General features: G+C 67.4%; 45 protein-coding genes and 1 pseudogene (1 of these 46 running past the window's edge). 25 read left to right on the forward strand and 21 right to left on the reverse strand.

Features of this window, described 5'->3' with window-relative positions:
- Positions 1 to 1,503, forward strand: the 3' portion of a protein-coding gene (locus tag ACODR1_RS03680; protein WP_488879243.1) for a catalase. It extends 591 nt beyond the left edge of the window; 1,503 of the gene's 2,094 nt are visible here — the last part of the coding sequence; its start codon lies beyond the left edge, outside the window; it ends in the stop codon at positions 1,501 to 1,503.
- Between the two features lie 73 nt (positions 1,504 to 1,576).
- Positions 1,577 to 2,476, forward strand: coding sequence for an SDR family oxidoreductase (locus tag ACODR1_RS03685; RefSeq protein ID WP_488879244.1), 900 nt, complete (start codon positions 1,577 to 1,579; stop codon positions 2,474 to 2,476).
- Between the two features lie 34 nt (positions 2,477 to 2,510).
- On the opposite strand, the gene ACODR1_RS03690 is transcribed toward ACODR1_RS03685, so the two are convergent.
- The gene (locus ACODR1_RS03690) at positions 2,511 to 2,993 is read right to left on the reverse strand and encodes a hypothetical protein (protein ID WP_334350785.1); all 483 of its coding nucleotides are present in this window, start codon (positions 2,991 to 2,993) and stop codon (positions 2,511 to 2,513) included.
- Positions 2,994 to 3,092: 99 nt separating this feature from the next.
- On the opposite strand from ACODR1_RS03690, the gene ACODR1_RS03695 reads away from it, so the two are divergent.
- The 3 genes from ACODR1_RS03695 to ACODR1_RS03705 are packed head-to-tail and all read left to right on the forward strand — an operon-like array spanning position 3,093 to position 6,871.
- Positions 3,093 to 5,441 carry a membrane-bound PQQ-dependent dehydrogenase, glucose/quinate/shikimate family gene (locus ACODR1_RS03695; protein ID WP_488879245.1) on the forward strand — a complete coding sequence of 783 codons (2,349 nt, stop codon included), beginning with the start codon at positions 3,093 to 3,095 and terminating at the stop codon, positions 5,439 to 5,441.
- A gap of 3 nt (positions 5,442 to 5,444) precedes the next feature.
- Positions 5,445 to 6,164, forward strand: a complete 720-nt coding sequence (locus ACODR1_RS03700) for a cytochrome c oxidase assembly protein (RefSeq protein WP_488879246.1) — start codon at positions 5,445 to 5,447, stop codon at positions 6,162 to 6,164.
- Entirely contained in the window at positions 6,161 to 6,871 is a 711-nt protein-coding gene (locus tag ACODR1_RS03705) for a cytochrome b (RefSeq protein ID WP_488879247.1), read from the forward strand. The genes ACODR1_RS03700 and ACODR1_RS03705 overlap by 4 nt, the downstream gene beginning before the upstream one ends.
- A 16-nt stretch (positions 6,872 to 6,887) precedes the next feature.
- Here ACODR1_RS03705 and ACODR1_RS03710 read toward each other — a convergent pair.
- Positions 6,888 to 7,343: pseudogene (locus ACODR1_RS03710) on the reverse strand (c-type cytochrome); the annotation flags it as partial.
- Positions 7,344 to 7,553: 210 nt separating this feature from the next.
- On the opposite strand from ACODR1_RS03710, the gene ACODR1_RS03715 reads away from it, so the two are divergent.
- Genes ACODR1_RS03715 through ACODR1_RS03725 form a run of 3 tightly spaced genes read left to right on the forward strand, consistent with a single transcriptional unit; the run spans position 7,554 to position 11,405 of the window.
- Positions 7,554 to 7,910 (forward strand): c-type cytochrome, encoded by a 357-nt coding sequence (locus tag ACODR1_RS03715; protein ID WP_488879248.1) that lies wholly within the window; start codon positions 7,554 to 7,556, stop codon positions 7,908 to 7,910.
- On the forward strand, positions 7,900 to 8,865 hold the full coding sequence (coxB, locus tag ACODR1_RS03720; RefSeq protein WP_488879249.1) for a cytochrome c oxidase subunit II: 966 nt from the start codon (positions 7,900 to 7,902) through the stop codon (positions 8,863 to 8,865). Before ACODR1_RS03715 ends, coxB begins: the two co-directional genes overlap by 11 nt.
- Positions 8,862 to 11,405, forward strand: coding sequence for a cbb3-type cytochrome c oxidase subunit I (locus ACODR1_RS03725; RefSeq protein WP_488879250.1), 2,544 nt, complete (start codon positions 8,862 to 8,864; stop codon positions 11,403 to 11,405). The genes coxB and ACODR1_RS03725 overlap by 4 nt, the downstream gene beginning before the upstream one ends.
- 313 nt (positions 11,406 to 11,718) lie before the next feature.
- Here ACODR1_RS03725 and ACODR1_RS03730 read toward each other — a convergent pair whose 3' ends face one another.
- The 5 genes from ACODR1_RS03730 to ACODR1_RS03750 all read right to left on the reverse strand — a co-directional run bounded on the left by ACODR1_RS03730 (position 11,719) and on the right by ACODR1_RS03750 (position 14,180).
- On the reverse strand, positions 11,719 to 12,168 hold the full coding sequence (locus ACODR1_RS03730; protein WP_334348967.1) for a hypothetical protein: 450 nt from the start codon (positions 12,166 to 12,168) through the stop codon (positions 11,719 to 11,721).
- The gene (locus ACODR1_RS03735) at positions 12,168 to 12,983 is read right to left on the reverse strand and encodes a TIGR02587 family membrane protein (protein WP_334348968.1); all 816 of its coding nucleotides are present in this window, start codon (positions 12,981 to 12,983) and stop codon (positions 12,168 to 12,170) included. The genes ACODR1_RS03730 and ACODR1_RS03735 overlap by 1 nt, the downstream gene beginning before the upstream one ends.
- Positions 12,984 to 13,111: 128 nt before the next feature.
- On the reverse strand, positions 13,112 to 13,285 hold the full coding sequence (locus ACODR1_RS03740) for a hypothetical protein (protein ID WP_334348969.1): 174 nt from the start codon (positions 13,283 to 13,285) through the stop codon (positions 13,112 to 13,114).
- 118 nt (positions 13,286 to 13,403) lie between these two features.
- Positions 13,404 to 13,595 (reverse strand): hypothetical protein, encoded by a 192-nt coding sequence (locus ACODR1_RS03745; protein WP_488879251.1) that lies wholly within the window; start codon positions 13,593 to 13,595, stop codon positions 13,404 to 13,406.
- A gap of 93 nt (positions 13,596 to 13,688) precedes the next feature.
- The gene (locus ACODR1_RS03750) at positions 13,689 to 14,180 is read right to left on the reverse strand and encodes a MarR family winged helix-turn-helix transcriptional regulator (protein WP_488879252.1); all 492 of its coding nucleotides are present in this window, start codon (positions 14,178 to 14,180) and stop codon (positions 13,689 to 13,691) included.
- A gap of 205 nt (positions 14,181 to 14,385) precedes the next feature.
- On the opposite strand from ACODR1_RS03750, the gene ACODR1_RS03755 reads away from it, so the two are divergent.
- A complete protein-coding gene (locus tag ACODR1_RS03755; protein WP_488879253.1) occupies positions 14,386 to 16,089 on the forward strand; it encodes a response regulator in 1,704 nt (567 codons plus the stop codon).
- A 154-nt stretch (positions 16,090 to 16,243) separates the two neighbouring features.
- On the opposite strand, the gene ACODR1_RS03760 is transcribed toward ACODR1_RS03755, so the two are convergent.
- Together ACODR1_RS03760 and ACODR1_RS03765 are read right to left on the reverse strand one after the other, a co-directional pair.
- Positions 16,244 to 16,384 carry a PQ-loop domain-containing transporter gene (locus tag ACODR1_RS03760; protein ID WP_334348973.1) on the reverse strand — a complete coding sequence of 47 codons (141 nt, stop codon included), beginning with the start codon at positions 16,382 to 16,384 and terminating at the stop codon, positions 16,244 to 16,246.
- Positions 16,385 to 16,528: 144 nt separating this feature from the next.
- Positions 16,529 to 17,395, reverse strand: a complete 867-nt coding sequence (locus ACODR1_RS03765; RefSeq protein ID WP_488879254.1) for a DUF1206 domain-containing protein — start codon at positions 17,393 to 17,395, stop codon at positions 16,529 to 16,531.
- A gap of 223 nt (positions 17,396 to 17,618) precedes the next feature.
- On the opposite strand from ACODR1_RS03765, the gene ACODR1_RS03770 reads away from it, so the two are divergent.
- The 3 genes from ACODR1_RS03770 (at position 17,619) to ACODR1_RS03780 (ending at position 23,313) form a co-directional block, all read left to right on the forward strand.
- Positions 17,619 to 20,942: a TRCF domain-containing protein gene (locus tag ACODR1_RS03770; protein ID WP_488879255.1), complete on the forward strand. Its 3,324-nt coding sequence runs from the start codon at positions 17,619 to 17,621 to the stop codon at positions 20,940 to 20,942.
- A 135-nt stretch (positions 20,943 to 21,077) separates the two neighbouring features.
- Positions 21,078 to 21,587 carry a pyridoxamine 5'-phosphate oxidase family protein gene (locus tag ACODR1_RS03775; protein ID WP_488879256.1) on the forward strand — a complete coding sequence of 170 codons (510 nt, stop codon included), beginning with the start codon at positions 21,078 to 21,080 and terminating at the stop codon, positions 21,585 to 21,587.
- A gap of 1,030 nt (positions 21,588 to 22,617) precedes the next feature.
- On the forward strand, positions 22,618 to 23,313 hold the full coding sequence (locus tag ACODR1_RS03780) for a Crp/Fnr family transcriptional regulator (RefSeq protein WP_488879257.1): 696 nt from the start codon (positions 22,618 to 22,620) through the stop codon (positions 23,311 to 23,313).
- A 46-nt stretch (positions 23,314 to 23,359) separates the two neighbouring features.
- Here the strand turns inward: ACODR1_RS03780 and ACODR1_RS03785 are convergent, their stop codons facing one another.
- Together ACODR1_RS03785 and glgA are read right to left on the reverse strand one after the other, a co-directional pair.
- Positions 23,360 to 23,596 carry a hypothetical protein gene (locus tag ACODR1_RS03785; protein WP_116570197.1) on the reverse strand — a complete coding sequence of 79 codons (237 nt, stop codon included), beginning with the start codon at positions 23,594 to 23,596 and terminating at the stop codon, positions 23,360 to 23,362.
- Positions 23,593 to 25,257 (reverse strand): glycogen synthase GlgA, encoded by a 1,665-nt coding sequence (gene glgA, locus ACODR1_RS03790; protein ID WP_488879258.1) that lies wholly within the window; start codon positions 25,255 to 25,257, stop codon positions 23,593 to 23,595. The genes ACODR1_RS03785 and glgA overlap by 4 nt, the downstream gene beginning before the upstream one ends.
- A gap of 224 nt (positions 25,258 to 25,481) precedes the next feature.
- Here glgA and glgB point away from each other — a divergent pair, with 224 nt between their 5' ends.
- From glgB to ACODR1_RS03820, 6 genes are all read left to right on the forward strand, one after another.
- Positions 25,482 to 27,605, forward strand: coding sequence for a 1,4-alpha-glucan branching protein GlgB (glgB, locus tag ACODR1_RS03795; RefSeq protein ID WP_425267059.1), 2,124 nt, complete (start codon positions 25,482 to 25,484; stop codon positions 27,603 to 27,605).
- The gene (gene glgX / locus ACODR1_RS03800) at positions 27,602 to 29,704 is read left to right on the forward strand and encodes a glycogen debranching protein GlgX (RefSeq protein ID WP_488879259.1); all 2,103 of its coding nucleotides are present in this window, start codon (positions 27,602 to 27,604) and stop codon (positions 29,702 to 29,704) included. The genes glgB and glgX overlap by 4 nt, the downstream gene beginning before the upstream one ends.
- Entirely contained in the window at positions 29,701 to 31,428 is a 1,728-nt protein-coding gene (gene treZ / locus ACODR1_RS03805; protein WP_488879260.1) for a malto-oligosyltrehalose trehalohydrolase, read from the forward strand. Before glgX ends, treZ begins: the two co-directional genes overlap by 4 nt.
- The gene (gene malQ / locus ACODR1_RS03810; RefSeq protein WP_488879261.1) at positions 31,425 to 33,380 is read left to right on the forward strand and encodes a 4-alpha-glucanotransferase; all 1,956 of its coding nucleotides are present in this window, start codon (positions 31,425 to 31,427) and stop codon (positions 33,378 to 33,380) included. Before treZ ends, malQ begins: the two co-directional genes overlap by 4 nt.
- Positions 33,377 to 35,875: a malto-oligosyltrehalose synthase gene (treY, locus tag ACODR1_RS03815; RefSeq protein ID WP_488879262.1), complete on the forward strand. Its 2,499-nt coding sequence runs from the start codon at positions 33,377 to 33,379 to the stop codon at positions 35,873 to 35,875. The genes malQ and treY overlap by 4 nt, the downstream gene beginning before the upstream one ends.
- Positions 35,876 to 35,954: 79 nt before the next feature.
- The gene (locus tag ACODR1_RS03820; protein ID WP_133244857.1) at positions 35,955 to 36,299 is read left to right on the forward strand and encodes a hypothetical protein; all 345 of its coding nucleotides are present in this window, start codon (positions 35,955 to 35,957) and stop codon (positions 36,297 to 36,299) included.
- Positions 36,300 to 36,608: 309 nt separating this feature from the next.
- On the opposite strand, the gene ACODR1_RS03825 is transcribed toward ACODR1_RS03820, so the two are convergent.
- Positions 36,609 to 37,709 carry a sensor histidine kinase gene (locus ACODR1_RS03825; protein ID WP_488879263.1) on the reverse strand — a complete coding sequence of 367 codons (1,101 nt, stop codon included), beginning with the start codon at positions 37,707 to 37,709 and terminating at the stop codon, positions 36,609 to 36,611.
- Between the two features lie 849 nt (positions 37,710 to 38,558).
- Between ACODR1_RS03825 and pgm the strand changes: the two genes are divergently transcribed.
- Positions 38,559 to 40,199 carry a phosphoglucomutase (alpha-D-glucose-1,6-bisphosphate-dependent) gene (gene pgm / locus ACODR1_RS03830; protein WP_488879264.1) on the forward strand — a complete coding sequence of 547 codons (1,641 nt, stop codon included), beginning with the start codon at positions 38,559 to 38,561 and terminating at the stop codon, positions 40,197 to 40,199.
- Between the two features lie 62 nt (positions 40,200 to 40,261).
- Here the strand turns inward: pgm and ACODR1_RS03835 are convergent, their stop codons facing one another.
- Positions 40,262 to 40,615, reverse strand: coding sequence for a GFA family protein (locus tag ACODR1_RS03835; protein ID WP_116490127.1), 354 nt, complete (start codon positions 40,613 to 40,615; stop codon positions 40,262 to 40,264).
- 909 nt (positions 40,616 to 41,524) lie between these two features.
- Positions 41,525 to 41,794 (reverse strand): hypothetical protein, encoded by a 270-nt coding sequence (locus tag ACODR1_RS03840; protein WP_133149158.1) that lies wholly within the window; start codon positions 41,792 to 41,794, stop codon positions 41,525 to 41,527.
- 480 nt (positions 41,795 to 42,274) lie between these two features.
- On the opposite strand from ACODR1_RS03840, the gene ACODR1_RS03845 reads away from it, so the two are divergent.
- Genes ACODR1_RS03845 through ACODR1_RS03860 form a run of 4 tightly spaced genes read left to right on the forward strand, consistent with a single transcriptional unit; the run spans position 42,275 to position 48,261 of the window.
- Positions 42,275 to 45,646 carry a response regulator gene (locus ACODR1_RS03845; RefSeq protein WP_488879337.1) on the forward strand — a complete coding sequence of 1,124 codons (3,372 nt, stop codon included), beginning with the start codon at positions 42,275 to 42,277 and terminating at the stop codon, positions 45,644 to 45,646.
- Positions 45,647 to 45,653: 7 nt separating this feature from the next.
- Positions 45,654 to 46,478: a CheR family methyltransferase gene (locus ACODR1_RS03850; protein WP_101716252.1), complete on the forward strand. Its 825-nt coding sequence runs from the start codon at positions 45,654 to 45,656 to the stop codon at positions 46,476 to 46,478.
- A complete protein-coding gene (locus ACODR1_RS03855; protein ID WP_116490130.1) occupies positions 46,475 to 47,053 on the forward strand; it encodes a chemotaxis protein CheB in 579 nt (192 codons plus the stop codon). The genes ACODR1_RS03850 and ACODR1_RS03855 overlap by 4 nt, the downstream gene beginning before the upstream one ends.
- Complete coding sequence (locus tag ACODR1_RS03860; RefSeq protein ID WP_116570185.1) at positions 47,050 to 48,261, forward strand: hybrid sensor histidine kinase/response regulator; 1,212 nt, start codon at positions 47,050 to 47,052, stop codon at positions 48,259 to 48,261. The genes ACODR1_RS03855 and ACODR1_RS03860 overlap by 4 nt, the downstream gene beginning before the upstream one ends.
- Here ACODR1_RS03860 and ACODR1_RS03865 read toward each other — a convergent pair.
- From ACODR1_RS03865 to ACODR1_RS03880, 4 genes are all read right to left on the reverse strand, one after another.
- Positions 48,258 to 48,557, reverse strand: coding sequence for a hypothetical protein (locus tag ACODR1_RS03865; protein ID WP_488879265.1), 300 nt, complete (start codon positions 48,555 to 48,557; stop codon positions 48,258 to 48,260). The genes ACODR1_RS03860 and ACODR1_RS03865 overlap by 4 nt on opposite strands.
- Before the next feature lie 557 nt (positions 48,558 to 49,114).
- Entirely contained in the window at positions 49,115 to 49,657 is a 543-nt protein-coding gene (locus ACODR1_RS03870; protein ID WP_116490133.1) for a hypothetical protein, read from the reverse strand.
- Positions 49,658 to 49,712: 55 nt separating this feature from the next.
- Entirely contained in the window at positions 49,713 to 50,543 is an 831-nt protein-coding gene (locus tag ACODR1_RS03875) for an NAD(P)H-hydrate dehydratase (protein WP_116490134.1), read from the reverse strand.
- The gene (locus ACODR1_RS03880) at positions 50,540 to 51,301 is read right to left on the reverse strand and encodes a histidine phosphatase family protein (RefSeq protein ID WP_116490135.1); all 762 of its coding nucleotides are present in this window, start codon (positions 51,299 to 51,301) and stop codon (positions 50,540 to 50,542) included. The genes ACODR1_RS03875 and ACODR1_RS03880 overlap by 4 nt, the downstream gene beginning before the upstream one ends.
- 544 nt (positions 51,302 to 51,845) lie before the next feature.
- Here ACODR1_RS03880 and ACODR1_RS03885 point away from each other — a divergent pair.
- On the forward strand, positions 51,846 to 52,217 hold the full coding sequence (locus ACODR1_RS03885; protein WP_116490136.1) for a helix-turn-helix domain-containing protein: 372 nt from the start codon (positions 51,846 to 51,848) through the stop codon (positions 52,215 to 52,217).
- 236 nt (positions 52,218 to 52,453) lie between these two features.
- Here the strand turns inward: ACODR1_RS03885 and ACODR1_RS03890 are convergent, their stop codons facing one another.
- Positions 52,454 to 52,762, reverse strand: coding sequence for a response regulator (locus ACODR1_RS03890; RefSeq protein WP_488879266.1), 309 nt, complete (start codon positions 52,760 to 52,762; stop codon positions 52,454 to 52,456).
- 657 nt (positions 52,763 to 53,419) lie between these two features.
- Between ACODR1_RS03890 and ACODR1_RS03895 the strand changes: the two genes are divergently transcribed.
- A complete protein-coding gene (locus tag ACODR1_RS03895; RefSeq protein ID WP_488879267.1) occupies positions 53,420 to 56,086 on the forward strand; it encodes a TonB-dependent receptor plug domain-containing protein in 2,667 nt (888 codons plus the stop codon).
- Between the two features lie 277 nt (positions 56,087 to 56,363).
- Here ACODR1_RS03895 and ACODR1_RS03900 read toward each other — a convergent pair whose 3' ends face one another.
- Complete coding sequence (locus ACODR1_RS03900; RefSeq protein ID WP_488879268.1) at positions 56,364 to 56,672, reverse strand: hypothetical protein; 309 nt, start codon at positions 56,670 to 56,672, stop codon at positions 56,364 to 56,366.
- 139 nt (positions 56,673 to 56,811) lie between these two features.
- The gene (locus tag ACODR1_RS03905; RefSeq protein WP_116490138.1) at positions 56,812 to 57,663 is read right to left on the reverse strand and encodes a hypothetical protein; all 852 of its coding nucleotides are present in this window, start codon (positions 57,661 to 57,663) and stop codon (positions 56,812 to 56,814) included.
- Between the last annotated feature and the right edge of the window lie 8 nt (positions 57,664 to 57,671).

Below are 57,671 nucleotides of genomic sequence, written 5' to 3' on the forward strand. Positions count from 1 at the left end.
CCCGAGGCCACCCACATGATCATGTGGGCGATGAGCGACCGGACGATCCCGCGGAGCCTGCGCACCATGGAAGGGTTCGGCATCCACACCTTCCGGCTGGTCGACGCCAAGGGCAAGGCGACCTTCGTGAAGTTCCACTGGAAGCCCAAGCAGGGCGTGGCCTCGACCCTGTGGGACGAGGCGGTGAAGCTGGCGGGCGCTGATCCCGACTTTCAGCGTCGCGACCTCTTCGAAGCCATCGATCGCGGCGACTTCCCCGAGTGGGAGCTGGGCGTGCAGGCCTTCGATCAGGCCTTCGCCGACGCCCTGCCCTACGACGTGCTCGACCCCACCAAGATCATTCCCGAGGAAGTGCTGCCGGTCACGCCGATCGGCCGCATGGTGCTGGACCGCAACCCCGACAACTTCTTCGCCGAGACTGAGCAGGTCGCCTACTGCCCGGCCAACATCGTGCCGGGGATCGACTTCACCGACGATCCACTGCTCCAGGGGCGCCTGTTCTCCTATCTCGACACCCAGAAGAGCCGGCTGGGCGCCGCCAACTTCAACCAGTTGCCGATCAACGCGCCCAAGTGCCCGGTGATGAACTTCCAGCGCGACGGCATGATGCAGATGCAGGTCCACAAGGGCCGCGCCAACTACGAGCCCAACAGCCTGGCCGAGACCGCAGGCGAGGACGGTGGGCCGCGCGAGTGCCCGGTGACGGGTTTCCGCACGACCCAGGACGGCGCCGACATCGTCGTGGAGAAGCTGCGCGTGCGGCCCGAAAGCTTCGCCGACCACTACAGCCAGGCGCGAATGTTCTTCCGCTCGCTGTACCCGGCCGAGCAGGCGCACCTGGCCTCGGCCCTGGTGTTCGAGCTTTCCAAGGTCGCCATCGAGGCGATCCGCACGCGGATGCTGTCGAACCTGGTCAATGTCGATCCGGACCTGGCCAAACGGGTAGCCGCGGGCCTTGCCATGGACCTACCCAAGGCCTCCAAGATCGCCGCGCCGGTCCAGGACCTGGAGCTGTCGCCGGCCCTGCGGATCGTGGAAGGTCCGCGCGCACCCAAGGACATTAAGGGCCATGCGATTGGCATCCTGGTCGCTGACGGCTCGGACGCCAAGGCGGTCGAGAAGCTTAAAGCCGCGATCGAGGAGGCCGGCGCCGTCGCCAAGGTCATCGCCCCCAAGATCGGCGGGGCCAAGGGCGCCGACGGAGCCTTGATCCCCGCCGACGGCCAGCTGGCCGGTACGCCCTCGGTGACGGTCGACGCCATCGCGCTCGTGCTTTCCGACGAGGGCTGCGCGGCCCTCCTCAAGGAGGCGGCGGCCATCCAGTTCGTGATGGACGCCTTCGGGCATTTGAAGGCAATCGGCACGACCGAGGCGGCAAAGCCCCTGCTCGACAAGGCCGGCGTCGAGCCGGACGAGGGCGTCACCGATCTCGGCGCGGAATTCTTCGCCGCGGCGGCCAGGCGCTTCTGGGACCGCGAACCAAAGGTGCGGATGCTGGCCTGACGGTCGGCTCGCTTCCTCCCCCTCCCGGCGACGCGTCCCTTCGGCGCGCCGCCTTCCCACATTGGAGACGACGATGAGCCAGGACGACCGCCTGCGCATGCAGGACCCGCGCGAGCAGTATCCCAAGCCGCCCTTCCCGGCCCAGCCTCAGCCGGCCCCGGGCCTCGCCGCCAAGATGCATCCCAAGCCCGACCACGGCGAGGAAAGCTATCGCGGCTCAGGCAAGCTCGTCGGCCGCAAGGCGCTGATCACCGGCGCCGACTCCGGCCTCGGCCGCGCCGCCGCCATCGCCTATGCCCGAGAGGGCGCCGACGTGGCGATCGGCTATCTGCCGAGCGAGGAGAGCGACGCCCGTGAGGTCATCGCCCTGATCGAGGCCGAGGGCCGCAAGGCCATCGCCCTGCCCGGCGACATAAAGGACGAGGCCTTCTGCCGCGAGCTCGTGGCCAAGGCGGTCAAGGGCCTGGGCGGGCTCGACATCCTGGTCAACAACGCCGGCAAACAGGTCAGCCGCCCCGATATAGCCGCCATCGACAGCGAGCAGTTCGACCACACGCTGAAGACCAATCTCTACGCCATGTTCTGGATCACCCAGGCGGCGCGCCCTCACCTGCGGCCCGGTGCGGCGGTGATCAACACCGCTTCGGTTCAGGCCTATGAGCCGTCCGAGAACCTGCTCGACTACGCCACAACCAAGGCCGGCATCGTCGCCTTCACCAAGGCCCTGGCCAAGCAGCTGATCAAGGATGGCGTGCGGGCCAATGCGGTCGCGCCCGGCCCGTTCTGGACGGTGCTCCAGCCCAGCGGCGGCCAGACCCAGGAGAAGGTCCAGCACTTCGGCGAACACAGCCAGTTCGGCCGTCCCGGCCAGCCGGTCGAGATCGCGCCGGTCTATGTGCTGCTAGCCTCGCAGGAGGCCAGCTTCACGACCGGCGAGGTCTATGGCGTGACCGGCGGCGCAGGCATCGCCTGACGCCGCCCGACGTCGACGGCGGAGGGGCGCCGCGTCAGCCGCGGGCGCCCCACTGCTGGTGCGTGAAGAAGGCGATGGTCGCCACGCCGGCGGCGACGACCAGGGCGTCCTCGACGAGACCGCTGGGCGTCTGGCCGAACTTGGCCATCGCCCGTTTGCGTCCCGCCAGCGTCAGGTAGGCCAGCGGCACGGCTGTGGCGATCGCCACGCCCGCCCCGGCCTTCTCGCGGCCGCGCGGGGCCAGGGCCGCGCCGGCGATGCCGGCGCTGGCGACGCGGGCCAGAAGACCCAGGAAGACCGTGCGGTCGGGCGCGGTCTTCATCTTGTCGCCCAGCAGTTCGCCGATCCCCATGAGCAGGGCGCCGAACTTGAACAGCGGATGGTCGAGCAGGACGAGCTTGCCGGGCGTCGAGCGCCCCGCCAGGCGGGCCGAGGCGATGGTGGCCATCGGGGTCATCGATCGGGCGCTGGCGACGGCGCCGATGAGGGCGGAGGGGATCAGGGCGGTGTTGGTCATGTCGGCTGAACACGCCATGCGCCCCGAGGTTCAGAGCCTGGCCACGGAACATCCCCTTCCCCGCCGGTGTTGTCGCACCGAGCTTCGGTGGAGAGATGCATGTCGGTCTTGGTTCGCCTGCTGGGCGCTCTCCTGGTTCTGATCGGTCTGGTGCTGGGCGTCGGCGGCGCCTGGCTCGCCGTCCTGGGCGGGTCGCCCTATTACGTCCTGGCCGGGATCGGCCTGCTGATCGCGGGCGTGCTGGTCGCTCGACTGAAGCCGGCCGGCGCGATCGTCTACTTCGTCATCTTTGCGCTGACCGTTGTCTGGGCGCTCTGGGAGACGGGGCTGGACGGCTGGGCGCTCGTGCCGCGTCTGGTCGCGCCGCTGGTGATCCTGCTGCTGGTCGTGCTGTCGCTGCCGGTGCTGACGCGGAGGGGAAGCAAGCCGATGCTGGCTGGCCTCACCGCGTTTGTCGTACTGGTCAGCGCAGGCGGCGCGATCGTCGCGGCGGCCAATCGCCCGACGCCGGCCAAGCCGCTGCCTGCGGCGCTCGCCGGACCCGGCGCTGCGACGGGCGCCGACTGGATCGCCTATGGCGGCTCGCAAGACGCCCAGCGCTTCTCGGCCGCCGCCCAGATCACCAAGGCCAATGTCGGCAAGCTCGAGCGCGTCTGGACCTTCCGCACCGGCGACATGCCCGAGAAGTTCGGCGCCGAGACCACCCCGCTGAAGATCGGCGACAGCGTCTATCTGTGCTCGGCGATGAACAAGCTGTTCGCGCTGGACGCTCGCGACGGCAAGCAGCGCTGGGCCTATGATCCCAAGGTCTCCAAGGACGCTATCCCCTATACGGCCGCGTGCCGGGGCGTGACCTACTTCGTCCAGCCTGGCGCTGCGCCGGACGCCGCCTGCGCCGCACGGATCATCGAGGGCACGCTGGACGGCCGGCTGATCGCCGTCGACGCCCGCAACGGAAAGCCTTGTGCGGGCTTTGGCCAAGGCGGCCAGGTCGACATCAAGATCGGCATGGGCCAGGTCGTGCCCGGCATGGTGTCGATCACCTCTGCGCCGACCATCGTGCGCGGGATCATCGTCACAGGCCACCAGGTGCTGGACGGCCAGAAGCGCTGGGCGCCGTCGGGCGTCATCCAGGGCTACGACGCCGTCACCGGCCAGATGCGCTTTGCCTGGGACATGATGGCCCCCGACATCACCGGCCTGCCGCCGCAGGGACGCACCTACACGCCCGGCACGCCGAACATGTGGACCACGGCCACCGGCGACGACGCCCTGGGCCTGGTCTACCTGCCCATGGGCAATTCGGCCGCCGACTACTACAGCTCGCTGCGCCGCCCGGCGGAGAAGGAATGGTCCTCGGCCCTGGTGGCGCTGGACGTGGCCACCGGCAAGCCGCGCTGGAAGTTCCAGACCGCCCATAACGACGTCTGGGACTATGACCTGGGCTCGCAGGGCACGCTGGTCGACTTCCCCACGGCGGGCGGCCCCGTGCCGGCGATCATCCTGCCCAGCAAGCAGGGCGAGATCTACATCCTCGACCGGCGCACCGGCCGCCCGCTGACGGGTGTCGAGGAGCGCGCGGTTCCCGGCGGCGGCGTCGAGCCGGCCGAGCGGGCCAAGACCCAGCCGTTCTCGCTCTATCACAGCCTGGCCAAGCCCCGGCTGACCGAGAAGGACATGTGGGGCATGTCGCCGATCGACCAGATGATCTGCCGCATCCAGTTCAAGCGCGCCGTCTACAACGGCCCCTACACCCCGCCGCAGGCCAAGGCCCGCTGGATCCAGTATCCCGGCTATAACGGCGGCTCGGACTGGGGCGGGATCGCGCTGGACCCGCGCCGCGGCGTGATCGTCGCCAACTACAACGACATGCCCAACTACAACCAGCTGGTGCCGCGCGCCGTGGCCGACGCCAAGGGCTGGTTCCCGCGCGGCGATCCGCGCGAGAAGACCAAGGCAGGTGGAGCCGAAGGCGCTGGCGATCCGCAGACGGGCGTTCCCTACGCCATCGACGTCAACGCCGGCTGGCGGATGCCCGGTACGGGAATGCTGTGCAAGCGCCCGCCCTATGGCGGCATCCGCGCCATCGACCTGAAGAGCGGCGCCACGCTATGGGACCGTCCGTTCGGCACGGCGCGGCGCAACGGCCCCTTCGGCATTCCGTCGATGCTGCCGATCGACATCGGCACGCCCAACAACGGCGGCTCGGCGGTCACCGCCGGCGGCCTGATCTTCATCGCCGCGGCGACCGACAACCTGTTCCGTGCCGTAGACGTGGAAACCGGCAAGACGGTGTGGAGCGACGTGCTGCCGGCCGGCGGCCAGGCCAATCCGATGGTCTATGAGCAGGACGGCCGCCAGTACGTGGTGATCATGGCCGGCGGGCATCACTTCATGGAGACGCCCGAGGGCGACTACCTGATCGCCTACGCCCTGCCGAAGGGCTGAACCATGGAGACCTGGACGCCTTACTGCGGCGCCGGCCCCTCGCCCGCCGAGATCTGGGGCCGGTGGAACCTCGACCCGCTGCTGCTCGGCGCGCTGGCCTTGACGTCCGCATGGCTTTGGGTCGCCGCGCCGACCAGGCGCGGCTTGGCCTTCGCGGCCATGGCGATATTGCTGGTCAGCTTCGTATCGCCCCTCTGCGCGCTCAGTTCGGCGCTGTTCTCGGCCCGCACGGCGCACCACGTGCTGTTGACCAGCCTCGCCGCGCCATTGATGGTTTGGGCGCTGCCCCGCTCCCGCATCTCGCGGAGCCTTGCGGCCGCGACGCTCGTCTTCGCCGGGGCCTTCTGGCTGTGGCATGTCCCGGCGCTCTACGAGGCGGCGCTGTCGAACCATGGCGTCTACTGGCTGATGCAAGCCAGCATGCTGGCGTCGGCGATGATGTTCTGGCGTGCGGCCCGGGCCGCTCCGGCCCCGGCCGCCGTCGCCGCACTGCTGGCGACCACCGTGCAAATGGGCCTGCTGGGCGCCCTGCTGACCTTCATGCCGCGCGCGCTCTACACGCCGCACGCCCTGACAACTGCGTCCTGGGGCTTGTCGCCGCTCGACGACCAGCAGCTGGCGGGCCTCGTCATGTGGATCCCGGCGGCCGGCGTCTACCTTGCCGCGGCGCTCGCCCTGCTCGGCCGGCTGCTGCGTAGCGCCTCGGGCTTTGCAGCCCGATGATAGACCGCCTGATCGAGAACATCTTCGAATGGGCCGCCGGCCATGCCGATGAGGGACGCTATTCGCCGGTGGCCATCGTCTTTCACTGGACCATGGCCGGGCTCGTCGCCTTCCAGCTCGGCTGGGGCTGGTGGATGGGCCTCGCGGCGCCCGGCGCCCAGATGCAGGCGGCCTACGAACTGCACTACCTGATCGGCGTGCTGATGCTCGTTCTGGTGCTGGGTCGTGTCGGCTGGCGGCTGTTCGCCCCGGCCGTCATCAACGACGCCGACAAGCCTGGCTGGGAGAGCACGGCGGCCCATATCACCCACTACGTCTTCTACACCTGCCTGTTCGGCCTGCCGCTGACGGGCTGGGCCATGGTGTCCGCGACCAGCCGCGACACCGAGCTGACCCTACTGAACCTGACGCCCTGGCCTCTGCTGCCGCTGGGCGAGCTGTCGCATGCGACGCTCTGGACGATCGAGGCCGTCGCCGAGTGGCTGCATTGGGGCCTCGCGCTCAGCCTTGTCGCCATGATCCCTATCCATGTCGGCGCCGCATTGAAGCACCACCTCATCGATCGCGACGACGTCCTTCACGGGATGCTGCCGATCCTGCCGCAGCAGCCTCGACGGCGGACGCGCTGGCAGCGCCGCTGGCGGGCGCTGGAAAAGCGGGTCGCGTCTCTAGCCAAGCCGCTAAGGCGGCGACTTCGTCCTCGCTGAGCTTGCTCGCTATCGCGGCCATCACCCCGCGAGGATCATTGCGGCGTACCGCGCGCCTCCAGCGAGCGAATTGGTCGGCGGTATAGGCCGCGGGTTGTCCGGCCAAGGCCGGCTGGGCCGCGCCTACACCCTGCCCCTCGGCTCCATGGCAGGCGGCGCAGGGCGCGAGACCACGCACCGGATCGCCTCCCGCCCAGAGCGCTGGCGGCGACCTGTTGGGGGTGTCACCGCCCGCCGTCGGCAAGCTCGCATAGTAGGCCGCAACGGCGCGGCGAGCCCTGTCGTCGAGCGGCTTGGCGATCTGACCCATCACCTTGTCCGGGCGGATGCTCGAGGCGTAGTCCTCCATCTGCTTTTGCAGGTAGCCGGCCTCGAGGCCGGCCAGGCGGGGGACCGAGACGCCGTCGCCCATGCCGTCGAGGCCGTGGCAGGAGAAGCAGGCGTGTGCCGCTCCGCCGGCGCCGCCGCTCATCGCGATGGTCCGTCCATCGACGCTGAGCAGGGCGTCGGTCCGGGGTGGCGCTCGGTCGCAGGCGCTGAGCGCGGCGAGCGCGAGAAGGGAGAAAGCGAAACGGCCCACTCCGCCTAAACCCTGCGGAACCGCGACCGTTCCGACGGGTTGAGCCTTCGGGTTTTCGAAGGGGCCTTGGTGATCGGTGGAACCAGGACAGCGAGCGCGGCGATGATCGGCCTGGCCGGGGCGACGCTGGTCGCCTGCGCGGACAAGGCCGTTCCCTCGCTCCAACTGGCCGGCGCGGATCCCGCCCAGGGCCTGCGTCTGATCGAGGCCGAGGGCTGCGGCGCCTGTCATCGCATTCCCGGCGTGCAGTGGCCGCGCGGCGCCGTCGGCGGATCCCTGGACAGCCTGCAGGCCCGGGCGATGATCGCCGGCCGCTTTCCCAACCGCCCCGATGTGCTGGTCGCCTGGCTTCGTGACGCGCCGGCCATGGCCCCCGACACCGCCATGCCCGCCTCTGGACTAACCGAGGATCAAGCCCGCGACGTCGCGGCCTATCTCTACTCGCTCGATGCAGACTGACGCGCCGCCCGCACACGAGAGCCTGAAGGGTTGGCCCCCGCCGGCGCTGGATCCAGCCGGGCCGTTCGCCGCGCCGTTGAACAGCCTGACCTGGGGCCTCCTGGCCATGACCGCCGCCGTGCTGGCGATCGTGGTCGTCGCCCTGGCCGTCGCGCTCTTCGCACCACGGGCCTGGCGCAAGCGCCTGGGCGGCGAGCGTCTCGTCTGGATCGCCGGGATCGCCTTTCCCGTCGTGGTGTTGAGCGCACTGCTGATCTGGGGCCTTTCGCTGACCCATCGCCTCAGCGAGCCGCCCCACCCCGGAGAACTGCGCGTTCGCGTCACCGGCGAGATGTGGTGGTGGCGGGTCGGCTATCTCGACGCGGCCGGCCGCGAGGCCTTCCAGGACGCCAACGAGATCCATATCCCCGCCGGTCGGCCCGTGGCGCTGGAACTGGAGTCGACGGACGTCATCCATAGCCTCTGGATCCCGCGGCTGAACGGCAAGCTCGACATGATCCCTGGCCGCCGCAACATCCTGCGCATCCAGGCTGACCAGCCCGGCGAGTACGGCGCCCAGTGCGCTGAGTTCTGCGGCGGTCCGCACGCCCTGATGGCCCTGGTCGTCGTCGCCCACGCACCGGCCGACTACGAGACCTGGAAAGCTAGGCAAGCCACGCCTGCCGTCGCTTCGCCGGCCCATGTCGCCGGCAAGGCGGTGTTCGACCGCGCCGGCTGCGGCGCCTGCCACGCCATTCGGGGAACCGACGCCAACGGCCTGGCCGGCCCGGACCTGACCCATGTCGGCTCCCGCCGAACCCTCGGGGCCGGCGTGCTCCCCAACAACCAGGGAACCCTGGCCGGCTGGATCGGCGACAGCCAGGCGATCAAGCCCGGCAACCGCATGCCGGCCTATCCGGTATTGAGCGGCCAGGAACTGCGCGACGTTTCCGCCTATCTGGAAAGCCTGAAGTGAGCGGCCCTCCCGAGCCGTCGGAGACCGGCTTCGACACCGCCCTCTACGAGCGCTTCCCGACCAAGGGACGGCGACCGAAGGGCGAGCTTGAGCAGTTGGAGGCGATCTGGTGCGCGCCCCGGCGGTGGGAGTGGATCACCGTCATCAACAACAACTATGTCGGCGTCTATTATGTCGGCGCGGCCATGCTGTTCTTCGTGCTGGCCGGGGTGTTGGCGCTCCTGATGCGCACCCAGCTGGCCCTGCCGATGCAGGGCGTGCTGGCCCAGGAGACCTACAACCAGATCTTCACCATGCACGGCACGGTGATGATGTTCCTGTTCGCGGTGCCGGCGGTCGAAGCGCTGGGCGTGCTGCTGCTGCCGCAGATGCTGGGCGCGCGTGACCTGCCCTTTCCGCGCCTGTCGGCCTACGCCTTCTGGGCCTATCTGATCGGCGGTCTGGCGTTCTTCTGCTCGCTGTTCTTCGGCCTGGCGCCGAACGGCGGCTGGTTCATGTATCCGCCGCTGACCTCGACCACCTATTCGCCGGGGATCAACGCCGACTTCTGGCTGCTGGGCATCGGCTTCATCGAGATTTCGGCCATCGCCGGGGCGATCGAGATTATCGTCGGGGTCCTCAAGACCCGGGCGCCGGGCATGACGCTGGACAAGCTGCCGGTCTTCGCCTGGGCCATGCTGGTCTTCGCCGGCATGATCATCATCGCCTTCCCGTCAGTGATCCTGGCCACCACCCTGCTGGAGCTGGAGCGCGCTCTGGGCTGGCCGTTCTTCGACGCCGCGCGCGGCGGCGATCCGATGCTGTGGCAGCACCTCTTCTGGTTCTTCGGCCACCCCGAGGTCTACATCATCTTCCTGCCGGCGGCCGGGGCGATGTCGACCATCGTGCCCGCCGTGGCCCGCACGCCGCTGGTCGGGCACTGGCTGGTGGTGCTGGCCTTTCTGGCCACGGGCTTCATCAGCTTCGGGGTCTGGGCCCACCACATGTTCACTACCGGCCTGCCGGGCGTGTCGGTCGGAATGTTCTCGGCCGCCTCGATGGCCGTCAGCCTGCCGGCGGGCGTGCAGGTGTTTTCCTGGATCGCCACGGTCGCCTCCGGCCGGATGAAGTTCAATGCGCCGGGGCTCTTCGTGCTCGGCTCGCTGCTGATCTTCGTGATGGGCGGGCTGACGGGCGTGATGGCGGCCATGGTCCCCTTCGACTGGCAGGCCCACGACACCTACTTCATCGTCGCCCACCTGCATTACGTGCTGATCGGCGGCATGGTCTTTCCGCTGTTCGCGGCGATCTACTACTGGACGCCGATGGTCTCGGCCCGGCCCTTGAGCGAGCGCCTGGGCCGCTGGACCTTCGGGTTGATGTTCGCCGGCATGCACCTGGCCTTCCTGCCCATGCACCTGACCGGCCTCATGGGGATGCCCAGGCGCGTCTACACCTATGCCGCCGGCCGCGACTGGGAGTGGCCGAACCTCATCTCCAGCATCGGCGCCTTCGTCTTCGCCGCAGGCGTGTTGATCTGGCTGATCGACATGATCCGCAACTTCCGCCCCTTGGGCTCCAGCGAGGCCGGCAACGTCTACGACGGCGGCGGACTCGAATGGCTGCCGGCGGGCCTCTACTCGACGCGCAGCATCCCGGTGGTCAGATCGCTCTATCCGCTCTGGGACCAGAAGAACCTCGCCCGCGACGTCGCCGCCGGACGCTACTTCCTGCCCGGCGCGCCCACGGGCGGCCGCGAGACCCTGGTGACCAGCCCGGTCAACGCCGAGCCCCAGCATCTGCTGCGCATGCCTGTCCCCTCGGGCTGGCACGTCTGGGCTGCGGTGTTCACCGCCGGCTTCTTCCTGCTGCTGACCGTGCAGGCCTACGCCGCCTCTGTGCTCAGCGGCGTGCTGGCCATCGTCTGCGTGCTGCGATGGTGCTGGTTCCTCGACCATCCCCTGCCGCAGCGAGCGGTCGATGTGGGCGCTGGGATCGAGCTGCCGACCTACGCCAGCGGACCGTCGAGCACCGGCTGGTGGGCCATGGTCGTGACCCTGGTGGTCGGCGGCATGGTGCTGGCCATGTCGGTGTTCTCCTACGTCTTCCTCTGGAGCCGAAATCCCGACGCCTGGCGTCCACCGCCGGACGTCGCCTCGCTGGCCGTCGCGACGGCATCAGCCATCGGCGGCGGCGCCCTGGCCCTGCTGGCCAGACGCCAGCTCGCGCGCCCTTGGCTCGCCACCGCCATGGTCCTGGTCGGGGGCGCCCTGCTGATGCTGGCCTTCGGCGTCGACCTATCGTCCTGGCGCTCGACCGGGCTGTCGCCCCAGGCCAGCGCCCAGGGCGCGATCGTCCACGCCATTCTGGCCTGGCAGGGCTTTTTCGTCGCCGTCGCGGCGATCATGGCGCTCTATGTGCTGCTGCGACGCCTCTACGGCTATGTGGGCCCTGACCGGCCAGCGACCATCGAACTGGTCGGCCTGTTCCTGGCCTACACCGCCGGCCAGGGCCTCGTAGGGCTCGGCGTCACGCGCCTCTTTCCCGCAGGCCTCACGTGAACACCTGGCTTTCCCTGCTGGGCGGTCTGGTGCTCTGGGCGGCGCATTTCCTGGCCGCCTATGCGATCGCCAGTCTGGCCGACATATCCCCATACGAACACCAGGCGCCGCTGACCTGGCTTCTCGCGGGCCTGACGCTCGCCTGTGTCCTGGCGGCAGTCGCCTTGGCCGTTCGAGCCTGGCGGGCCTCCCGCCGCCCCGGTCTCGGCGGAGTGTTCGTACCGCGCCTGTCGGCCCTGGCGTCGACCCTCGCCGCCATCGCCATCGTTTGGCAATCAGCGCCATTCCTCTGCGTCACTAGCGTTCAACGCCGTCAGGACGCGTCGGCGAAACCCGTCGCGCGCAGCATCAGCTCGCCTGCCCTCGGATCCTTCTCGAAGACCAGACCGCCCGACGCCTTGGAGCCCTCGGCGACATAGTCGATCGTGAAGCCCGAGGTCTGCTGCGCGCCCTCGCTCGACAGCACGCCTTCGATCTGGACCTGGGCGGCCGGCTCTCCGCCGTGATTGAAAGCCTCCACCTGCGCGACATAGCCGTGAGCCGTGGGCGTGACCTCGACCAGATTCACCTCGATGGCCGGCGGCCCCTTGGCGCCGAACACGGCGTCCCAGGCCGTGAAGCCGATGGCCGTGGCGGCCAGCACCAGCCCCACGGCCGCCGAGGCCCATTCCAGGGCCGGCGTTTCCTTCGCCGGCGTCGGCTTGGGCGAGGCCTTCGCCCTGGAGGCTGGCGATCGACTTACGGTTTTGGGCTTCTGGGCCATCAGACCACCAGGCGCGCGGTGGCCGCGCCGATGGCGGCGGGAAAGCCAAGGACGACGGTCATGGTGGCGATTTCGTGGGCGGCGACCCCATCGGTGCGCCCGAAGGTCCAGAGCAGATAGAGGCTCATCAGCAGGGCGACCCCGTAGCCGGGGCAGGTGAAGGCCACGAAGGTGCGGCGAAAGTCGCCGGCCTGCCGACGGCGCGTCTCGCCAGGAAAGCCGAGCTGGTAGACGAAGACGTGCAGCAGCAGGATGGAGATCGCCACCAGGGCCAGGGTGGCCCACGGCCCCATCTGGTAGGCGATCAGCACCATCTCCTCGGTCGGAGCGACGTTGAAGGCCAGGAACGCCGCCCCCACCGCCATCAGGAAAAGCTCGCTGAGCGGGCCAGCGCGTTCCTTCTCCCGCGCGCCGGGTCCTCGCTCGCCCAACTGCTTGCCGGCCAGAAGCGCGCCTACGGCTGCGGGCGCGGCGCACAGCGCGATCTTGCCAAGGCCGGCCTGGGTGAGGATGTCGTCGCGCCGCAGCACGCCGAAGACGGTCAGCAAGACCGCTGCCAGCAGGAAGCCGACGCCGAAGGCGGCCAAGGCGTCCAGGACCTCGTCCTTCAGCCGAAAGGTCGGTTCGAAGCCGGCGTAGTAGGACAGACCGATCAGCATCGGCAGGGTCAGCAGCAGAAACACCAGCAGGCGCCAGCGCTCCACCGCCATGCCCAGCGACCACATCTCCATGGTCATCAGCAGCGGAAAAGAAAACAGCAGGGCCCCGCCGAAGGCACGGCTCAGGGCTCGGGCATAACCCGCGTTCGCATCCAAGGCGCTGTCCTCCAGCTCTCGCCGTGCCAACGGTCAGGCTTGCAGCCGGTTCCTCGAAGGCCGGTTCACCTGGTGCGCCTCCAGCGCTCCGACGGCCAGGCGACACCTGGTTGGCGTGGAGATTCCCTTCACCGCCGGTGGCCCCACTGCTGGTGCGTGAAGAAAGCGATGGTCGCCACGCCCGCGGCGACGACCAGGGCGTCCTCGACGAGACCGCTGGGCGTCTGGCCGAACTTCGCCATCGCCTGCTTGCGTCCCGCCAGCGTCAGATAGGCCAGCGGGGCGGCGGTGGCGATCGCCACGCCCGCTCCGGCCCTCTAGCGACCGCGCGGCGCCAGGGCAGCGCCGGCGATGCCGGCGTTGGCGATCCGGGCCAGCAGGACCAGGAACACCGTACGGTCGGGGGCGGTCTTCATCTTGTCACCCAGCAGCTCGCCGACCCCCCATGGCCAGGGCGCCGAACTTGAACAGCGGGTGATCGAGCAGGACGAGCTTGCCGGGCGTCGAGCGGCCGGCCAGGGGGGCCAAGGCGATGGTGGCCATCGGGGTCATCGACCGGGCGCTGGCGACGGCGCCAATGAGGGCGGAGGGGATCGGGGCGGTATTGGTCATGTCGGCTGAACACGTCAGACGCCGCCCGGTTCAGAGCCGTCGGCGGCTGCAACCGTTATACCCGCGCTACAAGGTCGTTGACCTGCCGGGCGCTTAGTCTCGAAGGGCTGTCAGCAGCGCCTCGTTCATGGCCTGCAGCTCGCTGCGCAAGGCGGCGATTTGAGGCTCTGTCAACGGCAACTGGCGCACGACGGAGCGCCGCGCCTCCAGAGCCTTCTCGCGCAGGGCCCAACCCTGCGGCGTCAGATCGACCCAAACCCTGCGTTCGTCCACATCATCACGCGAGCGGACGAGCAGGCCCTTGCTTTCCATACGCTTGACGAGCGGGGTGACGGCCCCGGTGTCCATGCACAGGATTCGCCGAAGGTCGCCCATCGCCGCCCGCCCGCTCTCCTGCCAGAGCGAGATCAGAACGAGGTACTGCGGGTGAGTGAGGCCGAGCGGCGCGAGCATCTGGCGATAGAGCCTCGTCACCAGGCTGTCTGATGTCTGCAGCGCCAGACAGAGCTGCTGATCGACGCGCAATTCGTCGAACGCGCCGTCGGAACCCATCGGGCCCCTGGTGACAGGATCTTTCTGCGCCATATGTCAGGTTCTAGACCAACTTCGCCTAGACATCAAAAAGGTCTGCCGGAGTAGAAAATATCGACATCGATATAATCGACTCTTAAGCACCTGCGTGTGAACTAGGACGATGAGCTCGCGCGCATCCTCGTCGTCCCTGCAGGCGCCACCCCCGCAAAACCATGTCCTCTTGGTCCGTCCATCCGAAGGCGGGGGCCGCGCAGGCGTGTCGACAATCGTCATTGCTCAGGGTCTTCGCTATTGGCTGTTAGCCGCGTGGGCCTTGTTGCTCGGCGTGTGCTGCGACGCTTACCTCGCCTTTGGCTGGTTCACCGCCTGCTGCGTCCTGGGGCTGGTGCGGGGGCGCATCGAGCGCGCTCTCACGCGAAGCGCCCGGGTCAGCGTCGGCGCCGAGCTCACCGTGATCGCCACCCTGACCTCGGCGGCCTGGGCTTTGGCCCCGCTGTTGGCGTGGCGAACCCATGGCCCCTGGTCATTGGTCGCGACCATCACGTTCCTGTTCGCCGGGGTCCTCCTGGTCGCGACCCAGTTTCGGCATCTCCCCAGGCGCGCCCTGATTGTCGCGACCCCTTATCTGGTGGTGCTGGCCTATGTGCTCGCAACCGCGCGCAGCGAGCCTGGGCGTTGGGCGCTACTGGCGGCCGCGGGCGTGGCGGGCTCGGCGATCCTCACCAAGGCGTTCTTCGGGCGCGTCCACAAGGCGCAGATCGACGCCTTCCAGGCCGAGCAGGCGCGCTTGATCGCCGCGCTTGAGATCGCTCGCGACGAGGCGACCGCCGCCAGCGACGCCAAGTCGGCGTTCATGGCCGTCATCAGCCACGAACTGCGCACGCCCATGAACGGGGTGCTGGGGGCGGCGCAACTCTTGCGCAACGGCGCCTTGGACGCGCCGGCGCAGGAACTGGTCGCGGTTATCGACGAGCAGGGCCGCACCCTGGCCCGCCTCCTGGACGACATACTGGATTTCGCGCGCATCGAGGCGGGCAAGCTGGAGGTCTCGCTCGTCGATGTCGAGCTTGCGCCGCTCGTTCGCCGCATCACGGCCCTTTGGAGGCCCCGGGCGCAGGAGAAAGGCCTTAGCCTCGAGGTGGCGTTCGCCCCGGATCTCCCTGACGCTTTGCTCTGCGACCCGATCCGCCTGGGCCAGATGCTTCATAATCTGCTCTCCAACGCGGTGAAGTTCACCCAAGCCGGCGGCGTCAGCGTCACTGTCGAGGCGGTCCCATCGCAAGGATCCGAGCGCCTTTGGATCACGGTCGCCGACACCGGTCCGGGTGTGACGGGCGCTGGCCAGGCCCGTCTTTTCCAGGCCTTCAGCCAGGTCGACAGCTCCAGCACGCGCCGCCACGGCGGCGCGGGCCTTGGCCTTGCGATCTCCCGCCGTGTGGCCGGCCTGCTTGGCGGCGATCTTCGTCTTGAGCCGAGCCAGGCGGGCTCACGGTTCGTCATCGATCTGCCGCTGGTGCGTCGCGCAGCGCCCGAGATCCTCGCCCAGGCCGAGGCGCCAGATCCAGCCTCCACCGCGCGCCGGGTCCTGGTCGTCGAGGATCACCCAGCCAATCAGCGCATCCTCGCCGCCTGGCTCGAGGGCCTTGGGCACCTGTGCGTCTTGGCCGAGAACGGCGCCGAAGGCCTGGCGGCTGTCCGTCAAGGCGGATTCGACCTGGTCCTCATGGACGTCAACATGCCGGTCATGGACGGCTTGGAGGCCGTCCGAGCCATACGCTGCGAGGGGTTCTGCGTGCCCATCGTGATGCTCAGCGCCAGCGCTGGGGAAGCCGACCGCGCGGCGGGCGTACAGGCGGGGGCGGACGGCTACATGGCCAAGCCAGTGCAGTTTGCCGCGCTCCACGCGGTGATGAGTCGCCTTGGCTCGAATGCTCAGGTTCCCGACGCCGGAGCGGCATGATGCGCCAGCGTTTTGCACGGCTGCGGCGATGACGGCCTCAGGCTGAGCGTCGCTCCAGGATCGTCTTGGAAATCAGAATCGCCGCCGACAGCCCTAGGCAGACGAGATTGCTGAGCACCAGCGGCCAGCCTCCACGCAAGACGCCATAGACCGTCTAAAGCGTGAAGCCGGCAACCGTCAGGGCGAACATTCGCAGCGAGACGGCTGAAGCATCGCCCTCACGCCAGATCTTGATCAACTGAGGCACGAAGCTCCCCATCGAGCAGAGTGCCGCGCCGAGCCCGATCAGCGCCACAAGGTCATTCCGCCCAGCCTACCTGCCATTATCCGCAATAAGCGATCGGGGCGCCGATGGTTTCACTCAGCCGCGACCAGGGGGTGGGCGCGCGGGCTTCTCGCGAAGCGGCCTTGGCGCGAGCGATGCGATCGTCCCCGCCCATCAGGCGAGCGCCCGGGCGGGACGGATGCGTCGGAAAACCGCCTCTACGAAACCAAAGAGACCAAAGGCCGCCAGCCCCAAGGCGATCAGACCCAGGACCCAGGATCCGAACGGCTGGCGTTCAAGCGCCTGCAGAGCGCCGCCCCAGCTGTGAACGTCAGCACTACGCGCCTCCAGCCCCGCCTTCAGGAGGAAGACGCCGGCCGGCAGGGTGGCCAAGCCCCGCGCCCCATAACCGATCCGGGCCAGCGGCGCGACGACGCGGCAGAGACGCGCATCGCACGCCAGGCGCTTGGAGAAATCCTGCATCAGGCCCTGGACGACGTTGCCTATCCCGACGCCGACGAGCGTCAGGCCCGCCGCCAGCAGCAGCGCCTCGCCGTGGGGCCAGTTCAGGACGGTGGCGGCCGCGCCGTGGGCGGCCTGTTCCTCATCGGCCTCTCCGACATCCTCGAAAGCGTCGAGCAGTTCCAGGCCCCAAAGCCCGAGCCCGCCGTATATCAGCCCGCTGGCGGCTTGACCGACGCGCACGGCGATCGCCTTGGGCGACACGCCATGGCGATCGGCGTCGAGGCCGGCCTGCAGGCCGCGCCATATCGCAAAGCCCATCAGGCCCAGCGAGACAAGAGTCACGATCACCAGACCAGGCGGCCAGGCGGCCCAGGCCGCCAGCATCGCCTTGGCGCCGCGCGCCCGCGGCGTCAGATCGACAGCGGCCATGAGCACGATTGCGCCCAGGCCCAGATAGACGACGCCGCGGGCGGCGTAACCGAGTCGGCCGGCCCATTCGAGCCCCTGAATGATCTCATCCCGCGCCGCAAGGCGCCTGAGACGCCGCGCCCACGGCTGTGCTTCTGCTCGCCACAATTTGCGATCCTCGCGCCTGCGCCAACGCCCAAGCGCTGCCGTCGGGCAGGCTGAACGGCGCCCTCCCCGCGAACGTTCCGTGATTGATGCTGCGCCCAGGTCAAAAGATCGCCGGGCGGCCTCGTGGGCTCCTCCCTGAGCAGCGCCTGCAACCTCCTCTGGCATGAAGTGTTTCGGCCCTGCACGCGGCGGCGCGGGCGCGTCTTCAAGAGTTTTTTTCCCCATGTCCCAGGCCGCGAGCCCCATCCCCACCGTCGGCGAAATCCTGGCGCCGGGCGCTCGCAACCACCGCGCGTCCAGCGCGCCAAGCATCCAGCCGCCCGCTTCGGCCGTGGCGCTAGCCCTCTCGCGTAAAGCCGCCAAGGGCCAAGCCACCCTCGTTCACCTGGCGTCCAGCGAACGCCGCGCCGAGGAAATCGGCCGGGCCCTGGCTGGCTTCGCCCCCGGCCTCGAAGTCCTGGTGCTGCCGCCGTGGGACTGCCTGCCCTATGATCGCGCCTCGCCGTCGCGGGATGTGATGGGGCGGCGCATGGCGATCCTCGGGCGACTTGCGCAGCCGGCGGGCCGGCGGGTTTTGGTCACCTCGCCCGAGGCTATCGTCCAGAAGCTGCCGCCGGCGGCGCTGGCGCGCGAGACGGCGCTAGAACTTCGGCGCGGCGACGTGCTCGACTGCCAAGTGCTTGGCGACTTCGCCGCCGCCGCTGGATATGTGGCCGACGAGCGCATCGATGAGCCCGGCGAGATCGCCTTCCTGGGCGAGGTCATCGACATCTTCCCCGCGGACGGCGCCTGCCCGGTGCGTATCGCGCTCGACGCTGGCCGGATCGCCGAGATACGAACCTTCGACCCCTTGAGCCAGCGCTCGTCCGGCGAGCTCGAAACCCTGCGCCTTGGCCCGGCGAGCGAGCTGATCCTCAGGCCCGGCGCCGATGGCGCGGTTCCCGAGCGGCAAGCCGGGGCCGAGCACGCCATGGTCGACCACTACGGCGTACTGGTCTCGCTGTTCGAGCTTTTGCCCAAGGCCAGGCTTTCCATGGACGTCAAGGCCGCGGCGCGCCTTGACGAGGTGGAGGCTCACGTGCTGGACGCTTTCGAGGCGCGAAAGACGCTCGGCGGGGCGGGCCCTGAGCCTGGCGCGCCCGGAGACCTCAACCTCCTGGGCGCGGACCTGAAGGCGGCGCTCGCCAGCTGGTCGGCCGTGCGCCTGGAGACGCGCGGCTTCGAACCGGTGAGCAACCTTGCTCTCCAGCGCAATCCCGGCCGGGCCTTTTGCGATCTCGTCGACCATCATCGTCAGGCCGGGCGTCGCGTGGTCTTGACAGGCTTGGGGCAGGAGCTTCGGCCTCTTGCCCGGGCTCTGGCCCGTGGTCTTGAACTCAAACCGCTGCCTTGCGCCGAGTGGGCGCAGGCGCTCGCCAGTCCCCTGGACGCAGTGGTCAGCATCGAGCTTGATCTCGACACCGGCTTCATCGAGGCGGCCAGCCAGCTTGCCGTGATCGCCGCCAGCGACGTGGTCGGCGGGCGCACCGCCGCGCGCGGCGCGACCAACCTGCAGGATCTTTTGGCCGAACCCGAACTTCGCCCCGGCGACGTCGTCCTGCACGAAGATCACGGGGTGGGGGTGCTGCGTGATCTGGCCCGGATCGAGGTTGACGGCGTAGGCCATGACACCTTGCAACTGGAGTATCATGGCGGCGACATTCTGCAGGCGCCCGTCGAGGAGATCGGCCGCGTCTGGCGTTACGGGGCCGAAGAGAGCGCGGTAACCCTCGACCGGCTCAAGGGCGAGGGTTGGTCCAAGCGGCGCGCCGAGGTTCATCAACACCTGGAAGCGGCCGCCGCCCGACTGGTGGCCCTGGCCAAGGCGCGTGAGGAAAGGGCCTGCCCGCCCATCGTCGCGCCCAAGGCGGCCTACGCCAAGTTCGCCGCTCGCTTTGCCTATCCCGAGACGCCCGATCAGTCGGCCGCCATCGAGGCGGTCCTGGCCGACCTCGCCAGCGGACGGCCCATGGACCGTCTGGTGTGCGGCGACGTCGGCTTTGGCAAGACCGAGGTGGCCTTACGGGCGGCCGCCGCCGTGGCCCTGAGCGGGCGCCAAGTGGCCCTGGCCGCCCCGACGACGGTCCTGGCTCGCCAACACGTCGAAACCTTCAAGCGGCGGTTCTGCGGCACGGGGATCGGCGTGGCTCACCTGTCGCGCCTGGTCAGTCCCGCCCAAGCCCAGGCGGTCAAGCAGGGCCTGGAAGCGGGCCAGATCGGCGTGGTGATCGGCACCCAGGCCCTGGCGGGCAAGGACATCGGCTTTAGTGACCTTGGGCTGATGATCATCGACGAGGAACAGAAGTTCGGCGCGGCGCTAAAGGCGAAATTGCGCGCCATGGCCGTGGACGGCCATCTCCTGACCCTGACGGCCACGCCGATCCCTCGGACCCTGCAAGCGGCGATGATCGGCGTACAAGATGTCAGCGTCATCGCCAGCCCGCCCGCCCGCAGGCGTCCTATCCGCACGTTCCTGGCCCCTTTCGATGCGGCCAGCCTGCGCCTGGCGCTCATGCGCGAAAAGCGCCGGGGCGGGCAGAGCTTCGTCGTCGTGCCGCGGATCGAGGACATCGATCTGCTGCAGGCCCAGTTGGCCAGCCTCGTCCCTGAGCTGCAAGTGCGTGTGGCCCACGGCGATCTGGCCGCCGAGGCGGCCGATGCGGTGATGGTCGGCTTCGCCGATGGCGACGGGGACGTTCTTCTGGCCACCAACATCGTCGAGAGCGGGCTGGACGTGCCGCGGGCCAACACCATGGTGGTCTGGCGGCCCGACCGCTTTGGCCTGGCTCAGCTTCATCAGCTGCGCGGCCGGGTCGGCCGGGGCCGCATTCAAGGCGTGGCCTATCTTTTGTCGGATCCGGATGAGGACCTTTCCGAGGCAACCCGCGCGCGGCTTTCGACGCTGGAGGCGTTTGATCGCCTGGGATCGGGCCTGGCCATCAGCGCCCGGGACCTGGATCTGCGCGGCGGCGGCGATCTGGTCGGCGAGGATCAGGCCGGACATATGCGAATGATCGGCGCGGGGCTTTACCAGCGCTTGCTGGCCGGAGCCCTGCGGGTGGAGTGCGGCGAGGCCGAAGACTGGACCCCCGATCTGCAGCTTGGCGAGCCCGGCGCGATCCCGACCGCCTACGTGCCCGACGCGGTGACCCGGATCAATCTCTACGCCCGACTGGCGAGAATGGAAGACCAAGTCCAGATCGACGCTTTCGAGGAAGAGCTGGAGGATCGCTTCGGCGCCCTCCCCCCGCCGGTCGGCACACTGCTTGACGACGCGCGCCTGCGGCGCCTGGCCAAAAGCGCGGGGGTGCGTCAGGTGCGCGCCGGCCCCAAGGGGGTGTCGCTCACCCCGGCCAGCGCTTCGCCGGCAGAGGCCATGACCGCCCTGTCGCGGTGGCGCGAGGTTCTGACGGTCCGCGAGGACAAGCTCGTCGTAGCCAAGGCCAGCGACAGCGAGGTCGAGCGCCGCGCGCTGGTCCACGCCTTGCTTTGCGCGCTGAGCGGCTAGAGGCGATCGCCTCAACTGTCCCGCGGCCTTGCCGCCGCCCGCTGGATGATTGCCGGGCCGGCCGCACTTGTCCCTAAGCCTGCAACACAGCCGCGCACCGGCGCGTTGGCTTTGTTCACATCTAGAGGGCCTTCGATGACCAAGGAACGCAGCGACGACAATCCCAAGCCGCCCCAAGAGGTCGCCGACCGGATCTGGGAGCTGGCCGAGAAGATCGACATCGCGATGTTCACCACCTGGGACGGCGAGCAGCAGCACAGCCGGCCGCTTTCGGCACGGGTGCGCCGCGACGAGCACGCCGTCTATTTCCTCGTCGATGTCGAAGGCGGCAAGAACGACCAGGTCGAGCACTTCCCCGCCGTTTCCTGCGCCTGGGCCGACAACAGCCATTACAAATACGTCGTGATGGTCGGTTCGGCGCGTCTCAGCAACGAGCGCGAAAAGATCGCGGCGCTGTGGTCCGACTTCGACAAGGCCTGGTGGGAGGACGCCAGCGACCCCTCCATCCGCCTGATCACCTTCACCCCCGACCAAGGTGAGCTCTGGGACAGCCCCGGCAAGGCCGTGGCGCTGGTCAAGATGGTCCTGGCGGCGGTGACCGGCGCGGCCCCGCAAATGGGCGACAACGCCAAGGTCGATCTGTAAGGCGGCGGCTGATCCGCACGCGGTAGGGGCGAAAGCTTAGCCACGGCCCACCCTTTTCCAGCGCTCGGAAGAATGGCCGAACCATGCTCGCCGCGGGCTCGCCCGGGCCGCGGCGGCAGGCTCATACACTTACCGCTCAAGGAGCGGGTGGGCGCGCTGGCTGGCCGGGCCACTCAACGCCCGTCACGCCAAATCGAACTTCATCGCCAAGTCATCCGCGCGAGCCAGGACCAGCAGGCGCTCCAACTCGCCAGGCTCTCCTGCCTCGTGCGCCTATGGTCTCACGGCTTTCGGCCCATCGCCAGCGGCGCGGACGCCTGGCTGACATCGACCCAGCTGAAGCTTTCGCCTCGCGCGCGGGCCTCCTCGCATAGTCTCGCCGCGCAGGCCCTCGCCACATCCACCTCGTCGAATTCCTCGACAAGGTCGCTCCCCAACAAGACGCCGAAGCCTGCCCTCGACCGCGCGACGATAATGATCATTTGATAGGATCGCGCGGCGCCGCAATCGGTTTCAGCCGCCGAAGGGGAATTTCGCCTGCCCCCCGAGACAGGCGCAAAACTCGAGAACTTGGATGCCGCAGACGTCTGCCGAGGGCGGTGCCGGGCCGCCGCGCCGTCGGCGCCAGGGCGATATTGAGGTGATTTCGAGCCGCTGGCGATCGAAACGCCAGGGTCCGATCGGAGCGGTATTCCACCTTCCCAAGCCTCGTCCGGACCGCTCGCCTGCGAAGATCTCGGCCGGCCAGCCCACGCTTTGGGCTGGTGTGGGTCCGCTCAGCGGCAAAGCGATACGGCAAGGCCGCCTTCTCCGGCTGGAAAATGAGAACCGGCTTCAGGCTAGATCGGCGCGACGAGGCTCAGTATGGCGGCATGGCGCAGCGGTGCGCGGCAACCTTGCTGATCGATCGTCACAAACCATAACCCAGGATAATGCGCGACCTTGGGTTCTTGGCGATCCGGGGCCCATGGATGAGCAAGCAGCGGCGCGGGCCGGCGCACCCGGGCGCCGAGGGGGACACCTTGACGAAGTGTTCGATCTTAGCGGCGCCGAACGTGCGGCGCTGGCGGCCATCTTGGGTCCCGCCCAGCATCTCCCGCGAGACCATGTGCTCAAGCGCGACGGAACCGAGCCGACACACCTCTTCCTGCTCGTCGACGGCTGGGTGGCGTCGTCGATCACGGTCGCTTCCGGTCGACAGCAGACGGTCAAGATCCACCTGCCGCGCGATGTCCTAGGGACGCCAAGCCTTTGTGTGACCCGGACGGCCGAATGCCTGACGGCGCTCACCCCGATCACGGTGCGACCGGTGTCGCGCGGCGACCTGATGGGGGTGTTGGCGCGTTTCCCGCGCATCGCGGCGGCGCATTTCCTAGGCGCCCAGCGCGAGCGCTTAACACTGATGGAGGCCCTGGCTCTGATGGGACAGACCGACGGATCGGTGCGCATCGCCGGCATGCTGGTCGAACTCTTCGACCGCTTGGGCGCGCTTGGCCTGGCCGAGCAAGGAACCATGCCTTTCCCGCTGACCCAGGGCCAGGTCGGAGATCTTGTGGGCCTTAGTCCTGTCCATGTCAGCCGAAAATTCGGCGCGATGGAGTGCGCTGGCCTCATCCAGCGCGGCGTGCGCACGATCAACCTGCTGGATCTTCGGCGGCTTCGGTCGATGACCGGCTTGCCTCGGCACGCCTTTGTGCGCGAACCGGAGTGGATCAACTTCACCTGACCGCGGCAGGAAAGCCCCAAGGTCGCTCCAGTCCGCCTTAAGGCTCCTATCTGCCAGCCTGCTCGGCGAGGCCGAAACTGCTGATCAGCAGATCGACGGGAAAGCTCGAGAGCCGGACCACGCCGCCTTGCGCCGCTGGCCCGTCGGGGAACTGGCTGGCGTCGATCCTGGCCACATCGGCCAGTTTTTCGAACGCCTGCCCCATGGACGGGTCGGCCGGGATCAGCACCACGGCTTGGGGGTGGCACTCCTGCAGCAGCTTGATCAGTTCGGCGACGATCATCGTTCTTCAACCCGACGCAGGCTCGGGGCCGTCGCCGTGCTTCTGGGCGATGTCCGGCGGGTTGTAGCCCGTCGGGGCGCTGGCCCGGGGGAGCCGGGCTCACCGGCCTCGTAGGCGGCAAAGCTGCGTGGCTCGCTGGGGCTCGCCGGCGCGATCGACACCAGCGCCGTGGTGGTCACATCGTGGGCTGGAGCGCGGAGAGGCCGCGCCGCAAGGCGCGCGAAAAGCGCGGCGTATTCGGCGGCCGACACGCGCCAGGAGCTATCGGAGGCCATGGCGTTGAGCTGGACGCGCCGCCAGCTGACCGGATCGCGGTAAAGAGCGCAGGTTCGGCGGATGGCGTCTTCAAGCATGTCCTGGGTGGCCGGCGCGAACTGTACGCCGGTGGCGGCCGAACGGGCGATCCCGGCTGTGTTGGCGTCGATGATGGTGTCTGACAACCCACCGGTGCGCGAGACGACCGGGACGGCCCCATACCGCATGGCGCAAAGCTGGGTGAGGCCGCAGGGCTCGAAACGCGACGGCGCCAGGATCGCGTCAGCGCCAGCCTGGATGAGATGGGCGAGGTCTTCCCGGTAGCCCAGGAACCTGCCCATGGCGCCGGGATAGCGCTCGGCGGCCTGCGAGAACGCGGCCTCGTACCGCGGCTCGCCCTGGCCGCAGACGATCAGCTGGGCGCCCTCGGCAAACAGCACCGGCAGGGCGCCCAGCAGCAGATCGACGCCCTTCTGGTCGGTGAGCCGGCTGAGGATGCCAAAGAGCGGGGCTTCGGCGTCCGGACGAAGGCCAAATTTGGCTTGAAGAGCCAGCTTGTTGATGGCGCGACGTTCGAGCGTCTCTGCCGTATAGCGAGCGCTGATGTCGGTGTCGGTCTCAGGGTTCCAGACGTCCGCGTCGATGCCATTGAGGATGCCGACCAGCGATTTGGCGCGGGTCTTCAAGAGCCCGCCCAGGCCCATGCCGCCCTCTTCGGTGGTGATCTCCGCCGCGTAGCTTGGAGAGACGGTGGTGACCTGATCGGCGAACTGGATGCCGGCTTTGAGAAAGCCGACGTCGCCCCAGTATTCGACGCCGTCGATGGCCATGGCCTCCGCCGGCAGCCCGAGCTTGGTCCGCAGGCTTGCCGGGAACAGTCCCTGAAAGGCCAGATTGTGGATTGATAGGACGACCGGCGGCGCCCGGAGCCGGCGTTCTTTCTGCGCATAGTGGAGATAGGCAGGCGTCAGGCCGGCGTGCCAGTCGTGAGCCTGGATCACATCGGGGCGGTAGTCAGCCAGGAGGCCCAGGCCGATTTCGGCGGCGACCTTGGCCAGGGCGGCAAAGCGCTGACCGTTGTCAGGCCATTCGACTCCCGGCGCCTGCAGATAGGGATTGCCGGGTCGATCATAGAGGTGAGGCGCGTCGATCACCAGGAGGTCCAGAGCGCCCGCCCTCGCACGCAGCAGCCGGGCCGGCGCGCCCATCAGGCTGGCGAAACGGTGTACCATGTTGGGCGTTTCCAGCGCGGCTTTCACAGCCGGATAGCCGGGGATCAGGGTCACGACCTTGACCCCCTCGCGCGCCAGAGCCAGCGGCAGCGCCCCGACGACGTCGGCCAGGCCGCCGGTCTTGATCAGGGGGAAAATCTCCGCGGCGACCGAAAGGATGCTGGCGGCGCTCATCTGACGGCGCCGAATTCAGGCCCCTGATGCGCCTCCTCGCAACTGCACAATAAACTCTGCCAAGCCCCGAACGCCATCGCCGCTACTCCCTGAGATGCCTCGGAAACAACGGGAGAGAGCAAGGGTTCCGGGAATATTTTTTGATGGCTCCCGGCACAGATTGATCGCCTGATCGTTGTGCACTCGCAGCAATTTGGAGATGTCGGGTGGGGTTGGAGAGTGCGGTGTCCTGGGCGTCCGATCCGTTCGGCTACCTTGGACGCCACGGGGACGTTGTGCGCACCTTTCAGCCCGGCGCGGCGGGTGTCGAAGTCATCTCTCGCAAGAGCCGCCGACGCCTTGGCCGCCTCCAGGAGGCCTCGCCGGGCCTCTTCGTCGGCGAAATCAAGCCGACCGCAGACTACGCCCTGCGCGTGCTGTGGCCCGACAGCGCTTGGGAAACCGAGGACGTCTATAGCTTTGGTCCGGTGCTCTCAGAGGCCGACCTGACCGCGATCATACGGGGCGAGGTCACCGGCATGGCCGATCGGCTCGGCGCCGTCCCCCGCGCGCTTGAAGGCGTCGAGGGCGTGGCGTTCAGCGTTTGGGCGCCCAACGCCCGGCGGGTGAGCCTAGTAGGCGACTTCAACAGCTGGGACGGGGAGCGCTATCCCATGCGCCTGCGCCATGAGGCGGGCGTCTGGGAGATTTTCATTCCGCGCCTCGCCGCTGGCGCGCGCTACAAGTTCGATGTCGAGGGCGCCGACGGGTCCGTGCGCCGCAAGGCCGACCCCCTCGCTCGCGCCACCGAGATCCCGCCGGCCACCGCCTCGATCGTCGCGCCCTTACTCGACCATGCCTGGGGGGACGACGGCTGGATGGCCGACCGCGCCGCCCGCCATCACGCCGGCGCGGCGATCTCGATTTACGAGGTCCACGCCGGATCCTGGCGACGCCCCTGGGACGGTCACCAATGTCACGACTGGGACGCCCTGGCCGACCACCTGATCCCCTACGTCGCCGGCCTCGACTTCACCCATGTTCAGCTGATGCCGATCATGGAGCATCCGTTTGGCGGCTCCTGGGGCTACCAGCCGCTCGGGCAGTTCGCGCCTTCCGCACGCTATGGCGCGCCCGAGGGACTGGCCCGCTTCGTCGATCGCTGCCATCAGGCGGGACTGGGCGTCATTCTCGACTGGGTCCCGGCCCATTTTCCCAGCGACGCCCACGGGCTGGAGCGCTTCGACGGCACGGCCCTCTACGAACATGCCGATCCGCGTGAGGGCTTTCACCCGGACTGGAACACCCTGATCTACAATCTGGGCCGAGACGAGGTCGCCAGCTTCCTGGTGGCCTCGGCCCTTTACTGGCTGGATCGCTTCCACATCGACGGCTTGCGTGTCGATGCGGTGGCCTCGATGCTCTACCGCGATTACAGCCGTAAGGCCGGCGAGTGGACGCCCAATGTCCATGGCGGGCGCGAGAACCTGGAATCCATAGCCTTCCTGCGTCGCCTCAATGCGGCGGTCAGCGAGCACTTCCCAAGCGCCATCACCATCGCCGAGGAGTCGACCGCCTGGCCGGGCGTGACCGCGCCTGTCGATCAGGGCGGTCTTGGCTTCTCGTACAAATGGAACATGGGGTGGATGAACGACACCCTGCGCTACATGCATCGTGATCCGGTCCATCGCGGCTGGCACGGCGGAGACCTGGCCTTTGGCCTCACCTACGCCTTCACCGAGGGCTTCGTCCTGCCGCTTAGCCATGACGAGGTCGTCCACGGCAAGGGCTCGCTGCTGTCGAAGATGCCGGGCGACCGCTGGCGCCAGTTCGCCAACCTACGTGCGCTCCTGGCGCTGATGTGGGCCCATCCTGGCAAGAAGCTGCTGTTCATGGGCGGCGAGATCGGCCAGTGGCGCGAATGGGACCACGACGGCGAGCTCGATTGGGCCTTGCTCGAGACGCCTGAGCACGCCGGGCTGCAGAGCCTGGTCGGCGATCTCAACCGTATCTATCGCCAGGAAGGCGCTCTGCATCACACTGACGCGGATGCGCGCGGTTTTGGCTGGATCGCCGAGAACCACGATCGCGACGGCGTCTTTGTCTTCGAGCGCCGCTCCTTCCATGGCGGCGCGCCCTTGATCGTGGCCGTCAACATGACGCCCGAGCCGCAGATGCGGCGAGTGCGCGTTCCGCTGGAAGGCCGCTGGACCGAGATCCTCAACACCGACGCGGCCGTCTATGGCGGCGGCGACCTTGGCAACCAAGGCGGGGCGAGCGCCTTTCCCAATCCCGACGGCCCGGCCCTGGACCTGACCTTGCCGCCGCTGGCCGCTGTCTATCTCCGTTACGAAGGACCTAGCGCTTGACCCCCTCGCCCGAACGCCTGGACGCCGGATCGCCCTATCCCCTGGGCGCCACTTTCGATGGTCTTGGCGTCAATTTCGCGGTGTTCTCAGCCAACGCCGAGCGCATTGATCTTTGCCTCTTCGACCCATCGGGCCGAAAGGAACTGGCCCGCTATCCCCTGCCCGAGTGCACCGACGAGGTCTGGCACGGCTATCTGCCCGACGCGCGCCCTGGCCAGCTTTATGGCTTTCGCGCCTATGGCCCCTACGCGCCCGAACAGGGCCACCGGTTCAATCCCAACAAGCTATTGCTGGACCCCTACGCCCGCCGCCTGGCCGGTCAGCTTCGCTGGACCGACGCCCTGCACGGCTACCATGTCGGCTCGCCGCGCGCGGATCTTTCCTTCGATCGTCGCGACAGCGCCCCGGCCATGCCCAAGTCGGTCGTCACCGCCGACGCCTTCGACTGGGAAGGCGATCGCCGGCCCAACACGCCCTGGTCGGAGACGGTGATCTACGAGGCCCACGTCAAGGGCCTGACCGCCCTGCTCGAAGAGGTCGGCCCCAAGGATCGCGGCACCTTCGCGGCCCTCTCCCACCCCAAGGTCATCGAACACCTCAAGCGCCTGGGCGTCACGGCGCTGGAACTGCTGCCGGTCCACGCCTTCACCCAGGATCGCTTCCTGCAGGAGCGCGGCCTGTCCAACTACTGGGGCTACAACACCCTGGCCTTTTTCGCGCCCGAAGCGCGGTATCTCGCCAGCGGCAGCCACGATGAATTCCGCCTGGCCGTGCGCCGACTGCACGCCAGCGGCATCGAGGTCATCCTCGACGTCGTCTACAACCACACCGCCGAAGGCAGCGAGATGGGTCCGACCCTGTCCCTGCGCGGTCTCGACAACGCCACCTACTACCGCTTGGTCGCCGACAACCCGCGCCACTGCATCAATGACACGGGCACCGGCAATTCGCTGAACATGGCCTCGGCCCGGGTCATCCAGATGGTGGCGGATTCGCTGCGCTACTGGGCCCAGTCCTTCCGTGTCGACGGCTTCCGTTTCGATCTGGGCGTGACGCTTGGCCGCGAGGGCGACGCAGGGTTCTCGCCTGGGGCGGCCTTCTTCGACGTCCTGCGCCAGGATCCTGTGCTGGGCCGGCTGAAGCTCATTTCCGAGCCATGGGACATCGGTCCAGGCGGCTACCAGCTGGGCCACCATCCACCCAGCTTCGCCGAATGGAACGACAAGTTCCGCGACACCACCCGGCGCTTCTGGCGCGGCGACGCGGGCCAACGGCCGGATCTGGCCGCGCGGCTCTCGGGCTCGGGCGACCTTTTCGATCGACGCGCCCGCCGCCCCTGGGCCAGCATCAACATGCTGACCGCACATGATGGCATGACCCTCAACGACGTGGTGAGCTACGATGGCCGGCACAACGAAGCCAACGGCGAGAACGGCCAGGACGGGCACAGCGAAAACTATTCGCGCGGCTGGGGCGCCGAAGGTTCGACCGACGATCCGATCATTCAGAACCAGCGCGACCGAGTGCGCCGCTCGATGCTGACGACGCTGATGGCCTCGCTCGGCACTCCCATGTTGCTGGGCGGCGACGAGTTTGGCCGCACCCAGAACGGCAACAACAACGCCTACTGCCAGGACAACGAGATCAGCTGGTTTGACTGGGATCAGGCGGCCAAACAGTCCGGTCAGGCGTTGGTCGACTTCACCGCCAAGCTTATCGCGCTTCGCAAGGCCCACCCTCTGCTGCGGTCCGGCTCCTTCCTCTACGGCCAGGACGAAGCCGCGCCCGGCGTTCTCGACATCGAATGGTTCGATGAGCGCGGCCAGCCATTGTCGGAGGACGACTGGCGCAATCCGGAGGGCCGCGCCCTCCTGATGCGCCGCGCCCGCCGACTTGCCGACGGATCGCTGGAACTGATCGCCCTGGCGATGAACGGCGCTGGCGAAGCCCTCACCTTCGTGCTTCCGACTGAAGGTTTGACTTTCGAGCGGCTCATCGACAGCGCCGACCCTGACGCCGAACCCGCCCCTGTCGGCGAGATGCTCGACCTACCAGGCGGTGCGGCGGTCATTCTGCGCGGGGTCGGGGAAGCACGATGAATCACGGACCCGCCTGGCTTGGCGATGGGCGTGTCCGCTTGCGCCTCTGGGCGCCGGGGCAGGAGCGCGTCGCCGTGGACCTCGACGGGCAAGGCGTCTTCGTCATGAACCGGCTGGCTGATGGCTGGTTCGACTACGAGACTGAAGCTGCCGACGGGCAGAAGTACCGGTTTCGGATCAACAACGACCTCGTCGTGCCTGATCCGGCGGCTCGCGCCCAGGCCGACGACGTGCACGGCTGGAGCGTCCTGGTCAGCCCTGAAGGATATGCGTGGCGCAATCCCGAGTGGCTTGGCCGGGCCTGGTCGGACGCAGTGATCTATGAAGTTCACCCCGGCCTGCTGGGCGGTTTCGCCGGTGTAACCGACCGGCTGCCCGCGCTTTCGGGCCTAGGGATCACGACGTTGCAACTGATGCCGGTGAACAGCTTTTCGGGGTCGCGCAACTGGGGCTATGACGGCGTCCTGCCTTACGCCCCCGCCGGCGCCTATGGCTCGCCGGACGACCTGAAGGCCCTGGTCGATGCGGCCCACGGCCTGGGGATGATGGTGCTGCTCGACGTGGTCTACAACCACTTTGGCCCCGACGGTAACTACCTGCCGGCCTACGCAAAGTCCTTTTTCGACGAAGCGCGTCACACCCCGTGGGGACCGGCCATCGCTTTTGGCGAGGAACCCGTGGCGCGGTTCTTCATCGAAAACGCCCTCTATTGGCTGGAGACCTTCCGTTTCGATGGGTTGCGCTTCGACGCCGTGCACGCGATCGCAGACAACCACTTTCTAGACAGGCTCGCCGCGGAGGTGCGCGCCCGTTGTCCAGACCGCCACATCCATCTCGTACTGGAGAATGAGGGCAACGACCCTGACCGGTTGTCGGGCGGCTATGACGCTCAGTGGAACGATGATTTTCACAACGTAATGCATGTTCTGCTGACGGACGAGACCAGCAGCTACTACCAGGACTTCGCCGATCGGCCCGCCGAGCGTCTGGCTCGCAGCCTGGCGGAAGGCTTCATCTACCAGGGCGAGGGTTCGCCCAATCACGACGGCAGGCCGCGGGGCGCGCCCAGCCGGCATCTGCCGCCGACCGCCTTCGTCAATTTTCTGCAGAACCACGACCAGGTCGGCAACCGGGCGCTCGGCCAGCGGCTGACGACGCTGGTTGCTCCCGAACGCCTGAGGGCGGCTATGGCGCTCCTTTTGATGTCGCCGCAAATCCCCATGCTGTTCATGGGCGAGGAGAGCGGCTCGGAAACCCCGTTCCTGTTCTTCACCGATTTCCACGACGATTTGGCCGACGCCGTGCGCGAGGGCCGTCGGCGCGAATTCGCCAAGTTTCCAGCCTTCGCTGATCCGCAGGCCAGAGCGGCCATTCCAGACCCCAACGCCGCCCCGACCTTCGAGGCCTCGCGTCCATCGCCCGGCCCGGACGCCGAAAGCTGGCGTCAACTGATCGCAACCCTGCTGCGCCTGCGGCGCGATAATCTGGCGCCCCACATCGACGGCGCAAGCAGCCTTGGCGCATGCGCGATTGGCGCCAAGTCCGTACAAGCCGCCTGGCGCCTGGGCAGCAAGACCTACACAGTGGCCGTCAATCTTGGCGAGGTCGCCGCGCCACTCTGCCCCGCCCCGGCTGGACCTCCACTCGTCGTGGTGGGCGATCGGCAGCTGAACGGCCAGATACCGCCGGCTTCGTTCGCCGCCTGGCTGGCGCAAGAACCATGAGCGACACCGCGCTGTTGGCGCTGGCGGACGCGGCGGGCGTGCTGGTCGAATGGACCGATTTCAACGGCCGCGACCGTCGGGTCGAACTGGACACTATTCGAGCGGTGCTGGTTGCGCTCGGCCACGATGTCGCCTCGCCCAGTCACGCCCTGGCGGCCATTCGAGAACGATCGTCCCCGAAGCTGCTGATCGGGCGGGTCGATACGCCGATCAGGTTTGCAGGCGCCCGCCGGGGTCGTGTTATCCTGGAGGACGGACGCACCCGGGACGCCGCCTCAGACGCCGATGATCTGACCCTGAGCGTCTCCGAACCAGGGTATCATCGCCTCGAGCTGGACGACCGCACGCTGGAGCTGGCGGTCTGTCCCCCCCGCTGCCTGACGCCACGCGATCTGTTGGGCCGCGACGCCTGGGGACTGACCACCCAACTCTACGGCTTACGTGAGCATGGGACCTTCGGCGACTTCAGCGCCCTGGCCGTCCTCGCCCGCGCGGCCGGCCAAGCCGGCGCCGACGCCCTGGCGATCAGCCCGACCCATGCGCTTTTTCCCAGCGCGCCACAGCGCTGCAGTCCCTACTCACCGTCGAGCCGCGACCACCTCAATATTCTCTATGCAGATCCCGCGGCCCTCGGCGCGGCCCCCGCAGCTCGGGGCGGGCCTGAGCTGATCGATTGGCCGCAGTCGGCGGCCGCCAAGCTCGCCAGGCTGAACGCTGCCTATCACGCCTTCGCCGGCGAGCAGCGATTTACGGACTTCGTCGCGGTTGGCGGCCAGGAACTTCGTCGCCACGCGATCTTTGAGGCGCTCGAGGAGCGCCTGGCGCATATCTTCGGCGCGGGCGGCTGGCGCCGCTGGCCCGAGGCGTACAAGGACGTCGCCCACGCCGAGGCCGTCGTGGAGCAGCTTGGTCTTGGCGACAGGGTCGGCTTTTTTCTGTTCGCACAATGGCTGGCCGACCTTGGCCTGCAGCAGGCTCAGGCCTCGGCCAAAGGCGCCGGCATGGGCATAGGACTGGTCTCGGACCTCGCCGTCGGCCTCGACCCCGGCGGCTCGCACGCTTGGAGACGGCCCCAGGAGCTGATGCTCGGCCTGACTCTGGGCGCTCCGCCTGACGCCTTTCAGGCGGCCGGACAAGGCTGGGGTTTGACCAGCTTTGCTCCCGACGCCCTTCGAGCCGCCGGCTACCAACCCTTCCTCGACACCTTGCGCACGGCGTTGCGGCACGCCGGCGGGGTCCGTATCGACCACGCCCTGGGCTTGGGGCGGCTGTGGGTGATCCCGGATGGAGCATCCCCCGACCAGGGCGCCTATCTGCGCTATCCCATCGATGATCTGCTGGCGCTCATCGCCATGGAGTCGCGCCGGGCCGGAGCGGTGATCATCGGCGAGGATCTGGGCGTCGTGCCGCCAGGTCTGCGCGAAGCCCTCGACGAGCATGGGCTGCTGGGCATGCGGGTCTTGCCTTTCGAGCGCGAGGAGACCGGGGCCTTCATTCCACCTGAAAACTGGGACCGGCGCGCCGTGGCCATGACCAGCACCCACGACCTGCCGCCGGTCGCCGGCTGGTGGCGCGGACGCGACATCGAGTGGCGCGAGCGCCTGAATGCGCCCGGCGACCGCCAGGCCGAACGTGTCGAGCGCGTTGACGACCGGGCCGCGCTTTGGACGATGGCCTCGCAATCCGACCTGGCCCAGGGCCCCGTTCCCTCGCCGCACAACCCTGATCCCTCCGTCGAAGCCGCGATGGCGATTGTCGGGGCGAGCGCCTGCGAGTTGGCGCTGATCCCGATCGAGGATGTGTTGGGCCTGGAAGAGCAGCCCAACCTGCCCGGCGTCGTCGATGTTCATCCCAATTGGCGCCGGCGACTGCCGGTGGCGAGCGAGGCGCTCCTGGCCAATCCCGTCGTCGCCAGCCGGATCGCCCGCCTGAACGCTCAGAGACCCCGATGATCCCCTCAGCGACCTATCGCGTGCAGTTTCACGCCGGCTTCACCTTCTCGAACGCGGCGGCTTTGGCGCCTTACTGGGCCAGACTGGGGGTGAGTCACATCTATGCCTCGCCGATCGCCACAGCCCGAGCAGGCTCCGCCCATGGCTACGACGTGGTGGATCCCCTCAAGATCAATCCAGCACTGGGCGGCGAACAGGGCTTTCGCGACATGGTTGAGGCGCTGCGGGCCCAGGGCCTGGGCGTCGTCCTCGACATCGTGCCCAATCATCTGGCTGTCGGCGGCGGCGACAACGCATGGTGGCTGGATGTCCTGGAGAACGGCCCGGCCAGCCCCTTCGCCCGGATGTTCGACATCGATTGGGCGCCGGCCGATCCCGACCTGGCAGGAAAGCTGCTCGCTCCGTTCCTCGGAGCCCCCTACGCCGAGGCTCTCGCCGCGGGGGCCATCCAACTGGACATCGAGCCCGATCGCCTCTCCGTCCTGGCTCATGGCGCCCACCGCTTCCCGCTGCGCCGCTGCGACTACGCCGAGGTTCTTGCCGCCGCGGACGCCTCGCGGATAGAGGACGTCGATCCTTTCCGCCTGGCCGCCGCCTACGATCCAGCAACCGAGAACGGGCTGGCGCGGTTGCACGATCTTTTGGAGCGTCAGCACTACCGCCTGGCCTGGTGGCGGACGGCTGGCGACGCGATCAACTGGCGGCGTTTCTTCGACATCACTGAGCTGGCCGGGCTACGTATCGAAGATCCGGTCGTCTTCGAGGCGGTGCATGCCCTGCCCCTGCGCCTCTATCGCGAAGGGCTGATCGACGGTCTGCGGGTGGACCATGTCGACGGCCTGGCCGACCCGCCGGCCTACTGCCGGCGACTGCGCGAGGCGCTGATCACGGCTGATCCAGCCCGCGAGGCCTGGCTGGTGGTCGAAAAGATACTTGGCGCGGACGAGCGCCTGGCCGCCGACTGGGGCGCGGACGGAACCACCGGCTACGAGGTCATGAACGATCTGTCGGCGCTGCAACACGATCCCAAGGGCGCTGGTCCCCTGGCCAGTCTTTGGCGACAGATAAGCGGACGTCCGGCCGATTTCGAGGCCGAGGAGCTCGACGCCAGACGCGAGATCCTCTCGGGCGGGTTCGCCGGCCAGCTGGACGCGGCGGCCATGGCCTTCCACCGGCTGGCGCGCTGGAACGTCGCGACGCGGGACCTGCCTCTTCCCGCCCTTCGCCGGGCCCTGGCGAGCTTGGTCGAGGCCTCCAGAAACTACCGCACCTACGCTGCCGACACCCGACAGCCGCCCCTCAAGGCCCTGGCCAGCGCCAAGGCGGCGCAGCCGGCGTCGAGCCTGGCGCTGGATCAGATCGCCGCCTGGCTCCGCGGCGAAGGCGAGGTTCCCGCCGACCTTCGGACCGACGCCGTGCGGCGCCTCGAGCAGCTCTCGGCGCCCGTCGCCGCGAAAGCTGTAGAGGACACCGCCTTCTATCGCTACGGCCGGCTGCTCTCGCGCAACGATGTCGGCTTCGATCCGGCCCGGCTCTCGATGTCTCCGGCGCTGTTTCTACGGCAGGCGACACAGCGGGGAGCAGCGTTCCCATCCAGTATGCTGGCGACGGCGACGCACGATCACAAGCGGGGGGAGGACGTGCGCGCCCGGCTGGCGGTGCTCAGCGAGATTGCCGCGCTGTGGGCGCAGCGGGCCAGGGCGTGGCTGTCGCTGACGCCGCTTGAAGGCGTCGATCCGGGCGATGCGCACATGCTGCACCAGATGATCGTCGGCGCCTGGCCGCTGGACCTCGAGCCGGCGGACGCAAAGGCGATGTCCGCCTTCGCCGAGCGTCTGGGCGGCTGGCAGCGAAAGGCGCTGCGCGAGGCCAAGCTGCGGACGTCTTGGACGGTGCAGGACGAGACCTACGAGGCCGCCAGCGAAAGCTATCTTCGCCGGCTGCTGGTCGACGGCGACGGCGCTTTCCGGCAGGACGCTCACCTCTTCGTCACCCAGATCGCGCCCGCCGGCGTCGCCAACAGTCTCGTCCAGACCGGCCTGAAACTCACCTTGGCGGGCGTGCCCGACTTCTACCAGGGAACCGAGTTCTGGGATTTCAGCCTCGTCGACCCCGACAATCGCCGACCTGTCGATTACGACCAGCGTCACGCGATGCTCGATCATGAAGGCGATGGAGACTGGCGCGCGGGCGCGACCAAACAGGCGCTCATCCGAGACCTGCTAAAGGCCCGGCGCGACCATCCGGACCTGTTCGCGGCGGCCATCTCGCCGCTGGAGATCAAGCGCCCCGTCTCCGATAACGCCGTGGTTTTCGAGCGCACCGCGGGCGAGCGCCGTCTGCTTGTCGTTGCGGCTATAGGCTGCGCCGACGCCTGCATCGCTCGCAACGCGCCGGTGGTGGATGAGACCTGGTGGCGCGACGCCGCCTTGCCGGACGGCCGACAGATCTCGCGCCTCACCAACGGTTCGCCGTTCTGGTGGGCGATCGAATGAGACCCTTGGTCGCGCCCGCGTCATGTTGACAGGACTCGCGTTCGGCGCGTCCATGGCCTGGCTTCTGGGGAGGGGCGCCATGGCCAAGTTCGAAATCGACTACGAAGAGAAGCTCTATCTGGCGCTCGCCGCTCTGCGCGGCGCCGGCTACGCCCCTCTTCGTCTGGTGCTGGATCGCGCCGAGCGTCTGGGTCCCACGAGCATCGAGCGGCTTGGGACCGGAGCGGTCCGCGCGCTCGATATCGAAGTGGACGTTCGGCCCGACGAGACCCCTCACATCGTCGCCAGCAAGGACGGTCTGACGCTCCTTGCCCCGGTGGCGCTACGCCGGCTGGCGCGCTGGCTCGCGGCCGACGGAGGTCAGGCTGAACCCATGGCGCTCGTTCCCGCCTACCGCGTGCCGCCGCTTCGGGTCGTGAGTTAGGAAAGCGCTGGCCTAATCGGCCCCATTGCCTGGATCTCCGGCCGTAGGGTCGTGGGTGGCGTCCGTCTTCTGGTTTGGATCAAGAGCCGGATGCGGCGGCGCCTCCAGGCCGCCTGGCTGCGTCGCCTGCGGCTGTTGCTCTTGTGGCCTGGCCTGATCCTGTTTGGTCATCGGCATCCTCCTTTGTCATAAGAAGACAATCCCGAACGCGTCGACTGGCTTCCCTCGCGGCGAAAGAAACCGCGCGCGGCGAGCCGGGTTGCGTGGAGGCCGACGTCGGCGAGAACGGATTTCATCACATCCTAGCGCTCATAGACCCCTGATGACGCACGTCACGCCCGTAGGAGCGAAGGTGACGTCTATGCCGCCGTCCACGTCACGATCCAGGGCGCGGGTCAGCAGCCGCATCCCGAAGCCGATCTGCCGGGGCTCTTCGACGGGCGGCCCGCCCTGCTCGCGCCATTCCAGCCTCATGCGCCCATCAGCGTCCTCACAATCGATGGACACGCGTCCCTGCTCGCGTGTCAGAACACCATACTTGACCGCATTGGTGGCGAGTTCATGCAAGGCCATCGCAACGGCGACCGCCTTCTGCGGCGGCAGTTGGACATCTTCCCCGCCAACGGCGAAGCGCGCCGCGCCGAAAGGTTCGATCGCCTCATGGATGATCCGCATCAGGCTGGCGGTGCGCCAGTCGGCCTGGGTGAGGACATTATGGGCGCGCGACAGGGCCAAAAGGCGGCCCTCGAACGCCTCTCTTGCCCCAGGCTGGGCCGCATCTCCGCAAAAGGTCTGGCCCGCCAAGGCCTGAACTGTCGCCAGAGTGTTCTTGACGCGATGATTGGGCTCATTGACCAGCAAAGACTTGGCGTCGAGGGCCTGCCTCAGGTCGGTGAAGTCGGTGAAGGTGCAGACAGCCAGAGGTCGTCCGGTTCCATCCGCGACCCGCTTGCAATCCCCCGATAGTCGCACGATCCGTCCATCAGGACGGCGGTAGAGCTGCTCCTCTTTCTCAATCGTCTCGCCTGAAAGCGCGCGGGCCCCAGGATAGTCCTCAGAAGCAAACGGGGCGCCGTCGGCGTGCATGGCGCCATAAACGCCAAATTGTTCCGCCGAGCGGGTCAGAACGTCGTGGCCGACGATGAGCGATGCGGCCCGGTTGTAAAGAACGACCTGGCGAGTCTCGAGCGAGAGCAGCACCTCCCCCACCGGCATCTCCTCCATTACAGCGTGCAGCTGGGCTCCCGCCTTCTGGTTCTCCTGGCTGGTCAGGACCGCCTCGGTGACATCGAGCGCCTGGACGAAGAGCCGCGCCTGGCCATCGGACGCAGGCTCGATCCGCCGAAGCAGAATGTCGAAATAGCGCTCCTCCGGCGGGACGTCAGGACGGGCTTGGAAGGGCGTGCGCATCTGGCGCCCCACATAGGGCTGGCCACCGTCCATGACCCTGGTCATCAGCGCGAAAAGTGCTGGCGCTGTTTCAGGCGCGACCTGACGATAGGAGCGGTCCTATATCTCGCCGCGGCCCCGGAATTCGACAAGCTCGGCGCTGGCGAACGCCACCACGAGGTCATGACCTCGATAGATCGCCACCAAGCCCGGCGCATTGCGGAAAAGCTCGACGAACCGGGCGTCCTCCTCGGCCTTGCGGCGGGCGGCCCCATCACGTTCGGCCAGCAGCTGCCGGCTGATCGCTCTTTAGGCCTCGTGACTACGACAACCAGCAGGCCCGAGGCCGCGTAGAGACAAAGCGCCGAGAGTTCGCCTGACGAGACATGGGCAAGATCGCCCGGGCTCGGCATCATCAACATCCAGACCCCGACCAGTCCGGTCGCAAGGGCGCTTAGGCCGCCCACGCGGCCCAAGACCAGACAACTCAGGAGGATCGTAGGGAAGAGAAGCGCAAAGCGCGCTCCGCCGGGCCAGACCCGCTCGGTCAGAGTATGCAGCCAGAGCGCCAGAAGCGCCGCTAGAGCGCCGCCGATCAGTCGCACCGCCCAGGGCAGATCGCGACTGGCCAGGCGCGTGAAGGCCTCGAGCTTGAAAATGGCAGACCCCGTCTAAACATTGACCGCGTCGCTGAACGCCAGCTTGGCCACAACGTTCCGCCAGACTTTAACTGCCTTTTGCGCAGCGACAGCTGCCTTCGATTGGAGCGGCGAACTTCACGCCGCCAGATACGAAAGCGTCGGCGGCCCCTTTGCAGGAACCTATCCGAAGCCAGCGCATATTAGCCGCCAGTCATTTTCGGGGACATCCATGCACGAACACGCTGGGCGCCGCGCGCGCGCCGAGGACCTGACCGACGTAGACGCCCTGGTCCGCGCCTACGCCGATCGGCAGCCGGACATGAGCGACGTCGGCCAGCGGGTCGCCTTCGGCACCTCGGGACACCGCGGCTCCAGCGCCGACGGCGCCTTCAACGAAGGCCACGTCCTGGCGATCACCCAGGCCATCGTCGAGCATCGCGCCGCCCAGGGGATCAACGGGCCGGTGTTCGTCGGCCGCGACACCCACGCCCTCTCCGAGCCGGCCTGGCGCTCGGTCCTCGAGGTGCTGGCCGGCAACGGCGTCGAGGCCCTGATCGACGCGGCCGACGGCTTCACGCCGACTCCGGCCGTCTCGCACGCCATCCTGACCCACAACCGCGCCCACCCCGGCCAGGCCGACGGCATTCTGCTGACCCCGTCGCACAACCCGCCGCGCGACGGGGGCATCAAGTACAACCCGCCATCCGGCGGTCCCGCCGGCGGCGAGATCACCTCGGCCGTCGCAGCCCGGGCCAACCAACTTCTCGAAGGCGGGCTGCGCGACGTCCGCCGCGTTCCGTTCGAGCGCGCCAAGGCGGCGGCCAAGGGCCATGACTTCCTCGGCCGCTACATCGACGACCTGCCCTCCATCCTCGACCTGGACGCCATCCGCTCGGCCGGCGTGAAGATCGGGGCCGATCCCCTGGGCGGGGCGAGCGTCGCCTACTGGGGCGAGATCGCCGACCGCCATCGGCTGGACCTGACCGTGGTCAACGACAAGGTCGATCCGCAGTGGGCCTTCATGCCGCTCGACAGCGACGGCAAGATCCGCATGGACTGCTCGTCGCCCTGCGCCATGGCCAACCTGATCGAGATGATGAAGGGCCAGACGCGGTTCGACGTCGCCGTCGGCAACGACGCCGACGCCGACCGCCACGGCATCGTCACGCCGGACGGCGGCCTGATGAACCCCAACCACTATCTGGCGGTCGCCATCGCTTACCTCTTCGCCCACCGTCCGCAGTGGGACGCTGGCGTCGCCGTCGGAAAGACCCTGGTGTCCTCCTCGATGATCGACCGGGTCGTGGCGGGGCTCGGCCGCCGCCTGCTGGAGACGCCGGTCGGGTTCAAGCACTTCGTTCCTGGCCTGCTGGACGGGTCGGTCGGGTTCGGCGGCGAGGAGTCGGCCGGCGCGGCGTTCCTGCGCAAGGACGGCTCGGTCTGGACGACCGACAAGGACGGCATCCTGCTGTCGCTGCTGGCGGCGGAGATCCAGGCCGTCACGGGCAAGAGCGCCAGCCAGCTCTATGCCGGCCTGGCCGAGCAGTACGGCGCGCCCTCCTACGCCCGCATCGACGCCCCGGCCGATCGTCGGCAAAAGGCCCGCCTAGCCGCGCTCAGCCCGTCGGACGTGTCGGCCCAGGTCCTGGCCGACGAGACGATCACCAGCGTCCTGACCGCCGCCCCGGGCAACGGCGAGGCGATCGGGGGCCTCAAGGTCACCACCGGCAACGCGTGGTTCGCCGCCCGCCCCTCCGGCACCGAGGACGTCTACAAGATCTATGCGGAATCGTTCCTGGGTCCCGACCACCTGAAGGCCGTGCAGACCGAGGCCCGCGACCTGGTCGGCAAGGCGCTCGCCACGACCTAGCGCTTCCCGCACGCTCATGCGTAACCCGTCCGAAGCACGGGCGCCGGGGCGGCGGCGATCGTTCAGTCTCCCTGCCTGCTGGCTTCAGACTGCGGAACCCACAGCGGCTCCAGCCAAGGCTCCCGATGTCTGGTCCAGCTCTCATACTGCGGAACAAAGACGCCGGCCTCGTCGAAGCGGCCAAGGGATACTTCGTACTCGCGCGTTTCGTCCGCGCCGGCGTTCTCGGCGAAGACTCTGGAACCGCAGCGTGGGCAGAAGTAGCGGACATAGCCGGGCGAACTCGACCAACCGACAACATCACCCTCGATGGTGACCTGGCTTGGGGCGAACACGACAAAAAGGTTGAACGCCGATGCATGGGCCTTGCGGCAGGTCAACCGCGCGGCAAGGCTCTCCAGCTCATCTTCGTTCAAGGCTTATCCAGGTTTCGCGCCAAGTCGCCTCCTTCTCTATCGCCTTTGCCGCCCGGGAGACAACGCAAGGCGCGGCTTTGCCCGCTCGTCCCATCCAGGCGCCGCCTCGGCGTTGACCGCCTTCACGGCCATGAAACCGATCCGGCGAGCATGTCCGCCGTGGCCGCCCCGGCTAAACCCTCGTCGCCCGCCAGCAGGACGGTCGCACCGCCGCCAGAGGCCGCGATCGGTCCTCGCGAACCGGAACGCCTCGCGAATGGCGCCTCGCGGCCGACGGGGCCAGAGCGCCACTTTCGCTTCCCCCCTTGGTGACGATCTTGGCCCAAAGTCGGGCCCTTCCAACGGAGGCGTCCACTCGATCGGGCCCGCGCGGCTTCAAACCGTCATAGAGCGGAAAGGCGCGAACGATTGGGAACAAGCGCTACCGTTCAGGGTTTGATCCTACGTCAAATCACCTTTGACGATCCGCCGCTCTGTTCCCCCTTCGGGGCGGCGTCAGCAGGCAGGACGCACGATCCGCCAGGAGCGACCGTCCTCCTCTGTACTGGGCTCTGGCGCATGCACGTTGTCGCTGGAGCCCATATCTTCCGGCAGGAGCTATTGCGCCAACGAGCCCGCCGGTTCGTCCTTGCAGACTTCCACTCTGCGGTCAGCGTGAGCTTCCAGCGCGCCGAGCGGCCTTCAACGCCGCCAGGTAGGCGCGAACTCGTGAGACGTTCACGCCCATCAGTGGACTCCAGTACGCAGCGGACCGGTCGTTCATCTCTACCTCGTAACCAGCATGTTTTTTCCTCTTCGAAGGAAGTCTCAGCAATGACTGGCGTTCCCTCTTGCGGATGAGCGCTCGCCGCCCACGATCTCTATCCATGGCGAAGCCGCGCCCCTTTTGGGCCGGCCATCTCGCGGCGCTCAGGCAGCCTGGGCTGTATTTTCAGGCTCGATGAGCGACACGCCGCCGGCCGCCACGCACCAGCGTCCGACCAATCGCTCCAACCGGTCATAAACCCATACTTCTCCGGCCCCATGCATGGCGTGCGCCTGCCGGGCCAGCGCCATCGCACGACGCTCGGCCTGACCACCGCTTTCAAAGCATGTGACTTCACCGCTGTCGGCGTTCGACAGGCGCCACCCGCTGTCGGGATTGGGCTGAACGATGAAAACGCCGAGTGCGCCGCGCATGAGGTCCTCGAAAGAATGGCCAGCGCCAATCGGCGCAGTACTGAGCCGCCCAAACGTCGCTCGCCTCGAACCCGTTCCTGGTGCGTTGATCCTCACTCCCCCTCCCGGTTGGAGGCCGAACCAGTGGTGAAGCCTTGGCGCCTTCGTGCGGCGTCCGGAAGCGGTTCGAAAGGGATATCGCCGCGCCGCCAACCAGGCCCGATTGGCGGTGAGGTTCTCTCGACGATTTTATTTCACCTGTGCGATGGGAACCTTTGCCTTAGCATCGCATTTGCACGCCAGCGTTCGCCGGGGGAAAAGATGAATTTCGTACGATCGTCATCATAGGCGTTGATCGCCCGCGATTTCCCGGCGCGCCCAAGCGACTTTTCCCTCCCCTTTTCATTTCTTGCGCGCGGTTGGCGTGCCTGGCGTTCGAGTTCAATGCCCCAGAACACTTTTCGTCGCGCCGGATCGCGGGCCGACGTAGATCTTTGGACCATGCTAGGCATGGTCCTGGTTTTGGCCTTCTTCCTGATCAGCGGGTCGATCGCCTTCCGGAACATCCAGGTGCTGCGCAACAACAACCAGATGATCCTGCACTCGCATCAGGTGCTGATCGCGCTGGATGATCTGCTGTCGACCGCGCAAGACGCCGAAACCGGGCAACGCGGCTATCTCCTAACCGGCAACGACCGCTATCTGGAACCTTACCAGAGCGCGGTCACGGCCGCCGGCTCACGCATTGAGGCGGCCAGATCGCTGACCACAGACAACCCCGTCCAGCAGGCCAATATTCGCCAGTTGGAGCGGCACATCGACGCCAAGCTCGCCGAACTGGACGAGACGATCAAACTACGCCGGGTGAACGCCCAGGCCGCCATGGCGGTCGTGGCCACCGATCGCGGCAAGACGGAGATGGACGCCATACGCAGCCAACTCGACGTCATGCGGCGCGAGGAGGACCGGCTGCGCGACCTGCGCCTGGCCGAGATGGACCAGGCCTATCGTACGGCGACGGCAAGCGGCGTGCTGTCGGGACTGCTGGGCGCGATCCTGACCATCGCCGTCTTCGTCTTGGTGCGCCGGGCCGCATCGGCCCGCGCGCGCGAAGACTGGCTCCAGTCCGGCCAGGTGGGCCTTTCCGAGGCGATGATGGGCGACAAGTCGGTCGAAGGCTTGTCCGAGGCCATACTCGCGTTTCTGTCTGACTATCTTGGCTTCCAGGCCGGGGCGCTGTTCAAGGGTGAGAACGGGTCCTTCTACCGCGCCGCCGCCCTGGGCCTTCCAGCAGACGCTCATTCTCCGCTGCGGTTCGACCTCAAGGAAGGTCTGCTCGGCAAGGTCGCCGCCGAGGGCCGCTCGACGATCGTTCGCGACGTCCCTGACGGCTACATGACGATCGGTTCGGCGCTCGGCCATGACAAGCCGCGCCACCTCGTGCTGGTGCCGACCCATGCCGACGAGACGGTGAACGCCGTCCTCGAGCTGGGCTTCCTGCATCCGGTCGACGAGCGGGTGCTTCATCTGCTCGATCAGGCGGCCGCCTCGATCGGCATCGCCCTGCGTTCGGCCCGCTACCGCGCAGAGCTTCAGAACGCCCTGGAGGAAACCCAGCGACAGTCGGAGGAACTGCAGGTCCAGAGCGAGGAGCTTCGCGTCTCCAACGAGGAGCTGGAAGAGCAGAGCCGGGCGCTGAAGGAAAGCCAGGTGCGTCTGGAACAGCAGCAGGTCGAGCTTGAGCAGACCAACAGCCAACTGGAGGAACAGGCCCAGACCCTGGAACACCAGAAGGATGCCCTGGAGCGCACCAGCGAGGAGATCACGCTCAAGGCGCGTGAGCTCGAACGCGCCAGCCAGTACAAATCTGATTTCCTGGCCAATATGAGCCATGAACTACGCACGCCGCTCAATTCCATGCTTATCCTCTCGGGCCTGTTGAAGGACAACCCGGACGGCAACCTCACGGAAAAGCAGGTCGGTTTTGCTCAGACCATCGTTTCCTCGGGAAATGATCTCTTGGTGCTGATCAATGACATTCTTGATCTGTCCAAGATCGAGGCGGGCCACGTCGAGGTGTTGGCCGAGCCCCTGTCCCTCCAGCGCCTGAGCTCGGATCTGAGTGGACTCTTCCACCCCATGGCTGAAGATCGCGGACTGGGCTTTGAGATAGATCTCTCCCCGCAGACGCCGCATACGATCCACACCGACCGCCAGCGCCTTGAGCAGATCCTCAAGAACCTGCTCTCGAACGCCTTCAAGTTCACCCAGACGGGCGGCGTGCGTCTGGCCATAGCGCCCAACCTGGCGGGCGGACTGTCATTCAGGGTCGAGGACACCGGGATCGGCGTCCCGCCCGAACACCAGGAGAGCATTTTCGAGGCTTTCCGGCAGGCCGACGGCACCATCAGCCGGCGCTATGGCGGCACCGGTCTGGGCCTTTCCATCTCGCGCGAGCTGGCGCGCCTGCTTGGCGGCGCCATCACCCTGGAGAGCCGCCCCGGCGAGGGCAGCATCTTCACGCTCAGCATCCCACTGGCCTACGATCCTTCGCAAGTCTCGCCCCGCCAGGCGCTGGTCGCGGCGCAGGACCCAGCGCCTGACCTGTCTTCGTCCACGCCCATGCAGAAGGCCAACCTGCCAGCCGCCAGCGTTGAGGACGATCGCGACCGTCTCAGCAGCGCCCGCCGCGTCCTGTTGGTGATCGAAGACGACGCCGCCTTCGCCGCCATCGTTCGCGACCTGTCGCGCGAGATCGGTTTCCAAGCCCTGGTGGCGGGAACGGCCGATGAAGCGCTGAAACTGGCCCGACAGTTCAAACCCAGCGCCGTCGTGCTCGACGTCGGCCTGCCCGATGAATCCGGCCTGATGGTGCTCGATCGGTTGAAACGTGACGACGCCACCCGCCACATCCCGATCCATGTTGTTTCGGCCAACGACCATGCCCAGACCGCATTGTCGCTGGGCGCTATAGGCTACATGGTCAAACCGGTTCGCCGGGAGGATCTGACGGAAGTCCTCCACGGCCTGCAGGCCAAGCTTTCCAGCGCCGTCAAACGCGTGCTGGTCGTCGAGGATGACGTAACTCAACGCGAGGCCGTGCGGCATCTGCTGTCGGCGGGCGACGTCGAGACGGTGGGCGTCGGTACGGCCGCCGAGTGCCTTGAGGCGCTACGCGCCCAGACCTTCGACTGCATGGTGCTGGACCTGTCGCTGCCGGACGCCTCGGGCTACTCGCTCCTGGAAACACTGAGCCAGGACAGTGAGCGCGCCTTTCCTCCGGTGATCGTCTACACCGGCCATGACCTGTCGGCCGACGACGAGCAGCGGCTGCGCCGCTACTCCAGTTCGATCATCATCAAGGGCGCCAAGTCGCCCGAACGGCTGCTCGACGAGGTGTCGCTGTTCCTGCACCAGGTTGTTTCGGAATTGCCGCCCGAGCAGCAGAAGATGATTCAGAAGGCGCGCAACCGCGACGCGATGCTCGAAGGGCGTCGGATCCTCATCGTCGAGGACGACATCCGCAACGTCTACTCGCTGACCAACCTGCTCGAACCCAGAGGCGCGATCATCCAGATCGCCCGCAACGGCCAGGAGGCCATAGAGGCCTTGGACCGCGCCTCGCAGGACTCGTCTGCGGCGGTCGATCTGGTCTTGATGGACGTGATGATGCCGGTCATGGACGGCCTGTCGGCAACCCGCCAGATCCGCCAGGATCCTCGCTGGCGCAAGCTGCCGATCCTTATGCTGACCGCCAAGGCCATGCCCGACGACCAGGAGCGCTGCATCGCCGCCGGCGGCAGCGACTACATGGCCAAGCCCATCGACGTGGACAAGCTGCTCTCGCTGGTCCGGGTCTGGATGCCGAGATAGTCTTGCCGTGCCCGAAGACATCGTCGACCTCGAAATCCAGCTGCTGCTGGAAGCGCTCTATCAGCGTTACCATTACGACTTTCGCCACTACGCCAGGGCGTCGTTGAAACGACGCCTGACGCAGGCGCGTGACCAGCTGGGCTTTCCCACGCTCTCGGCGCTTCAGGATCGCCTGCTTCACGACGCGGCGTTCCTGCCGCGCCTGCTCGACTACCTGACCGTGCAGGTCAGCGAGATGTTCAGGGACCCGTCCTATTTCCGCGCCTTGCGAGAGAACGTCGTGCCGCACCTGCGCACCTATCCGTCGTTGAAGGTGTGGGTCGCCGGCTGCAGCAACGGCGAGGAGCTCTATTCGATGGCGATCCTGTTCCGCGAGGAAGGCCTTTACGATCGCACGCTGTTCTATGCGACCGACATCAATCCCGAAGCCCTGGCGGCCGCGGAGGCTGGTGTCTATCCGCTCGACCGTGTCCGCAAGTTCACCCAGAACCACCAGCAGTCGGGTGGGCGTTCGTCGCTGTCGGACTACTACACCGCCGACTACGGCCGAGCGGCCTTCGACAAGAGTCTGCGCGAACGGGTGGTGTTTTCCGACCACAGTCTGGTGACCGACGCGGTCTTTGGCGAGATGCACCTGATCTCCTGCCGCAACGTGATGATCTATTTCGATCGCCCCTTGCAGGACCGTGCGATCGGCCTTTTTCACGACTCCCTCGCCCGCAAGGGCTTCCTGGGCCTGGGCTCGAAGGAAAGCCTGCGCTTTTCCGCCCACGCCGAGGCCTTTGCGGCCTTCACGCCGAGCGAGAAGATCTATCAAAGGCGCGATCTATGAGCGCGTCGCCCCCCAGGGTCGTCGTCATCGGCGCCTCGGCCGGTGCGGTGCAGGCGCTGATGGCGATCCTGCCCCCCCTTCCCCACGACTATCGGCTGCCGATCCTCGTGGTCGTGCACGTCCCGCCCGATCGCGACAATGTCCTGGCGCCTTTGCTCGAGGCCAAATGCCGCCTGACGGTCAAGGAGGCCGAGGACAAGGAGCCGATAGCCGGCGGCGTGGTCTATCTGGCGCCGCCGGACTATCACCTGCTGGTCGAGACCAACGGCGCCCTGGCCCTGTCGGCCGACGCGCCCGTGAACTTCTCCCGCCCCTCGATCGACATCCTGTTCGAAAGCGCCGCCGACGTCTTCTCCGACGGTCTGGTGGGCGTGGTGCTCACCGGCGCCAATCAGGATGGCGCGGCGGGCCTGCGCGCGGTGGCCAAGGCCGGCGGCGCGGCGATCGTGGAAAATCCGGCCAGCGCCCAGGCGTCGGCCATGCCGCAAGCCGCGCTCGCAGCCACGCCGACCGCAGCCGTCATGTCCCTTGATGCGATCGCATCCTACCTCCTGAGTTTGGGAACCGAGCGATGATCGCCGATCCGCCGATCAACTTCCTCCTGGTCGATGATCTGGACGAAAACCTCCTGGCGCTAGAAGCCTTGCTTCAACGCGACGGGCTCCACTGTCTGAAGGCGCGCTCGGGCGAAGAGGCGCTGGAGCTGCTGCTGGTCCACGACGTGGCCCTGGCCCTGCTCGACGTGCAGATGCCCGGCATGGACGGTTTCGAGCTCGCCGAGTTCATGCGCGGCAGCGAACGGGCCCGCCATATCCCGATCATCTTTCTCACCGCTGGCGCAGCCAACCTTCAACGCCGCTTTCGGGGCTATGAGGCCGGGGCCGTGGACTTCATCCAAAAGCCCATCGAGCCCACCATTCTTCGCAGCAAGGCCGAGGTGTTCTTCGATCTATACCAGCAGCGCCAGCAGATCGAGCGCCAGCGCGACGAGCTGGAGGCGCTGGCCCAAGCCCTGCGGCGCGCCGACCGTCACAAGGACAATTTTCTAGCTGTGCTAGCGCATGAGCTGCGCAATCCGGTCGCCGCCCTTGGCGGGGGCCTGCACCTGCTCAAGAAGGACATTCCAGCCGAGCGCGCCAAGGACATCCGTATCCGTATGGACAGGATGCTGGCGCACCTTTCCCATCTGATCGACGATCTGCTCGATGTCTCTCGCGTCAGCCAGGGCAAGATTTCGCTCAAGAAGGAGCAGGTCGAACTCGGCGATGTGCTGAAATCCGCGATCGAGGCCAGCCAGCATCATATCGACGCGGCCGGCCACGTGTTCGTCACCGATCTGCCGCCAGGCGAGATCTGGCTCGACGCCGATCACACCAGGCTGGCCCAGATCGTGGCCAACCTCCTCAACAACGCCGCCAAGTACACGCCGCCGGGCGGAACCATCACCCTGTCGGCGCGGCCGATGGAAGAGAACGTGGAGATTCGTATCGCCGACACCGGCGTCGGCGTGCCGCGAGAGATGCAGGCCAGAATCTTCGAGATCTTCGCCCAGGTCGAGGATCACCTGACAAAGGCCCAGGGCGGTCTTGGCATCGGCCTGGCGCTGGTTCGTCAGCTTGTCGCCCTGCACGGCGGTACGATCAGTGTCGAAAGCGCCGGCGAGAACCTCGGCAGCACGTTTACCGTGACGCTACCAGTCCTTCGGATCTCGAGCCCACCAAGCACTGAGCCCGCCGCGACTGTCGGTCTAACACCCCACCCCGGAAGCGACGCCGAAATCTAGGACCGAGTGCTGACCCGCGCGCGGACGTAAACGGTGCGAGGACCGCGCAGCAGCAAGCCGAGCAGAACGCCTAAGCCGATGGCGGCCGTAAAGGCCAAGGCGGGCTTGTCGCGCACCTTGCTCTCGATCAGGCGCAGCCCGTCCTGGACGTGCTCACGGCCGCCCTCGTAGAGCTCCTCGGCGCCGCCCTTCAGGCTTCCATAGGCGTCCTTGGCGTGAGCGCCGGCTTCCTCGAACTTGCCCCTGGCCTTGGCGCGGTGGCGGGCGTCCAGCGAAAGCGGTCCGGTATCGGTCATGAGGCTCTCCCAGCTCTGGCGTGAACAACGCCGCCACCTGTCAGCGGCGCGGCTGCAACTGACAACCTTGCAAGAGCGCCGACGTTCCAACAGGGGGGCGGCGGCCACGCCGCCGAGGACGCGTCGGTCCTGCAAAGCTCCGCCCGGCTCGCGCCATGAGGCGGCCGGCCCCTGCAACGCGGCTGCCTGTTGGCCTTGGAGCAGCGAAGCGATCACTGAGCGCCTGCCCAAAGGCAAGGCCTGCCGGAGCCTCCAGCCAAGGCGAGCGTTGGCAGGAAGAGAGCGCCAGAGAAGTCGCCATGACCAATTGCCGTCCTTCGACATCCAGCCAGACCCCGACCGAAGTTCCGCCCATGCCGACCAGGCCGGAGTTCGACGATCCCGTCATGCCGCTCGCAGAACCGCGCCCCGCCCCGCCAATGCCGGCTCCAGGCGACGGTCGAGCGTACGACACTCCGCCCCGGACCGATGACAAGAGCTCGCCCGAGCGAACCGGCGAGGTGAAGGCGCCAGCCTCCAAGGCCGCGCCCAAGACCACGGCCCGCAGGGCCTCCTGATCACGCCTCGCCGCCTGAGGCCTCATAGGCTCGCCTGGCCTCGACCACGCCCTTCTCGGCCTTTGCCCGGTCCTGGCGCCATCGTCTGCGAGAGGCTTTATCCTCGGCGTCCAGGGCCTCGCGGCGGCGCCGGATGTCAGCCTCCTCCTCCGCCCGTCGCTGATTGACCGCCGCCAGCGCCCTTTCGGCCTTCGCCAACGCCGAGCGATCGGGCCTTGGCTGCACCGCTGGCCCCTTCGTCTCGGCCACGACCTTGAGCCTCGGCGGCCCAGGCGCCGCAGGCGCCCTGGGCAGGGCCGGCTCGAGGCTGAACGCATCGCGGGAGCCGATGGCGCGGCGTAGCGGAACGCCAGGATTGGCCAGGGCCGCATCGGCGTTGGCCTCATCCTTGCTCACCCTGGCCCGCCCTTCGGCGAACAGATTCTGGCGAACGCCCCAAGCGGCCAGGGCGGCGGCTTGGTTGGGCGCAGCGACGATCGTGTCGAAAAAGCCGATCTGGGCGGCGTACACCTTCAGCTTCCGGGCCGGCGGGGCTTTGGCCATGATGTCTCACCACCCCGCGCGGCGCACATCGCACATCCGTGCTGGCGGCGAACGCTCAGACATGGAGCAGCCGTGGTATCTCGGCGGCGATCTCTCGCGCCAGGAAGCCCAAGGCGCCGACCCGCTCAGCCAGGCGCCTGCCTGCCTCCCCATGCAGATAGACCCCCCAGGCTGCGGCTTGGAAGGGATCAACGCCCCGCGCCAGCACCCCGGCGATCACCCCCGCCAACACGTCCCCCGATCCGGAGATCCCAAGGCCCGCGCCGCCGCCGGCGTAGTACGCCAATCGTGCTTGCGGCGTGGCGATCACGGTTCTGGCCCCCTTCATCACGACCACCGCCGAAAACCGGCGCGCAGCCTCCTTAGCGGCGCTGGCCGGGTCGGCCTCGACCTCAGCCTTTTCCGTTTCCAGCAGCGTGGCCATCTCCCCAGCATGCGGGGTCAGTATACGTACATCGGGGCCTGGACAGGCCGCCGCCGCCAGACCGCCGGCGTCCAAGACCAACGGTGAACGCACATGCAGGCATAGCGCCTTGGCCAAGCGCCCTAGGTCCGCCTCCATGCCAGGACCGATCAGGACGGCGTCAGCTTGGCCAAGGGCCTGGAACAGCGCGTCATCGGCCTCCTCATCGCGCGGCAAGCCCAGGACACGCGCCTCGGGCACAATCAGGCTCATCATGGCGACCGCCTCGGCGGGCGCTGTCAGTTGCAGCTTACCGGCTCCGGCGCGTAGAGCCGCCTCGCCGGCGAGACGACCAGCGCCGAGGAGCGCCACGCCGCCCCCGACCACGAGCACCCTGCCGCGGGCCTCCTTGCCCCCCTCCCCTGGATGCGGCAGCCGGTGGTCCCTGGCCCAAGCAGCGTCTATCGTGATCGGCGGGCTCATCTGGCCGCCACATTGGCGTCGGGCGCGGCGGTGACCGCCGTCTCGCCTTCCAGCGGCGCGGTGAAGTTATAGCGCACCAGCCGCAGCCCCCCGTCGGCGCCCTGATCGGGGTCGAAGCGATACTCGGTGACGCCGCAGTTGGCGATGTCGGCCAGGCGATCGATCTTAAGGATTTCGTCCTCGGTCAGGCTTTCCAGAAGATAGCGTAGACAAAGGACGACGACCTGATGGGCGACGATGAGGACTCGGTCCCCGGCGTGGTGCAGGCTGATGGTGTCCAGCAGACTGCGCAGGCGCAGGATCACGTCGCACCAGCTCTCACCGCCGGGCGGCCGGTGATAGAACTTGCCGAGAAGACGACGAAATTCCGCCTGTTCCGGGAACCTGGCCTCGATGCCGATCCGGGTCAGCCGGTCGAGCACGCCAAACTCCTTCTCGCGCAGACGCTCGTCGATGCAGAACCGCTGGTCGGGGCGCTCAAGACCGCCGGCCGTCCTGATCGCCTCACCGGTTTGGACGGCCCGTCGGTAGGGAGAGGCCATCATGGTGCGAGGACGCTGGCTGGCGGGCATGGCGGCGAACCAGCCGCCCAGAGCCTGCGCCTGGTGGTGACCAAGCGGGCTCAGCGGCACGTCCATATCGCGATCGGCAATATCGATGAGGCCAAGCCCGGCGGCGTCCGCGGCGTCTCGCGCGACATTTCCGGCGCTCTGGCCATGGCGGACGATCCAGAGCACGGCGGGCCAACGTTTTTCCATGTCCGAACAACTCTTCAGGCCCCGTGCGGTTCGCCTGACACGCCTATCCCCCGCCCGTCTTGAGCAACACTCGGCGTATCGGCTCCGTCCCTTGAACGCGCGAAGGCGCCCCGGCTGGACCGGGGCGCAGCGGCGCTCAAGCCTAGGGGCGAGCGGTCCAGGACGAGCCTGGTATCTAGATGCTGGAGCGGCCTGACGCTGACCGGCGTCAGGCCATCACTGTTTCGACAAGCTGCAAGAAGGTCGGGCGATTGATGTGTGATCAGCCTCGGCGACAGTCGCTTCCAGACGGAAAGACGATCGAAAATCGCAGTGCATTTCGTCAGGCATGACAACGCCCTCCGCTGTTGGCTCGTTCACACCGCCAAGGCCGTTTCTGCTCCAGCGGATGCTTGAAAAGACTACGCCCCAGAGCGGCGGTTGTTCCGTACGCGAACCGATCGCTATCGCCCCGGGTGGAAAGCCCAAGGCCTGGAGGTCGACGCCCCTAGCGCCTTGATCGTGGACCGACTTTCCTGGCCAATGACGCAACCACGGAGGGCGTATGAAGGAGCTTGCGGCCAAGCCGGCCCTGGACCGGCACATCGGCGCCTTGCTGCGCGGTCATCGGCGCGCCAAGGAGATCTCGCAGCATGATCTGGCCGCCACGGTCGGCCTGACCTTTCAGCAGATCCAGAAGTACGAGTGCGGCGAAAACAGGATCAGCGCTTCAAAGCTGGTCCAGATGGCCCGCGTTCTGGACGTTCCCATCACAGCCTTCTTCGCTGGCCTGGAGACCCCTCATGGCGACGACCTGCTGGCGCGGTTCTGCCAACTCGACGGTGCGACCGGTTTCATGCACGCGGCGCTGCGCATGCCGCCCGCCGTGCGGGCGGAAATCTTCCGGCTGGCCGGATCCTGGGCCGACGCCCCTTAGGGCCGGGCCAAGGGGGGAGTTGCGCGTTCCTGTTACGTTCGGGTGATGCTAGGATGGGCGGATGGGCGCTCAAGCTCAAACGCGCGACGAAAAGGCGACGCTTCTGGTCCAGGCAGCCAACTGCCAGATGCGTCCGATGGATAAAGAGAACTGAACGCGTGAGCGGCCAATGCCTCTGCGTGTCCCATTGAAATCCTGTCTCCGGGGCTGTGCTCACGATTCCTGGCTGGATAGCGTCACCAATTGTGCTTTCGCATTATCCACCTCAGCACCCACATATTTACCGGCTTTCGAACGACGGGAACGCCTTGGAGAGCATCGGGAAACACTTCCAGGTCGCCGCCTGCGGCGAGCACATAGGGTATTGCGCGCTGGGTCAGGGTGCAGGCCAAAGGCAGTAGCGTCTGGACGTCCAAGTTGGCGTCCAACACCGCCCCATCGATTGGCCCTCTTTCGATCATGGTCATGGCTTCAGAGAGCTGGGCTACTGGTCCAACGGCCTGGTTGCCGAAAGCCACAAGCGCGTTCGCGAGTTCTTGCGCCAAGATACAGTCGCCTTCGACCACCAAGATTCGAAAAGGCGCTCGTGGTGGAACCAAGCGTTGCCTCTCACGGCTTTGGCGATCGAGAGCAGCCAGTTGCACACACCACCGAGCGTACCGCCGCAGGGGCCTCTAAAGCTTTCGCTTGCTGCTTTTGCGCATCACGCTGGGCTCAGCCCGACCAGCAGACCATTTTCTCCCACCCTTCTCAACTAGAAGAAGAGACCGCCTCCACGTCTTCAGCCCGAAACACGCTGGGGCTGGCCCTACACGTCGGCGCCAAGCCGCGCGCCCGGTCGCCGCACGCTCAAGCCTCATGCCTCATCAAATCCAAGGTCGCGCCCGGGGGGGGCGGTCATCGAAAAGCGCCCGTCTACACAGTCGACGATCTCGCCCAATGCTCGGGCGCCGCAATCATGATCATCGCGCTGCAAAAAATCTCGGCGGGCGCCGCCCAAAGGGGCGCCCGCACGTCGGAAAACGCCGTTACGACAACATGACGGCAAGGTCTGTTGCGAAAGCGACAGAGCTGAAGAAATGTTTCATCGGCGAAATTCGATGAATGTGTCGCCCGCACTCTAGTACCCAACAATAAAAATGATCCCGGGAAGCCCTACGGAGAAAGCAAACGCGCGCGTGTAGCGCCGCGAGGGGATATGCATGACTAAGTGCTCACGTAATATTCTGCTTTCTGGAATTTCAGCTCTTTCTCTCTCCTTTGCTTGTGTCGGTCTGGCCAACGCCGCCGAAGCGCCGCCCGCACCGGCCGAGCCGACCGCGACCGAGGTCGACACCGTCATCGTCCTGGGCACGCGCAGAACCGACCGCTCGGTCGTGGACTCGCCGTCTCCGATCGATGTCTTCGGCGGCGAGGAACTGGCCCGCCAGCCGGCCGCCGACATGCTGGACGTGGTCAAAAACCTCGTTCCGTCGTTCTACGTGCCCCAGAACACCATCTCCGACGCATCGACCTTCGTGCGCGCGCCGTCCCTGCGCGGCCTCGGCGCCGACCAGGTGCTCGTGATGATCAACGGCAAGCGCTACAACCGCTCGGCGCTGGTCCAGGTCGTCACCGGCGGTGACACAGCGCTGTCACTGGGCGCCCAGGCCGTCGACCTGTCGATGATCCCGTCGATCGCGGTGAAGAACCTGCAGATCCTGCGCGACGGCGCGACCGCCCAGTACGGCTCGGACGCCATCGGCGGCGTCATCAACTACGGCCTGCGCGACGCCGACAGCGGCTTCGAGGCCCAGGCGCGCTATGGCCAGACCTACGCCGGCGACGGCGACAGCTACCAGTTCGCGGTCAACGGCGGCTTCAAGCTGTTCGACGCCGGCTTCGTCAACGTGTCGGCCGAGTACTTCGACGACGGCCAGACCAGCCGCGGCGCCACCCGGCCCATCGCGGCCGTGTTCGCGGCCAACAATCCCACGCTCGCCAACCAGCTGCCCAACTATCCGGGCCCGGCGCAGATATGGGGCTCGTCGCCGACCAACGGCTACAAGGTGTTCGTCAACTCCGCCTATGACGTGGGCGAGAACACAAGCATCTACCTGACGGCCAATGTCGGGCATCGCGAGGCCGACCAGAGCTTCAACTATCGCTCGCCGATCTCGGCGCCGACGCCGCTGGCGGTCAACAACGGCACTGGCGCGCCGGCCACGGGCTCGCCCGGGCGCAACGGCGCCTTCGCGCCGATCTATCTGACGCCTTGCCCGGTCGGCAACGCCACCTGCCCGACGGGCGGTTTCGTCAAGGACGGCAACGTCTTCAACTTCACGTCTATCTATCCGGCCGGCTTCACCCCGCGCTTCCAGGGCGAGGTCGAGCAGTTCTACGGCACGATGGGCGTCAAGGGTAAGGCCGACAGCGGCCTGACCTACGATCTGTCGGCGACCGTGGCGAAGAACTCGCTCGATCTGGCGATGACCCATTCGCTGAACGCCTCCTTCGGCCCGACCAGCCAGAAGGAATTCAAGTTCGGCAAGCTGATCCAGCGCGAAACCAACCTTAACCTCGACCTGACCTATCCGCTTGAGGTCGGGTTCGCGAGCCCCGTCACCCTGTCGGGCGGCGCCGAGTTCCGGCACGAGGAATATGAAGCCACGGCTGGCGACCTGCAGTCCTACGCCGCGGGTCCCTATGCGGTGCAGCCGCTGTACGTGCAGGTCTCGCCCGGCGTCTACACCCGCTCGATCGTGAACGGAAATCCCGAGACGGCCTCCCAGTCGCCCGGCGCCAGCGGCTACGGCGGCACCAGCCCGGCTTCGGCCAAGACCTCGACCCAGAGCAACTACGGCGTCTATCTGGGCGCCGAGACCGACGTCACCGAGGCCTTCACGGTGGGCGTGGCCGGGCGTTACGAGGACTACGACACCTTCGGCGACACCTTCGTGGGCAAGGTCAACGGCCTCTACGAGTTCTCCGACATGTTCTCGGTGCGCGGCACCGTGGGCACCGGCTTCCACGCCCCGTCGCCCGGGCAGAGCAACACCGAGATCCTGACGACGGCGTTCGCCCCCGGCGGCGAGCAGGTGCAGACCGGCACCTATCCGGTGACCAGCGCCATCGCGCAGTACTTCGGCGCCAAGACCCTGACGCCTGAAAAGTCGACCAACTACGGCGTCGGGTTCATCTTCAACCCGATCAGCAACTTCACGCTCACCGTCGACGGCTACTTCATCAAGGTGAAGGACCGCATCAGCATCACCAGCACCTTCGACGTCGATGCCGCCGACATCGTCGCCCAACCAGCGCTGGCCGCGGTCGGCGTCGGCGGCGCGGTGGCCTATTTCACCAACGGCTTCGACACCGAGACCAAGGGCGTCGACGCGGTCGCCAGCTATCGCACCGAGCTGCTGGACAACCCGCTGAGCCTCACGCTCGCCTACAGCTACAACAAGAGCGAGGTCACCAAGTTCGATCCCATCGCCATCGGCGACGACCGGATCTACGACATCGAGAACATCACGCCCAAGCACCGGGCCAACGCCTCGGCCAGCTACGAGGTCGCCGGCTTTACGATCAACGCCCGCGGCAACTACTACAGCAGCTGGAGCACCAACCAGGACTATCCGGGCCAGAAGTTCGGCACGAAGGTCACCGCCGACCTCGACGTCAGCTACACGGTCGCGGAGAAGTACACCCTGACCGTCGGCGCCAACAATCTGTTCGACGAGTACCCGGACAAGCTGGCCCCGACCACGGCCAACCCGATCTACGCGATCACCGGCAGCACGGCCGACGGCCAGATCTATCCGCGCTCGGGCGGTCCGTTCGGCATGAACGGCGGCTTCTGGTACGCGCGCCTGAAGGTGAAGTACTAGGCCCTCACACGGCCTTGTCGCCTCCTCGCGAGACGGCGGCGAATTGGGAAACGGCCAGGGCCTTCCTGGCCGTTTTTCCATCCAGCCCGACTACATCGCCACTGGGCGCCTAATCCGCACGAAGCCGCCTCAATCGCTCGTCATCCGCAGCCGCGACGTTGCAGCCACCGGAAAGGACGATGTCGGCGACGCACGCAAAGCCCACCGCGACGTCCCGCAACCCTCGCCGTCAGCGCCTTCCGCCCCGTCACCAAGCGCTCATCCAGAAGCTTGAGCGTCAGGGGCGGTCGCCCGTCCGCGCCGCCCAAGCGCCGTAGAGGGCCGACAGCATCGACTGCCCAGATGCGCCTCCGCCTGGTTGAGATAGGAACAACAAGTTAGCCCGCTCATCCCAGGGCTCGAGCCGATAGCCGAACGGCCAAACGCCCATCAGCGGATCAGGCGTGGTGCCCTTCTCCTCGGTCTTGCGATAGCCCTTGTGCGAGACGACAAGCTTGCTGCGACGAGGCACGACCATCCGCCGACCGACGTCATGCCAGCGCGGGTCCCTCCAGCACTCGATGCGGCGGTGAGCTGGGCTCAGCATGACGGTCTGCTTCGCAGCGGCAAACCAAAGTCAGTGCCTCTCCCTGACAGTCGCGACGTCCGGTTCTCCGGCGTGGTCGCGCCAGTTGCGCACGCTGACGCACTTCCAGAAAGGAGACGTTCCGACAACCGGAGCTCGCTCAGAAGGCGGTGCGCGGCGCGGGTCCGGCGGGCGCGGGTGCAGGCTCCTTCGTCGGCCGACACGCTCCCGTGGCTTGGCGAGCCTGAATGTATGGCGCGACCTTGGGCGTCGCCAGCAGGGTCTCGAACTTAAAGCCAGCCGACCGGCGGTCGATGTCCAGTTCGTTCGACTCCTCGGCTCCCGGCGTCAGCTCGTAGCTGTCCTTGAGCCAGATGCGGGTGGGCGTGATCGAACAGAACTGCCCGTTGCGGCTGTTTTCCACGCAAGGGTGCTGAATCCAGGAAGACGCCGACCGCTTCCAGATCGAGACCTGCCCCCCGGCGATCTTCACCAGAACGCTCTGTGCGGTCTCGTACCGCTGGGTCAAGGAACTGAACTGGCCGGCGGCGGCCGTGCATTCCAGGATCAGCGGCCGTTCGGGCGAGCCGTCGCCCGGGGGATCGGTTCGCGGAACGGCTGCGCCTTCGATATTGGCGACCCGCGCACCGCCGGGCAGGAGGGTCGTCATGACGGCATGGGGGGCGTCCCTGTTGAACCGCCTGTCCCGAACGGCGATCATTTCCGCCGCCGTAGCGCGAGACGAGCAGGACGAGACGCCCGCCTCGCCGCCATAGGCGCCGACCACGGCCGCCGCGAAGGCCGCCTTGTCGGCCTCGTCGCCCGGCCGCCCCACGAAGATGGGCGAGTAGTAGTATGAATGGTCGATTTTTCCGGGCTGGGGCTTCAAGGTCGCCCAGCAATAGGCGTACTGGCTCCCCGGCGGGCTGCTCGCAGGCTGGGCCGCCGGGGGCTGGGCGCCGGCTCCGCCGCCAAGGGCGCCGGCGATCGCCAGACCGATCGAAAGCCGCACGCCCAGAG

This window comes from Caulobacter sp. FG7 (assembly GCF_057808875.1).

Bases quoted from the DNA above. Each gene is read 5' to 3' on its own strand.
- ACODR1_RS03685 (WP_488879244.1), top strand. From the start codon at position 1,577: ATGAGCCAGGACGACCGCCTGCGCATGCAGGACCCGCGCGAGCAGTAT.
- ACODR1_RS03690 (WP_334350785.1), bottom strand. From the start codon at position 2,993: ATGACCAACACCGCCCTGATCCCCTCCGCCCTCATCGGCGCCGTCGCC.
- ACODR1_RS03695 (WP_488879245.1), top strand. From the start codon at position 3,093: ATGTCGGTCTTGGTTCGCCTGCTGGGCGCTCTCCTGGTTCTGATCGGT.
- ACODR1_RS03700 (WP_488879246.1), top strand. From the start codon at position 5,445: ATGGAGACCTGGACGCCTTACTGCGGCGCCGGCCCCTCGCCCGCCGAG.
- ACODR1_RS03705 (WP_488879247.1), top strand. From the start codon at position 6,161: ATGATAGACCGCCTGATCGAGAACATCTTCGAATGGGCCGCCGGCCAT.
- ACODR1_RS03715 (WP_488879248.1), top strand. From the start codon at position 7,554: ATGATCGGCCTGGCCGGGGCGACGCTGGTCGCCTGCGCGGACAAGGCC.
- coxB (WP_488879249.1), top strand. From the start codon at position 7,900: ATGCAGACTGACGCGCCGCCCGCACACGAGAGCCTGAAGGGTTGGCCC.
- ACODR1_RS03730 (WP_334348967.1), bottom strand. From the start codon at position 12,168: ATGGCCCAGAAGCCCAAAACCGTAAGTCGATCGCCAGCCTCCAGGGCG.
- ACODR1_RS03745 (WP_488879251.1), bottom strand. From the start codon at position 13,595: ATGACCAATACCGCCCCGATCCCCTCCGCCCTCATTGGCGCCGTCGCC.
- ACODR1_RS03750 (WP_488879252.1), bottom strand. From the start codon at position 14,180: ATGGCGCAGAAAGATCCTGTCACCAGGGGCCCGATGGGTTCCGACGGC.
- ACODR1_RS03770 (WP_488879255.1), top strand. From the start codon at position 17,619: ATGTCCCAGGCCGCGAGCCCCATCCCCACCGTCGGCGAAATCCTGGCG.
- ACODR1_RS03775 (WP_488879256.1), top strand. From the start codon at position 21,078: ATGACCAAGGAACGCAGCGACGACAATCCCAAGCCGCCCCAAGAGGTC.
- ACODR1_RS03785 (WP_116570197.1), bottom strand. From the start codon at position 23,596: ATGATCGTCGCCGAACTGATCAAGCTGCTGCAGGAGTGCCACCCCCAA.
- glgA (WP_488879258.1), bottom strand. From the start codon at position 25,257: ATGAGCGCCGCCAGCATCCTTTCGGTCGCCGCGGAGATTTTCCCCCTG.
- treZ (WP_488879260.1), top strand. From the start codon at position 29,701: ATGAATCACGGACCCGCCTGGCTTGGCGATGGGCGTGTCCGCTTGCGC.
- malQ (WP_488879261.1), top strand. From the start codon at position 31,425: ATGAGCGACACCGCGCTGTTGGCGCTGGCGGACGCGGCGGGCGTGCTG.
- treY (WP_488879262.1), top strand. From the start codon at position 33,377: ATGATCCCCTCAGCGACCTATCGCGTGCAGTTTCACGCCGGCTTCACC.
- ACODR1_RS03820 (WP_133244857.1), top strand. From the start codon at position 35,955: ATGGCCAAGTTCGAAATCGACTACGAAGAGAAGCTCTATCTGGCGCTC.
- ACODR1_RS03825 (WP_488879263.1), bottom strand. From the start codon at position 37,709: ATGCGCACGCCCTTCCAAGCCCGTCCTGACGTCCCGCCGGAGGAGCGC.
- pgm (WP_488879264.1), top strand. From the start codon at position 38,559: ATGCACGAACACGCTGGGCGCCGCGCGCGCGCCGAGGACCTGACCGAC.
- ACODR1_RS03840 (WP_133149158.1), bottom strand. From the start codon at position 41,794: ATGCGCGGCGCACTCGGCGTTTTCATCGTTCAGCCCAATCCCGACAGC.
- ACODR1_RS03845 (WP_488879337.1), top strand. From the start codon at position 42,275: ATGCTAGGCATGGTCCTGGTTTTGGCCTTCTTCCTGATCAGCGGGTCG.
- ACODR1_RS03855 (WP_116490130.1), top strand. From the start codon at position 46,475: ATGAGCGCGTCGCCCCCCAGGGTCGTCGTCATCGGCGCCTCGGCCGGT.
- ACODR1_RS03860 (WP_116570185.1), top strand. From the start codon at position 47,050: ATGATCGCCGATCCGCCGATCAACTTCCTCCTGGTCGATGATCTGGAC.
- ACODR1_RS03865 (WP_488879265.1), bottom strand. From the start codon at position 48,557: ATGACCGATACCGGACCGCTTTCGCTGGACGCCCGCCACCGCGCCAAG.
- ACODR1_RS03870 (WP_116490133.1), bottom strand. From the start codon at position 49,657: ATGGCCAAAGCCCCGCCGGCCCGGAAGCTGAAGGTGTACGCCGCCCAG.
- ACODR1_RS03875 (WP_116490134.1), bottom strand. From the start codon at position 50,543: ATGAGCCCGCCGATCACGATAGACGCTGCTTGGGCCAGGGACCACCGG.
- ACODR1_RS03880 (WP_116490135.1), bottom strand. From the start codon at position 51,301: ATGGAAAAACGTTGGCCCGCCGTGCTCTGGATCGTCCGCCATGGCCAG.
- ACODR1_RS03885 (WP_116490136.1), top strand. From the start codon at position 51,846: ATGAAGGAGCTTGCGGCCAAGCCGGCCCTGGACCGGCACATCGGCGCC.
- ACODR1_RS03895 (WP_488879267.1), top strand. From the start codon at position 53,420: ATGACTAAGTGCTCACGTAATATTCTGCTTTCTGGAATTTCAGCTCTT.
- ACODR1_RS03900 (WP_488879268.1), bottom strand. From the start codon at position 56,672: ATGCTGAGCCCAGCTCACCGCCGCATCGAGTGCTGGAGGGACCCGCGC.